The 57,001-nt window shown below is 57.6% G+C and carries 56 protein-coding genes and 2 tRNA genes (1 of these 58 running past the window's edge); 29 read left to right on the plus strand and 29 right to left on the minus strand.

Annotated features, from left to right (window positions below; genetic code table 11):
- Window position 1 precedes the first annotated feature (1 nt).
- Both glnL and ntrC read left to right on the plus strand, forming a co-directional pair.
- Window positions 2–1,087, plus strand: a complete 1,086-nt coding sequence (gene glnL, locus IB254_RS10130; protein ID WP_192417195.1) for a nitrogen regulation protein NR(II) — start codon at window positions 2–4, stop codon at window positions 1,085–1,087.
- Window positions 1,084–2,520, plus strand: a complete 1,437-nt coding sequence (gene ntrC / locus IB254_RS10135) for a nitrogen regulation protein NR(I) (protein ID WP_064675450.1) — start codon at window positions 1,084–1,086, stop codon at window positions 2,518–2,520. Before glnL ends, ntrC begins: the two co-directional genes overlap by 4 nt.
- A 524-nt stretch (window positions 2,521–3,044) precedes the next feature.
- Here the strand turns inward: ntrC and IB254_RS10140 are convergent.
- The gene (locus tag IB254_RS10140; RefSeq protein WP_192417196.1) at window positions 3,045–3,485 is read right to left on the minus strand and encodes a hypothetical protein; all 441 of its coding nucleotides are present in this window, start codon (window positions 3,483–3,485) and stop codon (window positions 3,045–3,047) included.
- On the opposite strand from IB254_RS10140, the gene trmL reads away from it, so the two are divergent.
- Window positions 3,484–3,939: a tRNA (uridine(34)/cytosine(34)/5-carboxymethylaminomethyluridine(34)-2'-O)-methyltransferase TrmL gene (gene trmL, locus IB254_RS10145; RefSeq protein WP_192417197.1), complete on the plus strand. Its 456-nt coding sequence runs from the start codon at window positions 3,484–3,486 to the stop codon at window positions 3,937–3,939. The two genes, IB254_RS10140 and trmL, sit on opposite strands and share 2 nt — an antisense overlap.
- Window positions 3,940–4,061: 122 nt before the next feature.
- Here trmL and secB read toward each other — a convergent pair whose 3' ends face one another.
- From secB to IB254_RS10160, 3 genes are read right to left on the minus strand one after another with little or no spacing between them, the layout of a single operon-like run.
- Window positions 4,062–4,547 carry a protein-export chaperone SecB gene (gene secB / locus IB254_RS10150; RefSeq protein WP_007897410.1) on the minus strand — a complete coding sequence of 162 codons (486 nt, stop codon included), beginning with the start codon at window positions 4,545–4,547 and terminating at the stop codon, window positions 4,062–4,064.
- Between the two features lie 41 nt (window positions 4,548–4,588).
- Complete coding sequence (gene grxC / locus IB254_RS10155; RefSeq protein WP_008024917.1) at window positions 4,589–4,843, minus strand: glutaredoxin 3; 255 nt, start codon at window positions 4,841–4,843, stop codon at window positions 4,589–4,591.
- A gap of 1 nt (window position 4,844) precedes the next feature.
- Entirely contained in the window at window positions 4,845–5,258 is a 414-nt protein-coding gene (locus tag IB254_RS10160) for a rhodanese-like domain-containing protein (RefSeq protein ID WP_008024918.1), read from the minus strand.
- A 153-nt stretch (window positions 5,259–5,411) separates the two neighbouring features.
- Here IB254_RS10160 and gpmI point away from each other — a divergent pair, with 153 nt between their 5' ends.
- From gpmI to IB254_RS10180, 4 genes are all read left to right on the plus strand, one after another.
- Window positions 5,412–6,941, plus strand: coding sequence for a 2,3-bisphosphoglycerate-independent phosphoglycerate mutase (gene gpmI, locus IB254_RS10165; protein WP_192417198.1), 1,530 nt, complete (start codon window positions 5,412–5,414; stop codon window positions 6,939–6,941).
- Between the two features lie 230 nt (window positions 6,942–7,171).
- Window positions 7,172–8,470 (plus strand): murein hydrolase activator EnvC family protein, encoded by a 1,299-nt coding sequence (locus IB254_RS10170; protein WP_008024921.1) that lies wholly within the window; start codon window positions 7,172–7,174, stop codon window positions 8,468–8,470.
- A 34-nt stretch (window positions 8,471–8,504) separates the two neighbouring features.
- Window positions 8,505–9,824 (plus strand): S41 family peptidase, encoded by a 1,320-nt coding sequence (locus tag IB254_RS10175; RefSeq protein WP_192417199.1) that lies wholly within the window; start codon window positions 8,505–8,507, stop codon window positions 9,822–9,824.
- 1 nt (window position 9,825) lies between these two features.
- Entirely contained in the window at window positions 9,826–10,593 is a 768-nt protein-coding gene (locus tag IB254_RS10180; protein ID WP_192417200.1) for a divergent polysaccharide deacetylase family protein, read from the plus strand.
- A 113-nt stretch (window positions 10,594–10,706) separates the two neighbouring features.
- Here IB254_RS10180 and IB254_RS10185 read toward each other — a convergent pair whose 3' ends face one another.
- The 7 genes from IB254_RS10185 to IB254_RS10215 form a co-directional block, all read right to left on the minus strand.
- On the minus strand, window positions 10,707–11,462 hold the full coding sequence (locus IB254_RS10185; protein ID WP_008024926.1) for a substrate-binding periplasmic protein: 756 nt from the start codon (window positions 11,460–11,462) through the stop codon (window positions 10,707–10,709).
- Between the two features lie 77 nt (window positions 11,463–11,539).
- Complete coding sequence (gene hisF / locus IB254_RS10190) at window positions 11,540–12,310, minus strand: imidazole glycerol phosphate synthase subunit HisF (protein ID WP_007972752.1); 771 nt, start codon at window positions 12,308–12,310, stop codon at window positions 11,540–11,542.
- Window positions 12,311–12,319: 9 nt separating this feature from the next.
- Complete coding sequence (hisA, locus tag IB254_RS10195; RefSeq protein WP_008041005.1) at window positions 12,320–13,057, minus strand: 1-(5-phosphoribosyl)-5-[(5-phosphoribosylamino)methylideneamino]imidazole-4-carboxamide isomerase; 738 nt, start codon at window positions 13,055–13,057, stop codon at window positions 12,320–12,322.
- Window positions 13,058–13,099: 42 nt separating this feature from the next.
- The gene (locus IB254_RS10200) at window positions 13,100–13,357 is read right to left on the minus strand and encodes a DUF2164 domain-containing protein (RefSeq protein ID WP_008024930.1); all 258 of its coding nucleotides are present in this window, start codon (window positions 13,355–13,357) and stop codon (window positions 13,100–13,102) included.
- Window positions 13,358–13,996 carry an imidazole glycerol phosphate synthase subunit HisH gene (gene hisH, locus IB254_RS10205; RefSeq protein WP_192226824.1) on the minus strand — a complete coding sequence of 213 codons (639 nt, stop codon included), beginning with the start codon at window positions 13,994–13,996 and terminating at the stop codon, window positions 13,358–13,360.
- Window positions 13,996–14,589 carry an imidazoleglycerol-phosphate dehydratase HisB gene (gene hisB, locus IB254_RS10210; RefSeq protein WP_003218037.1) on the minus strand — a complete coding sequence of 198 codons (594 nt, stop codon included), beginning with the start codon at window positions 14,587–14,589 and terminating at the stop codon, window positions 13,996–13,998. Before hisB ends, hisH begins: the two co-directional genes overlap by 1 nt.
- Window positions 14,590–14,853: 264 nt before the next feature.
- Window positions 14,854–16,518 (minus strand): OFA family MFS transporter, encoded by a 1,665-nt coding sequence (locus IB254_RS10215; protein WP_192417201.1) that lies wholly within the window; start codon window positions 16,516–16,518, stop codon window positions 14,854–14,856.
- 224 nt (window positions 16,519–16,742) lie between these two features.
- Between IB254_RS10215 and IB254_RS10220 the strand changes: the two genes are divergently transcribed.
- The 6 genes from IB254_RS10220 (at window position 16,743) to IB254_RS10245 (ending at window position 21,735) form a co-directional block, all read left to right on the plus strand.
- Window positions 16,743–17,147 carry an acetyl-CoA sensor PanZ family protein gene (locus tag IB254_RS10220; RefSeq protein WP_192417202.1) on the plus strand — a complete coding sequence of 135 codons (405 nt, stop codon included), beginning with the start codon at window positions 16,743–16,745 and terminating at the stop codon, window positions 17,145–17,147.
- A 70-nt stretch (window positions 17,148–17,217) separates the two neighbouring features.
- Entirely contained in the window at window positions 17,218–19,443 is a 2,226-nt protein-coding gene (locus tag IB254_RS10225) for an AsmA family protein (protein WP_192417203.1), read from the plus strand.
- Complete coding sequence (gene mutY, locus IB254_RS10230; protein ID WP_192417204.1) at window positions 19,440–20,507, plus strand: A/G-specific adenine glycosylase; 1,068 nt, start codon at window positions 19,440–19,442, stop codon at window positions 20,505–20,507. The genes IB254_RS10225 and mutY overlap by 4 nt, the downstream gene beginning before the upstream one ends.
- On the plus strand, window positions 20,504–20,776 hold the full coding sequence (locus IB254_RS10235) for an oxidative damage protection protein (protein WP_008024947.1): 273 nt from the start codon (window positions 20,504–20,506) through the stop codon (window positions 20,774–20,776). Before mutY ends, IB254_RS10235 begins: the two co-directional genes overlap by 4 nt.
- Before the next feature lie 103 nt (window positions 20,777–20,879).
- Window positions 20,880–20,955: transfer RNA gene (locus IB254_RS10240), tRNA-Phe, on the plus strand.
- 318 nt (window positions 20,956–21,273) lie between these two features.
- Window positions 21,274–21,735, plus strand: coding sequence for a DUF4234 domain-containing protein (locus tag IB254_RS10245; RefSeq protein WP_008041019.1), 462 nt, complete (start codon window positions 21,274–21,276; stop codon window positions 21,733–21,735).
- A gap of 82 nt (window positions 21,736–21,817) precedes the next feature.
- On the opposite strand, the gene IB254_RS10250 is transcribed toward IB254_RS10245, so the two are convergent.
- A complete protein-coding gene (locus IB254_RS10250) occupies window positions 21,818–22,267 on the minus strand; it encodes a carboxypeptidase regulatory-like domain-containing protein (RefSeq protein ID WP_192417205.1) in 450 nt (149 codons plus the stop codon).
- Between the two features lie 261 nt (window positions 22,268–22,528).
- Between IB254_RS10250 and IB254_RS10255 the strand changes: the two genes are divergently transcribed.
- The 4 genes from IB254_RS10255 to IB254_RS10270 all read left to right on the plus strand — a co-directional run bounded on the left by IB254_RS10255 (window position 22,529) and on the right by IB254_RS10270 (window position 25,520).
- On the plus strand, window positions 22,529–23,587 hold the full coding sequence (locus IB254_RS10255; RefSeq protein ID WP_192417206.1) for a PDDEXK nuclease domain-containing protein: 1,059 nt from the start codon (window positions 22,529–22,531) through the stop codon (window positions 23,585–23,587).
- 69 nt (window positions 23,588–23,656) lie between these two features.
- Window positions 23,657–24,625, plus strand: coding sequence for an alpha/beta fold hydrolase (locus IB254_RS10260; RefSeq protein ID WP_192417207.1), 969 nt, complete (start codon window positions 23,657–23,659; stop codon window positions 24,623–24,625).
- 19 nt (window positions 24,626–24,644) lie between these two features.
- Entirely contained in the window at window positions 24,645–25,061 is a 417-nt protein-coding gene (locus tag IB254_RS10265) for a hypothetical protein (RefSeq protein ID WP_008041027.1), read from the plus strand.
- A 6-nt stretch (window positions 25,062–25,067) separates the two neighbouring features.
- The gene (locus tag IB254_RS10270; protein WP_008041028.1) at window positions 25,068–25,520 is read left to right on the plus strand and encodes a hypothetical protein; all 453 of its coding nucleotides are present in this window, start codon (window positions 25,068–25,070) and stop codon (window positions 25,518–25,520) included.
- A gap of 75 nt (window positions 25,521–25,595) precedes the next feature.
- Here IB254_RS10270 and IB254_RS10275 read toward each other — a convergent pair whose 3' ends face one another.
- Window positions 25,596–25,922 (minus strand): hypothetical protein, encoded by a 327-nt coding sequence (locus IB254_RS10275; protein WP_192226808.1) that lies wholly within the window; start codon window positions 25,920–25,922, stop codon window positions 25,596–25,598.
- Window positions 25,923–26,290: 368 nt separating this feature from the next.
- On the minus strand, window positions 26,291–27,682 hold the full coding sequence (gabP, locus tag IB254_RS10280; protein ID WP_008024968.1) for a GABA permease: 1,392 nt from the start codon (window positions 27,680–27,682) through the stop codon (window positions 26,291–26,293).
- Between the two features lie 554 nt (window positions 27,683–28,236).
- On the opposite strand from gabP, the gene IB254_RS10285 reads away from it, so the two are divergent.
- The 10 genes from IB254_RS10285 to IB254_RS10330 all read left to right on the plus strand — a co-directional run bounded on the left by IB254_RS10285 (window position 28,237) and on the right by IB254_RS10330 (window position 37,828).
- The gene (locus IB254_RS10285; RefSeq protein ID WP_007897462.1) at window positions 28,237–29,010 is read left to right on the plus strand and encodes an ABC transporter ATP-binding protein; all 774 of its coding nucleotides are present in this window, start codon (window positions 28,237–28,239) and stop codon (window positions 29,008–29,010) included.
- Window positions 29,011–29,023: 13 nt separating this feature from the next.
- Window positions 29,024–29,770 carry an ABC transporter substrate-binding protein gene (locus IB254_RS10290; RefSeq protein WP_008041033.1) on the plus strand — a complete coding sequence of 249 codons (747 nt, stop codon included), beginning with the start codon at window positions 29,024–29,026 and terminating at the stop codon, window positions 29,768–29,770.
- A 78-nt stretch (window positions 29,771–29,848) separates the two neighbouring features.
- Window positions 29,849–30,544: an ABC transporter permease gene (locus IB254_RS10295; RefSeq protein ID WP_008024973.1), complete on the plus strand. Its 696-nt coding sequence runs from the start codon at window positions 29,849–29,851 to the stop codon at window positions 30,542–30,544.
- A complete protein-coding gene (locus IB254_RS10300; RefSeq protein ID WP_008041034.1) occupies window positions 30,541–31,230 on the plus strand; it encodes an ABC transporter permease in 690 nt (229 codons plus the stop codon). The genes IB254_RS10295 and IB254_RS10300 overlap by 4 nt, the downstream gene beginning before the upstream one ends.
- Window positions 31,211–32,440 (plus strand): methyltransferase, encoded by a 1,230-nt coding sequence (locus tag IB254_RS10305; RefSeq protein WP_192417208.1) that lies wholly within the window; start codon window positions 31,211–31,213, stop codon window positions 32,438–32,440. Before IB254_RS10300 ends, IB254_RS10305 begins: the two co-directional genes overlap by 20 nt.
- 299 nt (window positions 32,441–32,739) lie before the next feature.
- The gene (locus IB254_RS10310; protein WP_192417209.1) at window positions 32,740–33,981 is read left to right on the plus strand and encodes a nucleoside deaminase; all 1,242 of its coding nucleotides are present in this window, start codon (window positions 32,740–32,742) and stop codon (window positions 33,979–33,981) included.
- A gap of 119 nt (window positions 33,982–34,100) precedes the next feature.
- Window positions 34,101–34,176 (plus strand) — tRNA-Thr (locus IB254_RS10315).
- A 164-nt stretch (window positions 34,177–34,340) separates the two neighbouring features.
- Entirely contained in the window at window positions 34,341–35,669 is a 1,329-nt protein-coding gene (locus IB254_RS10320) for a tyrosine-type recombinase/integrase (RefSeq protein ID WP_192417210.1), read from the plus strand.
- A 906-nt stretch (window positions 35,670–36,575) separates the two neighbouring features.
- Window positions 36,576–37,556 (plus strand): integrase domain-containing protein, encoded by a 981-nt coding sequence (locus tag IB254_RS10325; protein ID WP_192417211.1) that lies wholly within the window; start codon window positions 36,576–36,578, stop codon window positions 37,554–37,556.
- Window positions 37,553–37,828: a hypothetical protein gene (locus IB254_RS10330; protein ID WP_140894128.1), complete on the plus strand. Its 276-nt coding sequence runs from the start codon at window positions 37,553–37,555 to the stop codon at window positions 37,826–37,828. The genes IB254_RS10325 and IB254_RS10330 overlap by 4 nt, the downstream gene beginning before the upstream one ends.
- A gap of 176 nt (window positions 37,829–38,004) precedes the next feature.
- Here IB254_RS10330 and IB254_RS10335 read toward each other — a convergent pair whose 3' ends face one another.
- From IB254_RS10335 to IB254_RS10355, 5 genes are all read right to left on the minus strand, one after another.
- Window positions 38,005–39,318 (minus strand): HEPN domain-containing protein, encoded by a 1,314-nt coding sequence (locus IB254_RS10335; RefSeq protein WP_192417212.1) that lies wholly within the window; start codon window positions 39,316–39,318, stop codon window positions 38,005–38,007.
- Between the two features lie 389 nt (window positions 39,319–39,707).
- Window positions 39,708–40,616, minus strand: a complete 909-nt coding sequence (locus tag IB254_RS10340; RefSeq protein WP_192417213.1) for a hypothetical protein — start codon at window positions 40,614–40,616, stop codon at window positions 39,708–39,710.
- Between the two features lie 37 nt (window positions 40,617–40,653).
- Window positions 40,654–42,006, minus strand: coding sequence for a hypothetical protein (locus IB254_RS10345; protein WP_192417214.1), 1,353 nt, complete (start codon window positions 42,004–42,006; stop codon window positions 40,654–40,656).
- Between the two features lie 556 nt (window positions 42,007–42,562).
- The gene (locus IB254_RS29740; RefSeq protein ID WP_153894726.1) at window positions 42,563–43,393 is read right to left on the minus strand and encodes a HEPN domain-containing protein; all 831 of its coding nucleotides are present in this window, start codon (window positions 43,391–43,393) and stop codon (window positions 42,563–42,565) included.
- Window positions 43,394–43,476: 83 nt separating this feature from the next.
- Window positions 43,477–44,148, minus strand: coding sequence for a hypothetical protein (locus IB254_RS10355; protein WP_079743413.1), 672 nt, complete (start codon window positions 44,146–44,148; stop codon window positions 43,477–43,479).
- A 1,160-nt stretch (window positions 44,149–45,308) separates the two neighbouring features.
- On the opposite strand from IB254_RS10355, the gene IB254_RS10360 reads away from it, so the two are divergent.
- Window positions 45,309–45,752: a hypothetical protein gene (locus IB254_RS10360; protein ID WP_192417215.1), complete on the plus strand. Its 444-nt coding sequence runs from the start codon at window positions 45,309–45,311 to the stop codon at window positions 45,750–45,752.
- Window positions 45,753–45,920: 168 nt separating this feature from the next.
- On the opposite strand, the gene IB254_RS10365 is transcribed toward IB254_RS10360, so the two are convergent.
- The 10 genes from IB254_RS10365 to IB254_RS10410 form a co-directional block, all read right to left on the minus strand.
- On the minus strand, window positions 45,921–46,631 hold the full coding sequence (locus IB254_RS10365) for an SDR family NAD(P)-dependent oxidoreductase (protein WP_008024998.1): 711 nt from the start codon (window positions 46,629–46,631) through the stop codon (window positions 45,921–45,923).
- Between the two features lie 43 nt (window positions 46,632–46,674).
- Entirely contained in the window at window positions 46,675–47,331 is a 657-nt protein-coding gene (locus IB254_RS10370; RefSeq protein WP_192417216.1) for a DsbA family oxidoreductase, read from the minus strand.
- On the minus strand, window positions 47,328–47,549 hold the full coding sequence (locus IB254_RS10375) for a tautomerase family protein (RefSeq protein ID WP_008025002.1): 222 nt from the start codon (window positions 47,547–47,549) through the stop codon (window positions 47,328–47,330). The genes IB254_RS10370 and IB254_RS10375 overlap by 4 nt, the downstream gene beginning before the upstream one ends.
- Window positions 47,550–47,832: 283 nt before the next feature.
- On the minus strand, window positions 47,833–48,606 hold the full coding sequence (locus IB254_RS10380; RefSeq protein WP_192226787.1) for a DeoR/GlpR family DNA-binding transcription regulator: 774 nt from the start codon (window positions 48,604–48,606) through the stop codon (window positions 47,833–47,835).
- Between the two features lie 55 nt (window positions 48,607–48,661).
- Complete coding sequence (pdxA, locus tag IB254_RS10385) at window positions 48,662–49,663, minus strand: 4-hydroxythreonine-4-phosphate dehydrogenase PdxA (protein ID WP_192227011.1); 1,002 nt, start codon at window positions 49,661–49,663, stop codon at window positions 48,662–48,664.
- 5 nt (window positions 49,664–49,668) lie between these two features.
- Window positions 49,669–50,949, minus strand: coding sequence for a four-carbon acid sugar kinase family protein (locus IB254_RS10390; RefSeq protein WP_192417217.1), 1,281 nt, complete (start codon window positions 50,947–50,949; stop codon window positions 49,669–49,671).
- Window positions 50,946–51,959, minus strand: coding sequence for a 2-keto-3-deoxygluconate permease (locus IB254_RS10395; RefSeq protein WP_192226783.1), 1,014 nt, complete (start codon window positions 51,957–51,959; stop codon window positions 50,946–50,948). Before IB254_RS10395 ends, IB254_RS10390 begins: the two co-directional genes overlap by 4 nt.
- Before the next feature lie 286 nt (window positions 51,960–52,245).
- Window positions 52,246–53,532: an OprD family porin gene (locus IB254_RS10400; protein WP_192226780.1), complete on the minus strand. Its 1,287-nt coding sequence runs from the start codon at window positions 53,530–53,532 to the stop codon at window positions 52,246–52,248.
- A gap of 240 nt (window positions 53,533–53,772) precedes the next feature.
- The gene (locus tag IB254_RS10405) at window positions 53,773–54,168 is read right to left on the minus strand and encodes a nuclear transport factor 2 family protein (protein ID WP_192417218.1); all 396 of its coding nucleotides are present in this window, start codon (window positions 54,166–54,168) and stop codon (window positions 53,773–53,775) included.
- An 18-nt stretch (window positions 54,169–54,186) separates the two neighbouring features.
- On the minus strand, window positions 54,187–54,858 hold the full coding sequence (locus tag IB254_RS10410) for a DsbA family protein (RefSeq protein WP_192417219.1): 672 nt from the start codon (window positions 54,856–54,858) through the stop codon (window positions 54,187–54,189).
- A gap of 255 nt (window positions 54,859–55,113) precedes the next feature.
- On the opposite strand from IB254_RS10410, the gene IB254_RS10415 reads away from it, so the two are divergent.
- Window positions 55,114–57,001: the 5' portion of a TonB-dependent receptor gene (locus tag IB254_RS10415; protein ID WP_192417220.1), read on the plus strand. Its footprint extends 206 nt past the window's final position; only the first 1,888 of its 2,094 coding nucleotides appear in the window; it begins with the start codon at window positions 55,114–55,116; its stop codon lies beyond the right edge, outside the window.

The raw sequence follows: 57,001 nt of genomic DNA on the forward strand, positions 1-57,001 counted from the left end.
GATGACCATTAGCGACGCACTGCATCGATTGCTGCTCGACAACCTGACCACCGCCACCATCCTGCTCGACGCCGAACTGCGCCTCGAGTACATGAACCCGGCGGCAGAGATGCTGCTGGCCATCAGTGGCCAGCGCAGCCATGGGCAGTTCATCAGTGAGTTGTTCACCGAATCCACCGAAGCCTTGAACTCCCTGCGTCAGGCGGTCGAGCAGGCGCATCCGTTCACCAAACGCGAAGCGATGCTCACCGCCCTGACCGGCCAGATGCTGACCGTCGATTACGCGGTCACACCGATCCTGGCCAACGGCGCCACCATGCTGCTGCTGGAAGTCCACCCGCGTGACCGCTTGCTGCGGATCACCAAGGAAGAGGCGCAGTTGTCGAAGCAGGAAACCAGCAAGATGCTGGTGCGAGGCCTCGCTCACGAGATCAAGAATCCGCTCGGCGGGATTCGCGGTGCGGCCCAGTTGCTCGCCCGCGAGCTGCCGGAAGAAAGCCTGCGCGACTACACCAACGTCATCATTGAAGAAGCCGACCGCCTGCGAAACCTGGTCGATCGCATGCTCGGCTCCAACAAGTTGCCATCGCTGGCCATGTGCAATGTCCACGAAGTGCTGGAACGCGTCTGCCACTTGGTCGAGGCGGAAAGCCAGGGCTGCATCACATTGGTGCGCGACTACGACCCAAGCATTCCCGACGTGTTGATCGACCGCGAACAGATGATTCAGGCCGTCCTGAATATCGTGCGCAACGCGATGCAGGCCATCAGCAGCCAGAACGAGTTGCGCCTGGGCCGCATCAGCCTGCGCACCCGCGCCATGCGCCAGTTCACCATTGGCCACGTGCGCCATCGCCTGGTGACCAAGATCGAAATCATCGACAACGGCCCCGGCATTCCTGCGGAACTTCAGGAAACCATCTTCTTTCCCATGGTCAGCGGGCGCCCGGACGGTACCGGGCTCGGCCTGGCCATTACCCAGAACATCATCAGCCAGCACCAGGGCCTGATCGAATGTGACAGCCATCCAGGCCACACCACCTTCTCGATCTTTCTGCCACTGGAACAAGGAGCCACATCGACATGAGCCGTAGTGAAACCGTGTGGATCGTCGATGACGACCGTTCTATCCGTTGGGTCCTGGAAAAAGCCTTGCAGCAGGAAGGCATGACCACGCAAAGCTTCGACAGCGCCGATGGCGTGATGAGCCGCCTGGCGCGCCAGCAGCCGGACGTGATCATCTCCGACATTCGCATGCCGGGTGCCAGTGGTCTGGACCTTCTGGCGCGGATTCGCGAGCAACACCCACGGCTGCCAGTGATCATCATGACTGCGCACTCCGATCTGGACAGCGCTGTCGCGTCCTATCAGGGCGGCGCGTTCGAATACCTGCCCAAGCCGTTCGATGTCGACGAAGCGGTGTCCCTGGTCAAGCGCGCCAACCAGCACGCCCAGGAACAACAAGGCCTGGAAGTCCCGGTCGCCCTGACCCGCACCCCGGAAATCATCGGCGAAGCGCCGGCGATGCAGGAAGTGTTTCGCGCCATCGGGCGCTTGAGCCACTCCAACATCACCGTGCTGATCAACGGTGAATCGGGTACGGGTAAAGAGCTGGTCGCCCACGCCCTGCACCGTCACAGTCCACGGGCGGCTTCGCCATTCATTGCGCTGAACATGGCGGCCATCCCGAAAGACCTGATGGAATCCGAGCTGTTCGGCCATGAAAAAGGCGCGTTCACCGGTGCGGCCAACCTGCGGCGCGGACGATTCGAACAGGCGGATGGCGGCACGCTGTTCCTTGATGAAATCGGCGACATGCCGGCAGACACGCAGACCCGTTTGCTGCGCGTGCTGGCAGACGGCGAGTTCTACCGCGTCGGCGGCCACGTGCCGGTCAAAGTCGACGTGCGGATCATCGCCGCGACCCACCAGAACCTGGAAACCCTGGTGCACGCCGGGAAATTCCGTGAAGACCTGTTCCACCGCCTCAACGTGATCCGCATTCATATTCCACGGCTGTCGGACCGTCGCGAAGACATCCCGACCCTCGCCAAACACTTCCTCAGCCGCGCCGCGCAAGAACTGGCGGTCGAGCCGAAGCTGTTGAAAAGCGAAACCGAGGAATACCTGAAGAACCTGCCGTGGGGCGGCAACGTCCGTCAGCTGGAGAACACCTGCCGCTGGATCACGGTGATGGCTTCGGGTCGCGAAGTGCACATTAGCGACCTGCCGCCGGAGCTGCTGAGCCTGCCGCAGGATTCGGCGCCGGTGACCAACTGGGAGCAAGCGTTGCGTCAGTGGGCCGATCAGGCGTTGGCGCGCGGTCAGTCGAGCCTGCTCGACAGCGCGGTGCCGGCGTTTGAGCGGATCATGATCGAGACGGCGCTCAAGCACACCGCTGGCCGTCGCCGTGATGCCGCGGTTTTGCTGGGTTGGGGGCGTAATACCCTGACGCGCAAGATCAAGGAACTGGGGATGAAGGTGGATGGTGGGGATGATGATGAGGGGGAGGAAGGTTAATCAGCCTTTAGATCATCATCGTTGCATAGATCATTCGCGGGCAAGCCTCGCTCCTACAGGATTTTTACGAACCTGTAGGAGCGAGGCTTGCCCGCGAAGCTTTTGGGGCCAACGTGCACCGCCTGAATGCACCGTGAACCGCAATCGCGCACGCCAACTGATCCAAAATCCCGCCTGCGTTCACAATCGAACCCCTGGCGAAAAAACACGAAAGCCCCGTATTACGGGGCTTTTGGCGTTTCAGAACGCGTGATTGTTTCAAGCTGTTAAAACCTGGCACGCCCCCTGCAATAGTCCATTCAGTGATTCAGTTCACTACCCGGTTTCGGGGACCTTGGTACAGGCAGGCCGGGGATTCCCCTCTTTACATCGGGCTCACACCGCACTTGCGACGAGCCCAAACAGTTTTGGGGCCCTTGATACAGGCAGGTCAGGGGTTCCTTCTTTACACCGGGCTCACGATGCAATGCGCGAGCCCTGCCGTTTTGGGAACCTTGGTACAGGCAGGCCGGGGATTCCCTCTTTTATTGCTCCCGGAGATGGATCTCCAGCCGCCAGCGGTCATCGACCTCGCTACCGGCCCACTCGCCTTGCAGTGGCCGGGCCGCCACCACCGACAGCAACAACCCCCCATCACTCAATCGCACCCGCCAGTTCACGTTCTTGTCGTTGAGCTTGAGCTGGCCTTTCTGCGTCTTGCCCTGCGCCTCGAACAGCAACGCCAGGCTGCCGTCGATAAACTCGCCGTGGGACTTGGGTTCGTTGTTGAACCACACCACCAGGCCGTCGTTCGTCACCTCGATCTGCTGCAATTCACTGGGGTCGGGCGTGGTCAGGCGACCGATCATCAGGCCCACCATTACCCCGACAATCGCCAGCGAACCCATCACGCGCGGGAATAGTTTCGAACGGGGATCCGCTTGCGGCGTAGAATGCCCGTCATCTTTACCTTCGGAGCCGTGCATGTTTCACGTCATCCTTTTTCAACCAGAAATTCCGCCGAATACCGGCAACGTTATCAGGCTGTGCGCCAACAGTGGCTGCCACCTGCATTTGATCGAACCGCTGGGCTTCGAGATGGACGACAAGCGCCTGCGCCGGGCCGGCCTCGACTATCACGAGTATGCCACCCTGCAGCGCCATGCAGACCTTGCCAGCTGTCTGGAGAGCCTTGGTCATCCAAGGGTGTTCGCGTTTACCACCAAGGGTTCGCGGCCGTTCCATGACGCGAGCTTCGCAGAGGGCGATGCCTTTCTGTTCGGCCCGGAAAGCCGAGGCTTGCCGGCGGAAGTGCTGGATGCCCTGCCCAGCGAACAACGCCTGCGTTTGCCGATGCGCGAAGGCTGTCGCAGTCTGAACCTGTCGAACACTGTGGCGGTTGCCGTCTACGAAGCCTGGCGGCAGAACGACTTCAAATAACACCCCATAACAAATGTGGGAGTGAGCCTGCTCGCGATGGCGGTGTGTCAGCTGACATTGATGTCATCTGACACACCGCCATCGCGAGCAGGCTCACTCCCACACGGGTGTAGCTGCGCAGCTTATTGAACGGTTGGAGTCTCGCCAGCCGCCTGCATGCGTTGCAGTTCTTGTGCGTACAGCGCGTCGAAGTTCACCGGGGCCAGCATCAGGGCCGGGAACGAACCACGGGTCACCAGGCTGTCCAGGGTTTCGCGAGCGTACGGGAACAGGATGTTCGGGCAGAACGCGCCGAGGGTGTGGCTCATCGAAGCGTCGTCCAGGTTCTTGATCAGGAAGATCCCGGCCTGCTGCACTTCAGCGATGAACGCTACTTCTTCACCGTTTTTCACGGTCACGGACAGGGTCAGCACGACTTCGTGGAAGTCGCCTTCCAGTGCCTTCTGGCGGGTGTTCAGATCCAGACCGACGCTTGGTTCCCACTGCTGGCGGAAGATCGCCGGGCTTTTCGGGGCTTCGAACGACAAGTCACGTACGTAGATGCGCTGCAAGGAGAATTGCGGTGCGGTTTCTTCTTCGCTAGCTGCAGTGTTCTGTTGGTCAGTCATCTCAGATCCTTTCTGATCTTGGGGTCTTATAGGGAAGGCATTCAGGCCTTGAGCATGGCGTCGAGCTTGCCGGCGCGCTCAAGGGCAAACAAATCATCACAACCGCCAACGTGGCGCTCACCGATCCAGATCTGCGGCACGGACGTGCGCCCGGCCTTCTGGGCCATGGCGGCGCGCACCTGCGGCTTGCCATCGACCTTGATCTCTTCGAAGGCCACGCCTTTGTTCTCGAGCAGGTACTTGGCTCGCGAGCAGTAAGGGCAGTAATCGCTGGAATAGACGACGACGTTGCTCATATCACTTCACCAGCGGCAGGTTGTCGCCTTTCCAGCTGGAAATACCGCCGGACAGCTTGGCGGCGGTGAAGCCGGACTTCATCAGTTCGCGAGCGTGAGTGCCGGCGGTCTGGCCCATGGCGTCGACCAGGATGATGGTCTTGGCCTTGTGCTTTTCCAGTTCGGCCACGCGAGCGGCCAGTTTGTCGTGAGGAATGTTCAACGCGCCAACAATATGACCGGCGGCGAAATCCTTGACCGGACGAATGTCGATCACAACGCCCGCGTCCTTGTTGACCAGGCCGGTCAGTTCACCGGTGCTCAGGCTGCGGCCGCCGCCTTGCATCTGATAGGCGATCAGCAACGCCAGCAGTACCACGAAGATACCGACGAGCAGATAGTGGTTAGTGGCAAATTCAATCAGGTGAGCAACCATCGAAGGAGGTTCCAGGGCGTTAAAATGTCGGCCAGTATACACAGCCACTATGGTGGGCCAAACCCCGTCCGGCGGTGACGCCGTCGGAACTTCGCTTTAAACTGCCACTCCCTTTTCCATTGCCCTCTTTTAACTCAGCCACGAGTGGAATCCATGACTACCACGCCTAAACCTTTGGTCCTGATTATTCTCGACGGCTTCGGTCACAGTGAGAGCCCTGAATCCAACGCCATCTATGCGGCGAAGAAGCCCGTACTGGACCGTCTGTGGGCCACCGTGCCGAACGGTCTGATCTCGGGCAGTGGCATGGACGTCGGCCTGCCGGATGGCCAGATGGGCAACTCCGAAGTCGGCCACATGAACCTCGGTGCCGGCCGCGTTGTGTATCAAGACTTTACTCGCGTGACCAAATCGATCCGCGACGGCGAGTTCTTCGAGAACCCGACCATCTGCGCGGCTGTGGATAAAGCCGTTGCCGCCGGCAAAGCCGTGCACTTCATGGGCCTGCTGTCCGATGGCGGCGTTCACAGCCACCAGGATCACCTGGTTGCCATGGCCGAATTGGCTGCCAAACGCGGCGCGGAAAAAATCTACCTGCACGCCTTCCTCGATGGCCGCGACACGCCGCCGAAAAGCGCCCAGTCGTCGATCGAACTGCTCGACGCGACCTTCCAGGCCCTCGGCAAAGGCCGGATCGCCAGCATTATTGGCCGTTACTTCGCCATGGACCGCGACAACCGCTGGGACCGCGTGTCCCAGGCTTACAGCCTGATCGTCGAAGGCAACGGCGAATTCAACGCCGCCACCGCCCAGGAAGGCCTGCAAGCCGCGTACGAGCGTGGCGAGAGCGACGAATTCGTCAAAGCCACCTCCATCGGTGAGCCGGTTAAAGTCGAAGACGGCGACGCCGTAGTGTTCATGAACTTCCGCGCCGACCGCGCCCGCGAGCTGACCCGCGTGTTCGTCGAAGACGGTTTCAAGGATTTCGAACGTGCGCGCCAGCCAAAACTGGCCGGTTTCGTCATGCTCACCCAATACGCCGCCAGCATCCCTGCGCCATCGGCCTTCGCCGCCGGCAGCCTGGACAACGTGCTCGGCGACTACCTGGCGAAAAACGGCAAGACGCAGCTGCGCATCGCCGAAACCGAGAAGTATGCCCACGTGACCTTCTTCTTCTCCGGCGGTCGTGAAGAACCGTTCCCGGGCGAAGAACGCATCCTGATCCCGTCGCCGAAAGTCGCCACTTATGACTTGCAGCCGGAAATGAGCGCGCCGGAAGTCACCGACCGCATCGTCGATGCCATCGAAAACCAGCGTTACGACGTGATCGTGGTCAACTACGCCAACGGCGACATGGTCGGCCACAGCGGCGTGTTCGAAGCAGCGGTGAAAGCCGTGGAATGCCTGGACCTGTGCGTCGGCCGCATCGTCGATGCGCTGGACAAAGTCGGCGGCGAAGCGCTGATCACGGCGGATCACGGCAACGTCGAGCAAATGTCCGACGAAACCACCGGCCAGGCGCACACCGCGCACACCACCGAGCCGGTGCCGTTCATTTATGTCGGCAAGCGTGACTTGAAGGTGCGTGAAGGCGGCGTGCTGGCGGATGTGGCGCCGACCATGCTGAAGCTGTTGGGCCTGGAAAAACCGGCTGAAATGACCGGGACTTCGATTCTGGTGTAACCCGGTCGCTCAAACACCGCCAAACCCTGTAGGAGCAAGCTTGCTCGCGATAGCCGTCTGACCGTCGACATCTATGTTGAATGTTAAGGCCCTATCGCGAGCAGGCTCGCTCCTACAGTGGGTTTGCGTGGTTTTTCGGGCCGGTTATCACACAGCCCCAATTGGGCGTTTTTTTTGCAGCGTGGGGCGGGCATACTAGGCCGTCCCTTTCCCTGGTGTCGCCCGCCTCTATGCTTCGCGTCCTGATAGCCCTTGCCCTGACTTGCCTGCTCCAACCGGCCTTTGCTGACGAGCGCGCGCAAACCCAACAACAGTTGGACGCCACGCGTCAGGACATCGCCGAGCTGAAAAAACTACTGGGCAAGCTCCAGGAAGAGAAATCCGGGGTGCAGAAAGACCTCAAGGGCACCGAGACCGAGATGGGCAAGCTCGAGAAGCAGGTCGAAGCCCTGCAAAAAGAGCTGAAGAAAAGCGAATCCGAGCTGCAGCGTCTCGATGGTGAGAAAAAAAAACTCCAGAGCGCGCGCATTGAACAGCAAAGACTGATCGCCATTCAGGCCCGCGCGGCCTATCAGAACGGCCGTCAGGAGTATTTGAAACTGCTGCTCAACCAGCAGAATCCGGAAAAATTCGCCCGCACCCTCACCTATTACGATTACCTGAGCCAGGCCCGCCTGGAGCAGTTGAAGAGTTTCAACGAAACCTTGCGCCAACTGGCCAATGTCGAAAAAGACATCGCCCTGCAACAAGCGCAGTTGCTGGTGCAAAAGAGCAGCCTCGACAGCCAGCGCGATGAACTCGACAAAGTCCGTCAGGAACGCCAGCAAGTCCTCGCCAAGCTCAGCGATGACGTAAAGGCTCGTGATCAGAAGCTGGCCGCCCGCGAGCAAGATCAGGCAGACCTGTCTAAAGTCCTTAAAACCATCGAAGAAACCCTGGCCCGCCAGGCTCGTGAGGCAGAAGAAGCGCGGCAAAAAGCGCTGATTGCCCAGCAGGAAGCCGAAAAAAAGCGTTTACGTGAGGCTCAGGCGGCAGCAGATGCAGACGCCACTGACGCCCCACGCAAACCCGTTAAGTCGACACCCGGCGCCCTGGTATCAAGCTCAGGCGAGACGTTTGGCGGCCCGTTTGCTTCCAGCCGGGGAAAACTTCCATGGCCGGTTGATGGTCGACTGCTGGCACGCTTTGGCGAAACCCGTGGCGACGACGCCCGCACCAAGTGGGACGGCGTGATGATCAGCGCCTCCGCCGGCAGCCAGGTGCATGCCGTGCACGGTGGTCGCGTGGTGTTTGCCGATTGGCTGCGCGGTGCCGGCTTGCTGGTGATCCTTGACCACGGCAACGGTTTTTTGAGTCTTTACGGTCACAACCAGACGCTGCTCAAGTCTGCGGGTGACGTGGTGAAAGCCGGTGAGTCCATCTCCACTGTCGGTAACAGCGGCGGGCAGGACACTCCAGCACTGTATTTCGCAATTCGTCAGCAGGGTCACCCGAGTGATCCGGCGCAATGGTGCCGCGCGCAAGGATAGGCGTTGAGTCACCTACATTAGGAGTTCGTTCGACATGCTGCATTTGTCCCGTCTTACCTCGCTGGCCCTGACGATCGCCCTGGTGATCGGCGCGCCTCTGGCGTTCGCTGCTCAACCAGCTCCGGCGGTCGCGCCTGCGGGCACTGCTGCGACCACCAAGGCGCCGTTGCCGCTGGAAGAGTTGCGCACCTTTGCAGAGGTCATGGACCGGATCAAGGCAGCCTATGTCGAACCGGTGGACGACAAGACCCTGCTGGAAAACGCCATCAAAGGCATGCTCAGCAACCTCGACCCGCACTCCGCCTACCTGGGCCCGGAAGACTTCGCTGAATTGCAGGAAAGCACCAGCGGCGAATTCGGCGGCCTGGGCATCGAAGTCGGCGCCGAAGACGGCTTCATCAAGGTGGTTTCGCCTATCGATGACACACCCGCTTCGAAGGCCGGCATTCAGGCCGGCGACTTCATCGTCAAGATCAACGGCCAGCCGACTCGCGGCCAGAGCATGACCGAAGCCGTGGACAAGATGCGCGGCAAGATCGGCCAGAAAATCACCCTGACCCTGGTTCGCGATGGCGGCACGCCGTTCGACGTGACCCTGTCCCGCGCCATCATTCAGGTGAAGAGCGTGAAGAGCCAGTTGCTGGAGTCCGGCTACGGCTACATCCGCATCACCCAGTTCCAGGTCAAGACCGGCGAAGAAGTCTCCAAGGCCCTGGCCAAGTTGCGCAAGGACAACGGCAAGAAGCTCAAAGGCATCATCCTCGACTTGCGTAACAACCCGGGCGGCGTGCTGCAGGCGGCGGTGGAAGTGGTCGACCACTTCATCACCAAGGGCCTGATCGTTTACACCAAGGGTCGCATCGCCAACTCCGAGCTGCGCTTCTCCGCTACCGGCAAAGACGAAAGCGAAGCGGTGCCGATGGTTGCGCTGATCAACGGCGGCAGTGCCTCGGCCTCGGAAATTGTTGCCGGTGCCTTGCAAGACCAGAAACGCGCGGTGGTCATGGGCACCACCAGTTTCGGCAAGGGCTCGGTGCAAACCGTGCTGCCGCTGAACAACGACCGTGCGCTGAAGATCACCACGGCGCTGTATTACACGCCTAACGGCCGCTCGATCCAGGCCCAGGGCATCGTCCCGGACATCGAAGTGCGCAAGGCCAAGATCACCAGCGAGCAGGACGGCGAATACTTCAAGGAAGCCGATCTGCAAGGTCACCTGGGCAATGGCAACGGCGGCGCCGACAAACCGACCGGCTCCAGCGGCAAGGCCAAAGCGATGCCGCAGGACGATGACTACCAGTTGGCCCAGGCCCTGAGCCTGCTCAAAGGGTTGAGCATCACTTCCGGCCGCTGATATGCGCCTGCGGTTGGTTCTCGGTCTGCTGTGCTGTCTGGCGGGTGTTGCTCACGCGGCGCCCGCCCCTCAAAAAGCCTACATCAGCCTGATCATCGATGACCTGGGGCAGAACCTGCCCCGGGATCGCCGCGTGCTGGCCCTGCCCGGCCCGGTGACCACGGCGATCATGCCCGACACACCCCACGCCACCGAATTCGCCCGCGAAGCCCATCGCGCCGGCAAGATCGTCATCCTGCACATGCCGATGGACCCCGCCACGGGGCCGTTCGCCTGGCATCCCGAGCTGCCCATCGAAGAGCTGCAGAAGCGCCTCGACGCGGCGTTCAAAATGGTCCCGTACACAAGCGGCATCAACAACCACATGGGCAGTCGCATGACCGCACAGCAACCCGCCATGGCCTGGTTGATGGCGGAGTTGCAGCGGCGGCACAAGTTCTTCGTCGACAGCCGCACCAGTGCGCAAACCGTGGCAGCGGCCGAAGCGCAGAAGATTGGGTTGGCGAGTGTTTCGCGGGATGTGTTTCTGGATGATGAGCGAACGGAAGCGGCGATCTTCACCCAGCTACAGACCGCGATCAATCTGGCACACAAGCAGGGTTCGGCGGTGATGATCGGGCATCCGTATCCGCAGACACTGGCAGTGCTGGAGCGCGAATTGCCGAAGCTGAAAGCTCAGGGCATTGACTGGATTGATATCAAGTTGATGATCAGCGTGCGCAGTAACCGCGCAACGACTGCGCACGGCAAGGATGGCGTGTACCGCTAATCAACGGAACCACTGTAGGAGCCGGCTTGCTGGCGATGGCGGCCTCGAATCATGCATCGATTTCACTGCCACTATCGCCGGCAAGCCGACTCCTACAAGGATTGGGTGTACGGTTAGAGATACCGCCCCATGATCTCGTCCACCACGCCTTCCTTGCGCAGCTGATCCAGCGCGGCTTGCAGCTTGGCAACGGTTTCATCCGGCACGTCTTTGTTCAGCGCCAAATACAACTCCGCACTGTTGAAGCGCAGCACGGTCTTGAGCCCGGTGACACCGTCCTGACGCGCCAGGTAACGCCCGGCCGGGTCGCCCGTGGCCCACAAGTCGATCTGGCCGCTGGTCAGTTTCTTCGCGTTGTCCTGATCCCGAAGCACAACAATCGGCTTTAGCCCTTGCTTGGCCAGCGTCTCGGCAATCGCGTCGCCCTTGTACGCACCGATCTTGTATTTGCGCGCATCTTCCAGCGTTTCCAGACTGATCTTGCTGTCCGCCTTGGCCAGCATGATCCAGTCATCCGGACCGATCGGGCCGACCCACTTGAAGAGCTTCTCGCGGTCCGGCAATCGCGCCATCACAAAAACACCGTAACCGGGTTTTTCCAGGGCAAGTTTGTAGATTCGCTCCCAAGGGAAACGCAACGTCAGGCTGTAGGTTACGTCGGCACGCTTGAACATCTCGCGGACAATGTCCACGGCGATGCCATTGATATTCTCGTCCTGAGCGAAGTTTTTGCCGTTCTTGGCCATGTTGTAAGGCGGGAAGTTTTCCGTCAGCAGCACCAGGTCGGCGTCGGGATTTTCGGTAGCGTGCACGCCACTGATCTGCAATAGAGAAGCGCTGGCGAGGGCAAGAAGAAGGCGTTTGAGCATGTCTGGCTACCGAGATCCATGGCGTACCCAAGAGTGCCTTGAGCCCGCCATGATGTCCACTGGCCTGTATCGTTTGTTTAGCGCATCACGATGCCGCGATGGGCCATGTAGGCCTTGGCTTCCTGCACGGTGTATTCGCCGAAGTGGAAAATACTCGCGGCCAGAACTGCGCTGGCGTGACCTTCGATAATGCCGTCGGCCAAATGCTGCAGGTTGCCGACGCCGCCGGAGGCGATCACCGGAATACCCAGCGCATCGCTGATCGCACGGGTAACGCCCAGGTCGAAACCGTTTTTCATACCATCCTGGTCCATGCTGGTCAGCAGGATTTCGCCGGCACCCAGGCCTTCCATCTTCTTCGCCCACTCGACCGCGTCGAGACCGGTCGGCTTGCGCCCGCCGTGAGTGAAGATTTCCCAGCGCGGGGTTTCGCCCGGACCAGAGACCTTCTTCGCGTCGATGGCGACAACGATGCACTGCGAACCGAAATGCTGCGCCGCCTCTCCCACGAATTCCGGGTTGAACACAGCGGCAGTGTTGATCGAGACCTTGTCCGCGCCGGCATTCAGCAGGTTGCGAATGTCCTGCACGGTGCGCACGCCGCCGCCAACGGTCAGCGGAATAAAGACCTGGCTGGCCATGCGCTCAACGGTATGCAGCGTGGTGTCGCGACCGTCCACGCTGGCGGTGATGTCGAGAAAAGTAATCTCGTCGGCACCCTGCTCGTCGTAACGACGGGCGATTTCCACCGGGTCGCCGGCATCGCGGATGTTTTCGAACTTCACACCTTTGACGACCCGGCCGTTATCCACGTCCAGGCAAGGGATGATGCGTTTGGCCAGCGCCATGGTCAGTCCTCAGCCTTTGTACGAATCGCAGAAAGCTTGCGCTTCAGCGACGTCGAGGGTGCCTTCGTAGATCGCCCGGCCGGTGATCGCGCCGATGATGCCCGGTGCCTTGGCGTCGAGCAGCGACTTGATGTCACCCAGGTTGTGGATACCACCGGAAGCAATAACCGGGATCTTCGTGGCAGCGGCCAGCGCAGCGGTGAACGGCACGTTGCAGCCCTGCATCATGCCGTCTTTGGCGATGTCGGTATAAACGATTGCAGACACGCCGTCGGCTTCGAATTGCTTGGCCAGGTCGATGACCTGAACGGTGCTGATTTCAGCCCAGCCATCGGTGGCGACGAAACCGTCTTTGGCATCGAGACCGACGATCACTTTGCCCGGGAACGCGCGGCAGGCTTCGGCGACGAAAGCCGGATCTTTCACGGCTTTGGTGCCGATGATCACGTAGCTCACGCCCGCTTTGACGTAGTGCTCGATGGTTTCCAGCGAGCGGATACCGCCGCCGATCTGGATCGGCAGGTTCGGGTAGCGCTTGGCGATGGCGGTGACCACTTCGCCGTTGACCGGCTGGCCTTCGAAGGCACCGTTCAGGTCGACCAGATGCAGACGACGGCAACCGCCCTCCACCCACTTGGCGGCCATGCTCACAGGGTCATCGGAGAACACCGTGGAATCTTCCATGCGGCCCTGGCGCAGACGAACACAGGCACCGTCCTTGAGATCGATAGCGGGAATAATCAGCATCTGGCAAACCTTCAAATTCGAGTGTTCAGCTTCGCTCGGAAATCAGTTTTTCTCGAGCGCCCACAAGTCGCTTTCGATGCTTTCGAACCTTTCTTTAAGGTGCGTCTGCACATCGAAAATCGCCCTGTTGTAATAGTGCGGCGCAATTTCACGGGTAAACAGCTCAAGGATTTCGGCCGCTTCGAACGAACCCAGGTCCAGTTCGAAGCGATCCTCCATGAAGCGTTTGATCTTGTGATTGGCCTCGTTCTCCTGCTCGGGAGTGAGGGTCAGGATCGGCGGCTTCTTCTTGACGGCCATTTACCAGCGACCATCCCAAGCAGCGAAGTTCTGCAGCAATTGCAGGCCATGGGTATGGCTCTTCTCCGGGTGGAACTGCACGGCGAAACGCGAGCCATCGGCCAGCGCCGCAGCGAAATCGACACCGTAGTGACCGCCACCGACCACCTGCCGCGCGTTACCGGCGGCGATGTAATAGCTGTGCACGAAGTAAAAACGCGCCAGGTCCGGAATGTTGTGCCACAGCGGGTGACTCACCGTCTGCTTCACTTCGTTCCAGCCCATGTGCGGGACTTTCAGGTGTTCGCCGTCTTCAACAAGGCCTTTGCCGAAGAACTTCACCGCGCCCGGGAACAGACCGATGCAGTCGACGCCGTCGTTCTCTTCACTTGTGTCGAGCAAGGCTTGCATGCCGACGCAGATGCCGAGGAACGGACGGTCCTGGCTGACTTCACGCACCAGCGAGTCGAAACCCAGGCGACGGATCTCTGCCATGCAATCGCGAATCGCGCCGACGCCGGGGAAAACCACCCGGTCAGCCTCGCGAATCACGTCGGCATCACTGGTGATCAAGACCTTGCCGGCACCGACGTGCTCGAGGGCCTTGGCCACCGAGTGCAGGTTGCCCATGCCGTAATCGATAACCGCGACCGTCTGCATTACAGAACGCCTTTGGTCGATGGCATCTGACCGGCCATGCGGTCATCGAGCTCTACGGCCATGCGCAGCGCGCGGCCGAAAGCCTTGAACACGGTTTCGATCTGGTGGTGGGTGTTGGTGCCACGCAGGTTGTCGATGTGCAGGCTGACCAGCGCGTGGTTGACGAAGCCCTGGAAGAATTCCTGGAACAGGTCAACGTCGAAACCGCCAACAGTGGCGCGGGTATAAGGAACATGCATCTGCAGGCCAGGACGACCGGAGAAGTCGATCACCACGCGCGACAGCGCTTCATCGAGCGGCACGTAGGCGTGGCCGTAACGACGGATGCCTTTCTTGTCGCCGATGGCTTTGGCGAAAGCCTGACCCAAGGTGATACCGACGTCTTCCACGGTGTGGTGGTCGTCGATATGCAGGTCGCCCTTGCTGACGATATCCAGGTCGATCAGCCCGTGACGGGCGATCTGGTCCAGCATGTGCTCAAGAAAAGGAACACCGATATCAAATCGGGCCTTTCCGGTGCCATCCAGGTTGATCGAGGCTTTGATCTGGGTTTCCAGAGTGTCGCGCTCGACTGACGCCTTACGTTCGGCCATCACCAGCTCCGCAAAATCATTGGGCGAAAAAGGCAGCCATTATAGGGGCGCGGGCGGGAAACAGAAACACGAGAGGTGATATGACTGACGGATAGAACCCCGCTCCGTCGGGGATAGACATGTCCATACAAGCCAGGATTCATTGCAAATGCACGGCTTTTGACCTCTGTAGGAGCCGGCTTGCTGGCGATCCAGACACCGCGGTTATGCAGACATACCGCGTAATCGTTCATCGCCAGCAAGCCGGCGCCTACAGGTTTTGCGTTAGTGGAATAGAACTGCCGTTTTCTGCAGGGTCACCCAAACACCCCACGCCAACGGAATCCCCACCACCAGCCACGCGGCAACCGCCAGAGGCTTGGTGCCTGCATCCGCTTTCCACTCCAGCACGGTGCTGGCATCAGCACCCTTGTCGTGGCCCAGCGCCTGTTCGGCGGCCAGTTCAGCGTCGGTCATGAAGTACTTGTCGGCCACCGGACGCACCAGCAGGTTGCAGATGAAACCCAGCACCAGCAAGCCCGCGAGGATGTACAGCGTGATGTCGTAAGCGGCGGCACGTTCAACGCCGATGCTCAGCTGATACTCACGCAGGTAGTTCACCAGCACCGGACCCAACACACCCGCTGCCGCCCAGGCGGTCAACAGACGACCGTGGATCGCACCAACCATTTGCGTACCGAACAGGTCCGCCAGGTAAGCCGGCACCGTCGCAAAACCGCCGCCATACATCGACAGGATGATGCAGAACGCCGCCACGAACAGCGCAACGTTGCCCAGGTGACCAAGGTTCGGGATCAACGCGTACAGCGCAAAACCGAGGGCGAAGAACACGAAATAGGTGTTTTTACGGCCCAGGTAATCCGAGAACGATGCCCAGAAGAATCGGCCACCAATGTTGAACAGGCTCAGCAAACCGGTGAAGCCGGCAGCAATCGCGGCAATCGAGGCCAGTTGGCCCGCGTCGAGCTGACCAAACGTCTGGTCGGTGCCGAGCAATTTGCCGGCGAACACTTCCTGCAACAGCGGCGAAGCCATGCCGAGGATGCCGATACCGGCGGACACGTTCAGGCACAGCACCAGCCATACCAGACGGAATTGCGGGGTTTTCCACGCCACATTCACGTGCACGTGACGATGAGTGATCATCGCGTTCGAAGCTTTTTTCGCCGGAGCGGTCCAGCCTTCAGGCTTCCAGCCGGTTGGCGGTACGCGGTAAGACAGTGCGCCACCGATCATGAACACGAAGTAGATCGCGGCCATCACCAGGAAGCTCTGCCACACGCCCACGCTGTCTGCCGAAGCGAAGTGCCCCATCAAGGCTGCGGCCAGCGGTGCACCGACCATCGCGCCACCGCCGAAACCCATGATCGCCATGCCGGTCGCCATGCCGCGCTTGTCCGGGAACCACTTGATCAGGGTCGAGACCGGCGAGATGTAACCCAGGCCCAGGCCGATACCGCCAATGACCCCGGAGCCGATCCACATCAGCCAGATCTGGTGCGTATACACACCCAGCGCCGAAATCAGCAGACCACCACACCAGCACAGTGCCGACACAACGCCAGCCTTGCGCGGCCCGGCGTGTTCCAGCCAGCCACCCCAGATCGCGGCCGAGCAGCCGAGGAAGATGAAGAACAGGGTGTAGATCCAGCCGAGCATCGAGATCGGCCAGTCGCATTGCGACGAGAACACTTGCGAGATGAAGCTCATGTCCGGTGCACAGGCCACCGCCTTGGTCACGCCCAGGGCTTTGGACAGCGGCAACCAGAACACCGAGAAGCCATAGGCCATGCCGATGCAGAGGTGGATGGCCAGCGCGGCCGGTGGCACCAGCCAACGGTTGAAACCGGGCTTGGCGATGATGCGTTCCTTGGACAGGAACGCAGGCTGATCGGCGCTGAGGCCGTCTGCCGTAATGCTCGTGGTCATTGTGTATCCCCCAATTATTAGTATGGTTCGCCAGCCACTGCTCACCTCCAGCCTTTATGCGCACGCATGACTGTTTTTTTGAGGTGAAGCTCCATTTTGGTGCGACATCGCGTCGCAGAAGGACGGACGAACCGGCAGAGGTTACCATTTGCACGTGACAGAAAAACCAAACTGATATCACGTTTTTGCAAGTCATCTGTTCTCGTACCACTGAAGGAACCGTCATGCCTGTCATCGTCGAGCTGCTGAACGAAGCCACCTACCAGGATCAGCAGGATTTGCAGAAGATTTACCGCGATGCGCCGGATTGGCTGTTCGCGCCGTTTGACGATGATGTGCAGTTGATCGAAAGCTGCCTGCGGGACGGCTCGTTGATCGCCGGGCGTTTCAATGATCGCCTGCTGGGCGCGGCACGCTTGCAAAGGCACCAGGACGTCTGGCACCTGTCCCAACTATGTGTACGAAAAATCACCCGTCGTCGTGGGGTTGCCGAGCGAATGGTGAACGAAGCGCAGAAACTGGCGTCGCAATCGGGTGCGACATTGCGCCTGCTGGCGCCTGCCGGACACCTTGAGTCCCAGGCGCTGGCGGCCAAACTGAAAGTGCCACTGGATGTGCTGCCGGGTTGATCGCTGACCGGTCGTCCACTTCTGAGCGCTATACTCCCCGGCTAAATCGACTAACTACAAGGACTCGCCCATGAAAGCGTTCGGCAAAATCCTGGGTCTGGTACTTCTCGGGTTGTTGCTGATCATTGTGGCGCTGGGCTTTGCCCTGACCCACCTCTTCGATCCCAACGACTATAAAGACGAGATTCGCCAGATTGCCCGCGACAAGGCCCACATCGAGCTGACGCTCAATGGCGACATCGGCTGGAGCCTGTTCCCGTGGCTGGGCCTGGAATTGCACGAAGCCAGTGTCGCGACCCTGGCCAAGCCCACCGAACCGTTCGCTGACTTGCAGATGCTCGGCCTGTCGGTGCGCGTGCTGCCGCTGCTGCGCCGTGAAGTGCAGATGAGCGACGTGCGCGTCGAAGGCCTGAACCTGCGCCTGAACCGCGACAAGGACGGCCACGGCAACTGGGAAGACATTGGCAAGGTACCGGCGACTGCCAACTCGACCGCTCCTGCGGTCACGCCCGGCGAACCTGCACCGCAAACCACCGTTCAAGTGGAAAAACCGGCGCAGCCGATCCGCCTGGACATCGACAGCCTGACCGTCAACAACGCCCGCGTTGAATACAGCGACGAGAAGACCGGCCAGCATTTCAGCGCCGAAAGCATCCAGTTGAGCACCGGGCCGGTCCACGATTCGACCAACATCCCGGTCAAGCTCACCGCGTTCCTGGGCACCAATCAGCCCGTTCTGCGGGTCCGCACCGAGCTCAATGGCGAGCTGCGTTTTGAACGCGCCTTGCAACGCTACAAATTCGAGGACATGAAGCTGTCCGGCGAAATCGCCGGCGATCCGCTACAAGGCAAGACCGTGACCTTCGCCGCCCAAGGCCAGTTGCTGCTGGATAAAGCAGCGAACGTCGCCGAATGGACTGGCATCAAGATTTCCGCCAACCAGTTGCGCGCACTGGGCGAACTGAAGGTCAACGACCTCGACAAAACGCCGCAAATCAACGGCGGCCTTTCGATTGCCCAATTCGACCTGGCGAAATTCGTCGACAGCATCGGCCAGAAACTCCCGGCGATGGCTGAAGGCAGTTTGAGCAAAGTTGAACTGGTCAGCCGCATTGCCGGTACGCCGACCAGTCTGGTGCTCGACAACATCAACCTGAAAGTCGATGACAGCACCTTCAGCGGTCGTATTGCCGTCGAGGATTTCGCCAAGCAATCGCTACGCGCGGCGCTCAAGGCTGACACCTTCAACGTCGACCGCTACCTGCCGCCAAAATCCGCCGAAGCCAATAGCGCGACGCAAGTGCGCCAGGCCGAAGTGGCCAGCACCGAAGCCGATGCCATGGCCGGCGCAGGCAGCACACCGCTGCCGGACAAGCCCACCAAAGACGCGTGGAGCAACGAGCGCCTGCTGCCGGTGGAGCGCCTGAGCAAACTCGACGTGGATGCTGACCTGACCTTTGGCCAGTTGACCCTCGACAAGCTGCCGATCCAGAACGCGGCGCTCAAGGCCAATGGCAAGGAAGGCCTGCTGACGCTTGAGAACCTGCGCGGCGACCTGTACGACGGCACCTTCGAATCCAGGGGCACCCTCGACGTGCGCCAACAGGCACCAGCGCTGAACATGCAGACACGCATCAGCAAAGTGCCTGTGGAAAAAATCCTCGAAAGCCAAGGTAAAAAACCGCCAGTCAAAGGCCTGGTCACGCTCGACAGCAACCTGACCGGCAATGGCAACAGCCAGAAAGCGCTGATCGAAACCCTCAACGGCAATGCCAGTTTCGTCATCAACAACGGCGTGCTGCTCAATGCCAACCTCGAACAGCAATTGTGCAAAGGCATCGCCACGCTCAACCGCAAATCCCTCAGCGGCGAACCACGCGGCAAGGACACGCCATTCCAGGAGCTCAAGGGCAACCTGACCTTCCGTAACGGCGTGGCCAGCAACCCGGACCTGAAAGTGCGCATCCCGGGCATGACCGTGAATGGCGACGGCGACGTCGACCTGCGGGTATTGGGCATGGACTACCGCGTCGGCATCATCGTCGAAGGCGATACGAGCGCCATGCCGGATCCGGCCTGTCAGGTCGGCGACAAATTTGTCGGCATCGAATGGCCGCTGCGTTGCCGTGGCCCGCTGGAGCTCGGCGCCAAGGCTTGCCGCCTCGACAACGAACGCATGGGCCAGGTCGCGTCCAAAATGGCGGGCGACAAAATCAGCGAAAAAATCGACGAGAAGCTTGGCGACAAAGTCAGTCCCGAGCTGAAAAACGCATTGAAGGGGCTGTTCAAGCGATGAGATCCGAGCAGTTTTCATCGGCGGTGCTGGACTGGTACGACCGCCACGGCCGCCACGATTTGCCTTGGCAGCAAGGCATCACACCGTATCGGGTGTGGGTCTCGGAGATCATGCTGCAGCAAACCCAGGTCAGCACCGTGCTGAATTACTTCGACCGGTTCATGGCCTCGCTGCCGACGGTCGAAGCCCTGGCCGCCGCGCCGGAAGACGAAGTGCTGCACCTGTGGACCGGCCTCGGTTACTACACTCGCGCGCGCAATTTGCAGAAGACCGCGAAGATCGTCGTCACTGAGTACGGCGGCGAATTTCCGCGGGATGTGGAAAAGCTGGTCGAGCTGCCGGGGATCGGCCTGTCCACGGCGGGCGCCATCGCCAGCCTGAGCATGGGCCTGCGGGCGCCGATCCTCGACGGCAACGTCAAACGCGTCCTGGCGCGCTTTACGGCGCAAGAGGGTTATCCGGGCGAGCCGAAGGTCGCGAAACAGCTGTGGGCCAACGCTGAGCGCTTCACGCCGCATGATCGGGTCAACGCCTACACCCAGGCGATGATGGATCTGGGCGCCACGCTTTGCACCCGTAGCAAACCGAGCTGCCTGCTCTGCCCGCTGGAAAAGGGCTGCGAAGCGCACATGCTCGGCCTGGAAACCCGCTACCCGATCCCGAAGCCACGCAAAGCCGTGCCGCAGAAGCGCACGCTGATGCCGATGCTCGCCAACGGAGACGGCGCGATTCTGCTTTACCGTCGCCCTTCCACGGGCTTGTGGGGCGGTCTGTGGAGCCTGCCGGAACTCGACGACCTCGACGACCTGCAACATCTGGCCTCACAGCACTCGCTGGAGCTGGGCACACAACAAGCACTGCCGAACCTCGTACACACGTTCAGCCATTTTCAGTTGTCCATCGAACCCTGGCTGGTTCAGGTCCAGGAGGCCGGCCATCACGTGGCCGAGGCCGACTGGCTCTGGTATAACCTCGCCACCCCGCCGCGCCTGGGCCTTGCTGCCCCGGTCAAAACCTTGCTCGAACGCGCGGCCGCCGTATTGAACGCAGGAGAGTCGTCATGACCCGCACCATCATGTGCCGCAAGTACAAAGAAGAATTGCCAGCCCTGGAGCGCGCTCCATTCCCGGGCGCCAAAGGCCAGGACATTTTTGACCACGTCTCGGCGAAGGCCTGGGCCGACTGGCAGAAACACCAGACCCTGCTGATCAACGAAAAACGCCTGAACATGATGAACGCCGAAGACCGCAAATATCTGCAAGGCGAGATGGACAAGTACTTCTCCGGCGAGGAATACGCCAAGGCTGAAGGCTACGTTCCGCCGGCTGAGTAATCCCGCATTTTCGAGGGTCGGAACGTAAGCGACGGTAATAATTAAATATTTTTTGAAAACTTGCTTGACGACCCCATGAAAAACCCGTTTAATGCGCCCCGTTGCCCAGATAGCTCAGTCGGTAGAGCAGGGGATTGAAAATCCCCGTGTCGGCGGTTCGATTCCGTCTCTGGGCACCAAATACCGAAAACCCTGAATCGCAAGATTCAGGGTTTTTTTATGCCTGCGATTTAACGAAGTCCGGCACACGGCAGTGGAAGCGACGGATCGACGATCCAAAAACAAAACTCGCCTTCAGCAAGGCTCTATAGTAGCGTTGTGCCACAAGCTCGACCGACACCACGGAAATCCGTCCGGTCGATTTCAATGCAATCCACTGCCCCACGGCGCAGTTGGAATACGCACCAAAAAGGACAGGTAACAACGCAAGGAATGCCTCCCCCCGCAGTAAACACCAGCGCTACACATCCCCTTAAGCCAAAGGACATGGAAAAGTTATGTCAACAATCAATGAACTAAAAGACAAGATCGATACGAAGACCTGGAACCTGGTGTTGCTCTCCATCGCCACTGCCGGGATCTATCTTATTTTGTGGCTATACAAAAACAGCAAAATCATCAGCGACACCACCAAAGTCCGATTGGTAGATGACGCTTACATTATCTGGATCGCTGTATGCGCCGGCTTAAGCGGCACATTCTCCAACCTGGGCAACGTGGCTCTGGATTTCACGTCCGCAGTTCTCGGCCTTGCCAGTGGCGTGTTGTACATCGTATGGGCATTCAAGGCTAAAACGGCGCTGACGGAATATGCCCTCAGCGAGCACAAGGTCGACCTGCGAATGAACGCCTTCTACACGTTCCTGTTCAACGTGTACTACATCAACTACTGCATCAACGATCTGCCGGAAGAACAGCGTAAGCAGCAGATCCTGAGAGGCCAGACCGCTCAAGCCTAAAACCACGCAATGGGCGGACAGATGATTTTCTGCCGCCCATTCACTGGAACAAAGGCATCGGCCGGCCAACTCCGGCCAACTGCTAGCTTTCACCGGCCCAGTGAAAGACCAGATTACGCGCAGGGCCACTTCCTACGTCGGCACTATCACGCCGCACTTCTCCATGTCGCGTAGCAACCACGGTGTACTTGCCGGGCGGTAGCTGGACATAAACCAGCGGGCCAGCCTCGTTCAGCGTCAACACGGTTTGCCCTTGGGCTTTCTGAATGACCACGTCGACGTCGGGAATGTATTTATTCTCCGCCCCGACCGAAAACGTCATGTGCAAGTTATAGCCAGCCGTTTGCTGGATGGCCTTCGACTCATCCAGGCCTATACCGCCGGACAGATAAGTAATTCCGTTTTGCTCCTGCGGTTGAACTTGCACGCCAGCGCTGTCGATTGGTTCAAGACTGGCGGCAGACGACATCACCGGGAACATCAACATACCCACCGCGGCGATGGACAATGCAAGGGAATGCACGTACTTCATGATCACGCCTCCCGGGCTCCATGGAACCCATTTGTCATGCCTTTTAGATTTCCTCTCGAACGCCCGGGTTTTAGATTGATTGGTACTTGGGCTCACTGCGAAATGGACTACACGTTATATTCCTGAAGCACGACTTGCCGTCGGAGCGATCCCGCAAACCCGATCGGGCTTTCCTTCTGGTTTACCAGCCACGCCCGGCATCGCTGCCCCCACCTCCGCGGCCATCCTCTTCTGCCTGTTCATTCCTTTGCAGAAGACGCCATGAGCTCACTCAAACCCGCTAACACTCAGGATGCACAACTCGCCTCACTACTCGGCAATCTTGGAGAGCTGATTCGTGATGCACGGCAGAAAGTGCTACGCACGGTCGATACGGTCCAGGTACAAACTTGCTGGCAGATTGGGAGGCATATTGTCGAGTTCGAGCAGGAAGGAGCTCGACGGGCGGGTTACGGAAAGCAATTGCTGGCAACGCTGGCGCAGAGCCTGACAGCAGAATTCGGGAAGGGCTTTGATAACTCCAATCTTCGCTACATGCGCCTGTTTTACCAAGCATTCCCAATTCGTGACGCACTGCGTCACGAATTAAGCTGGACCCACTACCGCAGGCTGCTGCGCGTCGATAGTGACACGACACGCCAATGGTATATGAACGAAGCCGCCAACCAAAACTGGTCAAGCCGCGCCCTGGAACGCCAGATCAACACCCTCTATTACGAACGCCTGCTCACAAGCCGCGATCGACCTGCTGTGCGGCAGGAAGCCGCCACCAACATCCAGAAAATGAAAGCACATCCACGAGACTTCATCAGGGACCCGGTGATGCTGGAGTTTCTTGGCTCAACCAACGCAGGTCTGACTCAAGAAACCAATCTGGAGCAAGCATTGATCCATCAGCTTCAAGCCTTCCTGCTGGAACTGGGCAGAGGATTTGCCTTCATCGCTCGCCAGCAACGCATCAGCACCGAGAGCAAAGACTTCTACATCGATCTGGTGTTTTACAACTACGTACTCAAGTGCTTCGTCATCTTCGATCTGAAGCGCGGCGAACTGACTCATCAGGATGTTGGCCAGATGGACATGTACGTACGCATGTATGACGACCTCAAACGCGGACCGGAAGATGGCCCCACCGTCGGCATCATTCTCTGTGCGAAAAAAGATGAATCAGTGGTGCGCTACTCGGTGCTGAAAGACAACGAACAACTCTTCGCCAGCAAATACAAAACAGTCCTGCCCAGCGAAGACGAACTTCGCACTGAACTGGACCGGGAGCAGGCGGCAATCGAGGAGCGACTGCTCGATCAGATCCCCCTGTGAACACAGATGGATTGTCCACCCGCCGCACGAAGACTATCGTTGGCAGCTACCCGCAAAGGTCTGAAGCCGATGAATTTGCAGGACATGTCACTGGCCCCCACTCAAATCGAGTTGCCGCTGCCAACTCCCGTTTCTGGCGAACCATTCAAAGAGCCCACCGCAGACGGCTTCATCCTCGGCGGTTTCACTTGGCGGCACGCCTTTCAGGACCTCGTGCGCCCGGTCGTCATCATCAACGCCGCCACCTCGGTTCGCTGCCGTCACTATTCGCGCTTCGCCGACTACCTGTTCGCCAACGGCTTCGATGTCATCACCTATGACTACCGTGGCATCGGCGAGTCGCGACCCGAATCCTTGAAAGGATTTGAAGCCTCTTGGTCAGACTGGGGCGCGCTGGATTTCGAGGCGATGCTCAAGCGCGCTCAGCGCGAATTTCCCGGCCAGCCCATCGACGTCGTCGGTCACAGCTTTGGCGGCTGTGCGGCGGGCCTGGGAGCCTCAGGGCAGCTGATTCGGCGACTGGTCACCGTCGGTGCGCAATTCGCCTACTGGCGCGACTACGCGCCCGCTCATCGCTGGCGGATGTTCGGCAAGTGGCACGTGGTGATGCCGCTGATCACAATGATCTATGGCTACTTCCCCGGAAAGCGTCTTGGCTGGCTGGAAGACACGCCCGCCGGTGTCGTTAGGGACTGGAGCACGCCCACCCGTCGATATGAAACGCGGCCCAGCGGTCGCACGCTGGCCAAAAAACCAGGGGCGACGATGAAAGCCAGGACACTGGCCATCAGCATCACAGACGATCCTTACGGCACGATCCCGGCCATCGAACGCCTGCTCGGCTACTTCAGTGGCGGTACGAACACCCACTGGCGAATCGCCCCCGAAGACATCGGCGAAGCAGAAGTCGGACATTTCGCCTTTTTTCGTAGCGCATACCAAGCCACACTATGGCCCATTGCATTGTCCTGGCTGCAGAGCGGTGAACTGGCCCCTGATACCCCCGGGCGGACAGTACCGCGCAGCGAGTCCTTTTAACGCACGACGGATCAAAACCATGGCCTCCGCCAACAAGCAGCAAAAACGCGCCACCCGCGCCAAAGCCAAGGCCAAGCAGAACCGCACCCAACGGGCTGCCGCGCCGGTCGAGCTGGACCCGAACGATGATCGCATCGACTTCGAATCGGTGGACCTCACCGAGCTGTTCAAGAAAATGATCGACGCTGAAAAAACCAGTCAGCAAGCCATGTGCATCGCTTTCCTTGAAGACCCATTGCTGGAACTGGTGTACGAGCAAGAAGGCGAAGAAGGCGCGATGGACTTCATCCTCGCCGCGCTGATCGAGTATCGCCAATGGTCCACCGAGGTCGATGAAGCCGGCGCCCTGGCATGGATCGAATCCCCGGCCTTCCAGGCCGACTATGTAGCGGCCTCCGACATCATCGCAGCCCAAACCCAACAGAAACCGAACTGAGTTCCCATGGCCTCCCTGAACAAGCAACAGAAACGCGCCAAACGCGCCAAGATCAAAGCCAAGCAGATCAACATCCACGGCAGAAAACCCGCCGCGCTGGATGACGATCTGGGTGAAATCGGCGAGCCGATCCCGGAATACACCCTGGCGATGTTCAGCAAGATGCGCGACGCCGAAGCTGTCGGCCGCAGTGAAATGCTCTCCGTGCTGCTGACGAACCTCGCCTTTATCATCATTGACCATCCAGAACTGCTGGACATGGAAAACGCCGACGACGAAGGCATGGCCGCCACTCACCTGGCCGCCGACATGTTGATCGACTACCGCATGTGGGCCGACGGCATGGATCGCGAGACCGCCCAGGCATGGCTGACCGACCCGCAATTCATCACCGACTTCGGCATTGCGCTGGACAGCTATCGCCAGTCGCCGGATGCGCAGGAAGAAAAGGGCGAGTAAAAGCCCTCAGAAATAGAAACGGCCGCTTGTCATCACTGACAGCGGCCGTTTTTTTTACAAACCTGAAAACAACAATCAGGCAGCCGCAGCTTCCAGACGCGGAATTTCCATCCCGACCTTGGCGCTGGCGTAGCTCAGGTCACCGCTGGCGATGGATTGAGCCTTGAAACCGGCGCCGATCAGGTCGCGCACGTACAGCTTGTTGTAGATGAACATGAACACGAAGTTGCTGAGGCCGAATGTGACGCAGGCCACGATGAACATGATCGCTGCCCACTTGATGTCGCCACGGAACAGTGGCGGCAGGAAGCCGAAGAAAAACACGGTCCACGAGAAGCCGATCGGGGCTTCCTTCATGGCTCCGGTATTAGGGTTTTTGAACACAACCGATGTAAACGCCATGCCTGTCTCTCCTTGATGCCCCAATGAGTAAGCTGAATGGCCGGGCTAGCTCCATACAGCGCTGGCTCGTGACTGCCGCGCAAACGGCAGGCGCACGCAAATGCATCTGTGACACGCATCAGATGAGGGAGCAGGCAAGAAAGGGTCGAGGGGCTTTAGCCGGGAAGGCTGGGGCGTCGAACAATCCGTGTCCTGAAACTCCATTGCATCCCGCAACAGCGAGATACACATTCGGCAAGGAGGCTACTATCTCGACATCATCGTGTCCATCAGAGAGCCGACCGATAAAGCCCCTGAATGAAAGCAAAAACGACCGCGATCATGGCTGATGGCGGTCGTTTTCAGTACATCGACAGTGTGCGTAAAGCTTAGCGCGCCACTGCGCCAACCAGTTGCTCATTGCGACGACGGCGAGCCACCAGCAAACCGGTAGCAACCACCAGAGCACTCAGCAAGCCGGTCGCGAGGATCTCCACACGGTGGGCATCCTGGAACAGCATGATGGTCAGGGCCGCGACGATGAAGACGATCACCGCGTAGGTCAGGCCCGGGAACAGCCACATGCTGAAGGCGATTTTCTCACCGCGGGCCATACGCTGTTTGCGCATGCGCAGTTGCGAGATCGCGATCACCAGGTACACCAGCAACGCGATGGCGCCGGAGCTGGCCAGCAGGAATTCGAACACGGCGGCCGGAGCCACATAGTTGGCGAATGTTGCCAGGAACGCTGCGCCCGTGGACAGCATCACCGCCCAGTATGGCGTGCCACTTTTGTTGGTGCGCGTGGACACGGCCGGTGCATCACCGCGTTTGCCCAGGGAGAACATCATGCGCGACGAGGTGTACAGCGCCGAGTTCAGGCAGCTGGTTACAGCAACCAGTACCACGATGTCGACGATCATCTTGGCGTTCGGGATGCCCATGCGTTCAAGCACGGTCTGGTAGGAACCTACGCTGGCCAGAACCGGGTCGTTCCATGGCACCAGGGCCACGACGATGAAGATCGAAACGAGGTAGAACAAACCAATCCGCCAGATCACCGAGTTGGTGGCCTTGGAGATTTGCTTGCCAGGGTTCTTCGATTCTGCGGCCGCGATGGTCACGATCTCGGTGCCCATGAAGGAAAACATGGTCGTCAGGATCGCGCCCAGTACCGCGCCCATGCCGTTTGGCAGGAAGCCCTGAGTGTCGAAAATGTGCGAAACGCCGCTCACCTGGCTATTCGGCAGGAAACCGAAGATCGCCGCGATGCCCAGAATGATGAAACCAATGATCGCCACGACCTTGAGCAGGGCGAACCAGAACTCGAACTCGCCGTAGTTCTTCACGCTGAACAGGTTAGTGATGGTCAGCAGCATCGTGATGACCAGGGCGAAAGCCCAGATGTCCACGCCAGGGAACCAGGCGTGCAGGATGGTCGCGGCGGCGTTGGCCTCCAGCGGGATCACCAGCACCCAGAACCACCAGTACAGCCAGCCGATGGTGAAACCGGCCCAGTGACCGATCGCGCGATCGGCGTATGTCGAGAAGGAGCCGGTGTCTGGCGAGGCAACCGCCATTTCACCCAGCATGCGCATCACCAACACCACTAGCATACCGGCGGCGGCATAAGCCAACAGCACGGCCGGGCCTGCTGCAGCAATAGCGTGACCCGAGCCAACGAACAGGCCGGCGCCGATAACACCGGCAATCGACAGCATGGTCACATGACGCGGTTTGAGCCCCTGTTCGAGGCCGTTAGAGCTTTGGGTATTGCTCATTGAAACTACCTTTGTAAGGAAAAGCGAATGCGTGCATCCCGCCGTAAATCCTCTTCTGTAAAAAGAAACCAACGGGGCGTTCCGGAATCTGCACGCAATAAATGCGCCAAAATGTTTCAAAACCCTCTAACCCGGCGATCTCACCCTGACCGGACAGTCATCGCAAGTCATTGAAAATAATGGCACTTCGCCAGAGCGTTACCCTGCGACTCACTTCAAGGAACGAATCTGCGCACCGGAAACACACCCAACAAATGCTCAACGCACAATAAAAGTGCGGATCAGGAACGTTTGGCCGGTTAGCGCTTCCAACACCCCGCCAAAGCTGGCAACATCGCGCCCTTTTTTACGGGACAGCCGCGCCACATCGGGTTCAAACGGCTGTTCGGTTGATAGCAGCGCGACAGTCTGCTGTACCGATGCGACAACCTGTCACATGCCACCCGTTTACCGCCCGTAGCGCTGTTGGCTGCCATTCAGACGCTATGTTAGGTTGGCCGCCTCGCCAGGAAGGCCCGCCAACAGCAGGAGCGCAACATATATGAGGAACGCACATGGCTGAGGCCACGCCCGCGCTTGAAATCCGCAACTTGCACAAACGCTACGGACAGCTTGAGGTGCTCAAAGGCATCTCGCTGACCGCCCGCGACGGCGATGTGATCTCGATCCTGGGTTCCTCCGGTTCCGGCAAGTCCACGTTCCTGCGTTGCATCAACCTGCTGGAAAACCCGCACCAGGGCCAGATCCTGGTGGCCGGCGAAGAACTCAAGCTCAAAGCCGCCAAGAACGGCGAACTGGTCGCGGCCGACGGCAAGCAGATCAACCGCCTGCGCAGCGAGATTGGTTTTGTGTTTCAAAACTTTAATCTGTGGCCGCACATGAGCGTGCTCGACAACATCATCGAGGCCCCACGCCGCGTACTCGGCCAGAGCAAGGCCGAAGCCATCGAAGTCGCCGAAGCCCTGCTGGCCAAGGTCGGCATCGCCGACAAGCGTCATGCGTACCCGGCGCAACTGTCTGGCGGCCAGCAACAACGCGCGGCCATTGCCCGCACGCTGGCGATGCAACCCAAGGTGATCCTGTTCGACGAACCCACCTCCGCCCTTGACCCGGAAATGGTCCAGGAAGTACTTAATGTCATCCGCGCACTGGCCGAAGAAGGCCGCACCATGCTGCTGGTCACCCACGAAATGGGTTTCGCCCGTCAGGTGTCCAGCGAAGTGGTGTTCCTCCACCAGGGCCTGGTAGAAGAGCAAGGATCGCCACAGCAGGTGTTCGAAAACCCGCTTTCGGCGCGCTGCAAACAATTCATGTCCAGCAACCGCTAACGGAGCTACCCGCATGCAGAACTACAAAAAGGTCTTCCTGGCAGCCGCCGTCACCCTGGCGTTCAGCGCCGGTGCCATGGCCGAAACCCTGAAGATGGGCATCGAAGCGGCCTACCCGCCGTTCAACAACAAAGATGCCAGTGGCAATGTCGTCGGCTTCGACAAGGAAATCGGCGACGCCCTGTGCGCCAAAATGAAAGTCGAATGCACCGTGGTCACCTCCGACTGGGACGGCATCATTCCGGCCCTGAACGCCAAGAAGTTCGACTTCCTGATCTCCTCGATGTCGATCACCGACGAGCGCAAGCAGGCCGTCGACTTCACCGACCCGTACTACTCGAACAAGCTGCAATTCATCGCCAAGAAAGACGTCGACTTCAAGACCGACAAGGATGCGCTGAAAGGCAAAGTGATCGGCGCCCAGCGCGCGACACTGGCCGGCACCTGGCTCGAAGACAACATGCCTGGCGTTGAAACCAAGCTTTATGACACCCAGGAAAACGCTTACCTCGACCTGACTTCGGGTCGTCTGGACGGCATCCTGGCGGACAAATACGTCAACTACGAGTGGCTGAAAAGCGACGCCGGCAAGCCTTACGAATTCAAAGGCGACCCGGTGGAAGAAAGCGACAAGATCGGTATCGCCGTTCGCAAGAACGACCCGATCCGCGAGAAGCTGAACGTCGCACTGAAAGAAATCGTTGCTGACGGCACCTACAAGAAGATTAACGACAAGTACTTCCCGTTCAGCATCTATTGATACTGACCTGCCGGACCGGCGCCGTTTTCTGACGGTGCCGGTCCCCGGCCTTGCCTGCCGCGATTTGAAAAGAAATCCATGATTATCGACCTCTACGGATTCGGCCCGGCGCTCGCCGCTGGCGCGCTGATGACTGTGAAACTGGCACTTTCGGCCCTGTGTCTCGGGCTGGTGCTCGGTTTGCTCGGCGCCTTGGCCAAGACTTCCCCGTACAAGCCGCTGCAATGGCTTGGCGGCACTTATTCGACACTGGTTCGTGGCATTCCGGAACTGCTCTGGGTGCTGTTGATCTACTTCGGCACGGTCAACCTGATGCGTGCCCTGGGCGAGTTTTTCGGCAACCCCGACCTTGAACTCAATGCCTTTGCGGCCGGCGTGATTGCGCTGGGCCTGTGCTTTGGCGCCTATGCCACGGAAGTGTTCCGCGGTGCAATCCTGGCGATCCCCAAAGGCCACCGCGAAGCCGGTGTGGCACTGGGTCTTTCGAAGTTTCGCATCTTCACCAAGCTGATCATGCCGCAGATGTGGCGCATCGCCCTGCCCGGCCTGGGCAACCTGTTCATGATCCTGATGAAAGACACCGCGCTGGTGTCGGTGATCGGGCTGGAAGAAATCATGCGTCACGCGCAAATCGGCGTGACCGTGTCCAAACAGCCGTTCACCTTCTATATGGTGGCCGCGTTCATGTACCTGGGCCTGACGATTCTGGCCATGACAGGCATGCACTTCATGGAAAAACGCGCCGCTCGCGGCTTCGCGAGGAGCACCCAATGAACTGGGAAGTCATCATCAAGTGGCTGCCGAAACTGGCTCAGGGCGCAACGCTGACCCTGGAACTGGTGGCCATCGCCGTGATTGCCGGCCTGTTGCTGGCGATTCCGCTGGGCATCGCGCGCTCGTCGCGCCTGTGGTGGGTACGGGCATTTCCCTACGGCTACATCTTCTTTTTCCGCGGCACGCCGTTGCTGGTTCAGCTGTTCCTCGTCTACTACGGCCTCGCGCAGTTCGATGCGATCCGTAACAGCTCGATGTGGCCGTACCTGCGCGATCCGTTCTGGTGCGCCACGGCGACCATGACCTTGCACACCGCGGCCTACATCGCCGAGATCCTGCGCGGTGCTATCCAGGCGATTCCACCGGGCGAGATCGAGGCGGCGCGGGCGCTGGGCATGTCTCGAGCGAAAGCGCTGTTCTACATCATCCTGCCGCGAGCGGCGCGCATTGGCCTGCCGGCGTACAGCAACGAAGTAATCCTGATGCTCAAGGCCAGCGCGCTGGCCAGTACCGTGACCCTGCTGGAACTGACCGGCATGGCTCGCACCATCATTGCCCGGACGTATTTGCCGGTGGAGATCTTCTTCGCCGCAGGCATGTTCTACCTGCTGATGGCTTACGTGCTGGTTCGCGGCTTCAAGCTGCTGGAGCGCTGGTTGCGCGTCGATGCCTGCCAAGGGCGTTGATTCCCACGTGTTGACGGGCGAGGCCCTGCTCGCCCGCTTCATGGCGCTGGATGCTTTTCTGATCGAGCATCAGGAGCTGTGGAAGCCTCGACCGTTTACTCATCTGCAACTTCCTTGGGAAGCGTCCTACCCGGAGCTGGCTGAATGGCTACGCGAGCGGTCGCTGGAAGACGCGGAAAACAGTCATAACCAACCTTGTCTGCTGGATGCGCCGGAACCGTTTGCTTCGTTGGCGGCGCTATCCCTTGAGCTGGGTTCGGTAGGTGAGCTGCCGGCACACACGCTGGAGACCGCAGGACATCGCTTGAATGTCGATGTGCCGGGGCGCAAGTGGCAGCAGATCGAGGCGTTTGCCAGCCGGTTGTCGTTTGCTGCGCCACCGATACATTGGCTGGATTGGTGCTCGGGTAAAGGCCACTTGGGTCGACGCCTGCTGCAAACCGGTCAACAGCTCACGTGCCTGGAACATGATCCTGCACTGGTGCTAGGCGGTCAGGCGCTCAGCCAGCGCCATCAACTGCATGCGCTGCATGTCGAGCAGGACGTGCTGGCGCCTGGCGCCGCCTCTTTGCTGAACGCCGATCACACTCCGGTGGCACTGCATGCCTGTGGTGATCTGCATGTGCGATTGATCCAGCTCGCCAGCGCCGCCGGGTGCAAACAAATGGCCATTGCGCCGTGTTGCTACAACAGGATCAGTCTTCCTGCATACCAGCCAGTTTCCTCTGTCGGTTTGCGCTCCGACCTACAGCTGTCACTCGACGATCTCTCACTCCCGATGAGCGAAACCGTCACCGCCGGTGCCCGCGTCCGACGTCAGCGCGACACGTCCATGGCCCGACGCCTGGCCTTCGATTTGCTGCAACGGCAACTTCGCGGTGTTGATGAGTACCTGCCCACGCCTTCTCTACCGAGCGCCTGGCTGGACAGATCTTTCGCCGACTACTGCCACCATCTGGCCGCATTCAAAGAGTTATCCACAGTCGGCCCGCAAGACTGGTCTGCGCTCGAAGCTGCCGGATGGCAGCGACTGGCCGAAGTACGCAATCTGGAACTGCTACGCGGACTTTTCCGACGTCCACTGGAGCTTTGGCTGAACCTTGATCGAGCACTTTTCCTCTCTGAGCAGGGCTACACCGTTCGCCTCGGTACCTTTTGTGAAACCCCACTCACGCCGCGTAACTTCCTGTTGCTGGCGGAACGCGCCTAAAACAGCCACAGCCTGTGGATAACTCTGTTGATGAAATATCGTGGATCCAATGTTTACGCCTGTTTCAGGGCTGAAACCAAACTGTTCAATTTTCGTACACCCGAATAAAAAACCGGAAAAACAGGCATTTGCGAGAAAATGAGACTGGATCCACATTTTCGATCTTAACCGCGTGCATCGCCTTCCCCGTTGTGCATAAGCATTAATTCAAAAGAACATAAACGCCCTGGAAATCCTCAACTATCTTTGCCAAGCGTCAGAATTCTCTGATGTCAGGGACAGCAAGGAGCTGGGAAAACATGAGCACATTGAACAGTGCACAGGAAGCCGTCGATACCGTCGCCAACGAAGCCATTGTCGCTGCACTGCAGCAAACCTTCGCGGTGGGCGGCGCCATCATCAACAACGCAACGGGCGAGGTCATCGCCGCGCTGCACAACAACGTGCTGATGCCTTTCCCTGGTAGCGGCACGACTTACTTTCTACCCCACGACCCGACCGCCCACGGCGAACGACAGTTGGTGGACTGGTACTACGAAAACGTCGCGCCACTGAACCTGCCACCGCCCAATCAACTGACCGTCGTCACCACGCTCGACCCGTGCGCCATGTGCGCCGGTTCGCTACTGACCGCAGGATTCAACGTCGCCGTCAGTGCGATCGATGACTACGCGGGTATCAACTACAACAGCCAGTTCACCTTTCCATCGCTGCCGCCGCAGATCCGCCAGCAGGCGCAGAACACCTGGGGCTATTACGCGATCGCAGCTCCGGTCAGCCGCGCCTATCAGGGTTCGAACAGCCCTGTGTTCGGCGGCCAGACCATCGATTCGGCGGCATATTTCCTTTGCAGCTCGATCTTCTCCGCCAGCGTCAACACAGTGCGCGACGCCAGCAACAACAGCGGCCTGCCGCCGGATCAACTGCAAAACCCCGCCACCCTGCCGGCCAACAGCAAAGTGCGCCAGGCACTGACAGCGCTCAGCCCATTCGCATTGACCGTGCAATCGGCCAACCCGCGCGATCCCGGCGCGGAACTCGCGCCGCCGCTGCTGAAAACCGCGCAGCAAAGCACGGTGTTCAACTCAGTGGCGCTGATCGACCCGTTCGGCAACCTGCTGGTGTGCCTGGGAGGCGTCGAGAACCAGTCGCCGATTCGTACAGCGTTCATGGAAACGACCCGCAGCTATGCCGTCATGCGCTGGACCCTGATGAACGACCCCGATCCGGCCGTTCGCGCTGAAGCCGGGCTTTACCTGACCCATCCAAAGTACGGCACCTTCGTCTTCCTCTATGCACCCGATCCAACAACACCCCAGGCCGTAATGACTTTCGGCGCCTACGGTTCAACCATGGAAGGCCCCGTGCCGCAGAGTTATCCGTCCAACCTGCAATACGTGCTGTTGCCGGGCAATACCACCCCGCAAGCGTTGTCGACACTGGCCCAGAACCTGCCGCCGTTCTATACGCAAAGCGTGCAAGTGGCGCCTGCGCAGGTGCTGAGTCAGGACCTGATCAACGCGGTTAAAAACGGCGTGTGATGCTTCATTGGCCCGCCCCGCAGATGCGTCTGTGGGGCGGGTCTGACGGCTGCGTAAAAATAGTCTGAATTCAGGGGTTTACAGAAGCTATCCAATCGCTATAATCGTCGCCCTAACACGCCGGTATAGCTCAGTTGGTAGAGCAACTGACTTGTAATCAGTAGGTCCCGGGTTCGACTCCTGGTGCCGGCACCACATTAGGCTCCATTGCGTTCCACCGAATGCTCTGGAAGCCCCGAAAACCCGCCTTTTTGCGGGTTTTTTCGTTCCAGGACCCTCTGTCGGGATCCAACAAAATCCCCCTTCCCCGAGGGTATGTTAGGGGTACTGCGATTTCCCGGCCAGGAGCGCGTACCCCTATGCCACGTCTAGCGATCCCCCTCAGCGACCTGCAATGCCGCACGGCCAAAACCCGCGAACGCGCCTACAAACTGTTCGACGGCGGCGGCATGTACCTTTTCGTCAAACCCAATGGCGTGAAGACCTGGCGCTTGAAGTACACCAAGCCCAACGGCAAGGAAGGTACGCTCATCATCGGCAATTACCCCATCGTTACCCTTTCAGTCGCACGGCGTAAGCGAGACGAAGCCAAGGCATTACTGCTCGACAACCTCGACCCCATGGAAGAAAAGAAGAAGGCCAAGATCGTAGCCCAGCGGGCGGCACTGCTTTTCGAAACCGTTGCCCTAGAGTGGCACGCTGATATGTCCCGCCGCTGGACCGAAGGCCACGCAAAAACCGTAATGAGCCGACTGCGCACCCACGTCTTCCCGCTGATCGGCCAACGACCCATCGCTGAGCTCGATACCCACGACCTGCTAGAGATCACCCAGCGCATCAAGGAACGCGGCACCATGGATGTGGCGTTACGGGTACAGAACTACTTATCCACCATCATGCGCGGGGCCAAAAGGGCTCGGCAGATCACCATGAATCCTGCACTGGATCTGGCAGGCTCGATTCACGCGCCGCGCACAGTCCATCGCCCGGCCCTATCCCTCAACCGACTACCCGAACTGCTACACCGTATCGACAACTACAACGGCCGCGAGCTGACACGCCTTGCCGTCCTACTCACGCTGCATGTATTCGTCCGCTCCAGCGAACTGCGCTTCGCGCGATGGAGTGAGTTCGACCTCCAACGCGCCATGTGGGAAATCCCCGATACGCGTGCATCGATTGAAGGGGTACGCAACTCCACACGCGGGACCAAAATGAACGGCGACATTCAAATGGTTCCGCTGTCCCCGCAGGTCATCGAAATACTGGAGCGCCTGCGCAGCCTCAGTCGCTTTTCAGAGTTAGTGCTACCGGGCGACCACAAGTACTGGAAGCCCATGTCCGAGAACACAGTGAACACCATGCTCCGCAATGTCGGCTATGACACCAGCAAGGACGTGTGCGGCCACGGCTTCAGGACCATGGCCTGTAGCGCCCTCCTGGAGTCCGGATTATGGACCGACGCAGCCATCGAAAGACAAATGAGCCACAAGGAACGCAACCGCGTGCGTGCCGCGTATATCCACAAGGCCGAATTCCTCGAACAGCGCAGGCTGATCATGGCGTGGTGGAGCAACTACATCGACGCCAACCGCCATGGGCATGTGACACCCCACGAATTCGCTCACCCAGTCGGCGACAACATCACGGCTCTACAAAATAGCCGTGGCGCATCCAAACATGGGTAAGCCAATGAGATCACCGCAGCCCGCCCTTCCACGCGGGTCCATCCAAGCGGGGCTGCAAAGCCGCCCCGCTTGGATGGACCTCACTTAAAAAATCTAAAGCCCACGCAAACTGTCTGTGGAAAACCACTGATTTCCACCGGTGGATAGTTTCATCCACAGCCGTAGAACACCCGAAAATTCGGGCCTTGACCCAAATTATCCACAAGCGTAGAAAAGATCGGGCAAAGAGCTGTCGTTGACAGCAACCCAGGTAGCCAGAACCTTTAAGGCTACGCCACACCGTGGTGGTTCTCCCAAAGTGCGATTAGCGTCCGGCGGCTCGCACGGTCACTCACAGAGTGATGGATGCCTACTTCAGATCATTGCCATTGCGGCAAATACATCCCCCTACCCAGCTGCCGTGCAGCAACCTATCCGCTTGGCCATTTCATTGCGCCAACCTGCGCCCGTCTCTTTCTTCCGGAAAGAGACGGGCGCTCCTACCGCTGCTGCAGCCCAACTCGTACAAGGCTTTGCGGCATTCCCCCTCGTGACAATCGGCGTGACAAACGCCGAAGTCACCAGCAACAGCGATGCCGATGATGGTGCCGCAGCCTACGGAATGGACTGCACCTGACTGACAGTCAGGCATGCCCCGGTCATCGCTTCACTGCCTTCACCCGACTCAGGATCTCGCGGCGCTGGTCTCGTCAGCCAGTGCAGCCTCCACCCGCCCACTTCTGCGGAAGTGCTCAGGAGGCCAGATCATGAGATGCCCAAGCTCCCGGTCGTAAAGAGCCGTCAGTCCCGCGTTAGTGGACAACCCTCACAGGTCGCAGGGGCCTTGATCCCTGATAACACTCAGCATTCTTGGCGGGATGAGGTGAGGAAGGTTTTAAAAGTTTTGGCTTCGAGAGGAGTTCGATCATGGCATTGGTCGGTAGACGGGATGGGCGCAATTTTGGCTATGGCCGGCAATTGAGCTATGCGGGGCCGCAAGCGCTGAAAGATCTGTTTGGCGGTGGGCATTACGGGACGGTCAAAGCGCACAGTGATCGCTGGCAGGCGTTTGTTCGGTGGTGTCGGTCGGAGGATGGACCAGGATTTAACGATGCGCGGCAGATTGATCAGCAGACCTTGTTGGACTATGCCGAACATCTGCGTCAGCAAGTTGAAAACGGGGACCTTGCCATCGCAACCGCACAAAACCGGTTGTCCAGTGTGAATCGGACCATGGCCGCGCTTCGCGGTGATCAGTATATGAAAGTGCCGAGCCCGAGTAAGGCGCTAGGAATGTGGCGCACCAGTGTTCGTCGTTCAGTGCCGCAAGGCCAAGACCGCGAACAGGTGAAGCGGATCGTAGAGGTACTTTGCGAAAACCAGCAGACGCGCGTCGCGGCCATCGCTCAGTTAGCGCGAGCCACCGGTATGCGTTTGCGTGAGGCGATTTTGGCCGACCTTCCTCGACTGCAACGGGAAGCCGAGCAACTCGGGAGGATCAACATCCAGGACGGCACCAAAGGTGGCCGTTCAGGCGCATCAGCACCTCGTTGGATTACGGTAAATGATCATATTCGTGACGCACTGAGGTTTGCCGGACAGGTCTCGCCCGACGGTAGCCGCAACCTACTTGCACCGAACGAACGCTACCTCGATTTCTTGCAGAGAATCGTCAGCCCCGCACGGGACATCATCCATAAGCACGACCTCAAAGGCTTCCACGAATTGCGGGCAGCCTATGCTTGCGAACGCTATGAGCAAATCACCCATCATCTCGCCCCCATCAACGGAGGCAATTGCTATCAACTCGACCGACGCCTAGATCAGGATGCCCGAGTACAAATCAGCTATGAGCTGGGGCACGGCCGTATCGTCGTGGTGGCCGCTTACATTGGTGGTCGAGCGTGAGCACGGCATTCGATATGGATCTGTTCCTGGTGAGCGTCCTGACCGGGTCGTATACCACGCGTCAACGCCACCTGCGTCAGGCGAAGGCTATCCAAACAGCAATCGCTGAGCGCTGGCAACGCGACAATCCATGGACTTGGCAGAGAAAACACCTTGCGTGGTTTTTGAATCACCACCTAAACCAGCACACTGAATCGACGCGCTATTACTATTTGCTGACCATGCAATTACTCACTCATCGCTTAGGAAAACCCTGGCAGTTCAACCGCTAGACGAAGGTCAGAAAACGGCCAAATGCTGCCTTCCGTGACCGGCTGCAACCGACCCAGCGGACTGTTGCAAAAAAATATAGGCCAATATGGAGGGGCAGCTATCGACCTGTCTCGACCTTTACATTATCAATTTCAACGCACCTAGCTCCCTGAACCCCGCCAGGCGAAACGAACGATCATTCATCGTGATCATCTATCTCCAGAAAAAAACGCATCTCACGCGGGACAATAGCCTTGGTAACACCCAATTTCCGATCACGTAAGTGATCGAAAAATTTGTCCTCGAGTTTCCCAGGCCCATCATTCAAGTTTTCACATAAAAACATACTGCAATAAAGCGCGCGAGCAGCAAGTGATCTCGCGACCTCGACGTGTTTACTAGTAACAAAGGAAACACCAGAGTGAACTATTGACGACCTCAAATCGTATGCCTCGCGGAGCATACGGTGCGCGTTTAGGCGATGCTCGGCAGGAAAGCAAAGTAAAGATGAGAAGTCAGCAAGCGTTGCTTTAATTGGGGAGCTTTTGTCTCGCGAAAATATAGATTCAATTGATATGACGTAAAATAAAAAGCTTGCCACCTTGTCGTCAGAGTTGAACGCCATTGAGAAAAATTTAAATGAGTTTCGCATGCGGGCATACATGCTTTCCTTGGAATAGTTCAAGCGCTCAAAGAAAAAAACGAAGTTTCGGCTCCTTATAAATTTGAGTAGCTCTTGACTAAGCTCAAAGTTGAATGACTGCGACTTTGTAGTTGGAATTCTTCTGAATTCACCTGTTGTTTTGTTAAGAAGGAAAAAGTGATTAACCGCATATGTATCGCCGAAGCCCGCGTCGGTGCCTGTGAAGAGGTTGGCGAAAACCTCTATCAGTCTACTTAGGGTTCTAAATTTTGACTCCACGCTAAAACGAAGGTGATCCTCAGCTCCATGAACATCCACAGTTATCAGGATTTCGCGGGCGAGTGCTTCGTGCGAGGTCCGTGCTGCGTGCATAAAGTCCGTCACGCTTACAGGGGGGAAATTGTGTTTTGCGGTTATCTTGTTGAGGAGTTCGGCAGAGGTTGCTGGCGGAGAAAAGGTGAATTCCCCCAACTTAAATTGTCGCAAAAGTGAAGGCTTAATTAGATGAGGGAAGAGAAAAGGCTTTCTAAAACCTAATGGGATGATCGCCAAATAGTCCCGCTGCCCGGTAGTCTCAATTATTGCCTCCTCAAAATTATGAGCGAATTGCTCGGCGCTCAGCGGGGGGTGATGATCAATTACAGCATAAATTATTTCAAGAACATAGAGCCAGTCTAGATGGCGAGAAACATAACTTGATTTGAATATTGCTTTGAACAGCTCCTCTTCTTCTTCCCAGTTGCCTGGGCGCTCGATACTCCAGTCATAGCCATCGTTGCCTATCACCTTATAATACGCATCAAGGGGCTTCCGGATGGCGCGCGCTACCGCTTTTTTGTCAATGGTAATTTTGTCGCGATCATCCATGATTTGCTTCCTTCATAGCTAAAAAATTTGATATTTATCCGGAATGTCAGCCGTAGTTATCGATCTAAATAATGTACTCGGCGAGCATTAAAAATGTACTAATGACCTGCTTCGACTGGGAAGATTTATAACTTAGAGTCGATGCTGGCTTGTATATGTTGAACATTTTCAAGGTAGTCGCTCGCGTGATGATCCGCGAATTATACCACTTAATTGTCAAGTTTATATATGCATCTCTACTTGGTGCCTATAAAGGTAAGTGTGTCTGAACTTCCGTTCTTGTTCGTTTGCTGCCCGTTTGGAAAGGCAGCAAACGATCAATGCTGGAAACTAACGTTCAAATTCAGTTGTAGCGACGCAGTTTGCTGAGCTGACTGGCTAGACAGCTACTACAGGCCAATTGCTGTTTGAATTGCCTTAGCTGCGACGTTGGTCCCAATCTTCGTTGCCACGTCAAGCGCCCACTTTCCAGCGGATTTCAAATGCTCCAATGCCCCTGCGCCATCCTGTCTCTTCGCTGCGTTCTCAGCTGCACCGATGCTAGCAACTGCCTGGTCGTGTTCGACTTCGGTAGCTTGATTACGCATTGAACTGCGAAGTGTCGCAAGCTCCGCAGTAAGTGAAGGTAGATCGAGATTGGATGCTGCTTGTTGCATTACTTGGTTAAATGTATTGTTTTCCGCTTTGGCGTTGGGGCCGATCGCCCCAACCTGTCCTGTTACGTTGTACTGGTCACCCATAGAAACCTCCTGAGAAATGAACTGCTGAACAAAAACCTGATTATGTTTTGGAAACAAACGCTTATTGATATCAATTTCTTTTGAATTGAATTCATGGACTTGATTGTAAACACTACAATCTAAAAAGTGGCAGGGAGATATAAAGCCCCACTCATATCGCCAATCGTTGGGGTGTTTTTCTCTTTCAGCAATCCTGTGCCCGCAGTCGCTATCAATTTCATCTACGTATTTCGCCAAGTAGCTTGCGTAGTAATGAAGATAAGCGAAGGCAATTTCAGGACAAAAATTTGAAAAAGCGCTCCAGTTTCCTTGAAGGCCATGTATGCAAGTTTCCTCTTCAGCAATAACTGGTAGCAGCCCGGAGCTAGCCCAATAAGCATCCAAAGACGCTTTTTTATCATCGTTTATAGAGGTGATGATTCTTGCTTCGCCAAGCATATACATGCTTGCATAGTATCTTGGGCATTTATGTACATTTGCGTAGGGGCACGAGGCGGGAGCTTTTTTCTCTGCGCTTTTGCTTCTGTACCATGAAGAATCAGGGATGGTGATAGGCATCGCTAATGTCCTGGAAAAATCTAACTATAGATATTTGCTACAGATCAATTGCTGTTTGAATTGCCTTGGCTGCGACACTAGTTCCGATCTTCGTTGCCACATCGAATGCCCACCTGCCAGCAGATTTCAAATGTTCCAATACTCCTGCGCCATCTTGTTTTTTCGCCGAGCTCTCCGCAGCGCCAATGCTGGCAACTGACAAATCGTGTTCGACTTCGGTAGCTTGATTACGCATTGAGTTGCGAAGTATCGCAAGCTCCGTAGCAAGCGCAGGTAAATCGAGACCGTAAGCCGCTTGTTGTAAGGCTTGGGTGAACGTATTGTTTACAGCTTGGGCGTTAGGGCCGATTGCTCCGACTTGTCCTGTTACGTTGTATTGATTATTGGAAATGTACTGGAAAACAACGTGTTTAGCCTGCGGAGGCGAGAGATTATTAGCGCCGATGTTTTCTGAGGTTGGAGTTAAGTTTAATTCATTTTTCTGCTCAAGCTCATGTCGGAGACTAAATTCGCTTGTCAATAGCCCCCACATTCGCTGAGCGGAAATGCTATCAGGTAAAAAATATTTCGCATCATTAATTATTGGCTCAATGAGCTTGCTAGAGATAAAGCCAGACTTTAAATCTCGTTTAATTGCGAATGCAAATTCCATTAATGAGGACGCATTCTTAAAACGTTGAATGTTCCCTTCAACTTGATTGGTGCTACAGTGAGGTGGTAAATAGGAAAGAACTCCTTGCCTATCTATTAGCACTAATGTTTTATCGATTAGATGGACCTTGTTTTTTTGAATAACCGAATTAACTATGCCTGATTCTTCGATGGTGTGACGTGTTAGGAGTTCGACTAGACGGTGCAACGTATCTTCCGCCTCGCCACCTAAATTCATAATTTGAGTAACTGGAAAGATTTTAGGAGGTGCGGAAAGTTTTTTTATGCTAGCGGTGCCGCTAGTAGTGATCGCAAGAATTTCAGAAACGAATCTAAACAACCCATCATGGGATTTAATATCTTGCAGGCCGGCAATGGTAGCAAGGCAATCGACATCGAAAGCCTGTACTTTTACTGAAGCGCAAATGCAAGATGAATATCTTCGTAGGCTTATAGTTACTTGAAGGCGTTGTTGTACCTGCTCAAAAAAAACTGTGAAGGTAAATTGTTTTCCTTCAACACCTAGCTCGCTCTTTGACGACCGCAATGCGTGATGAAAGTTCTTTGTCGGCTGAAGTGTTGTGGGTGCGTAAGGGACGCGTGGATTGCCTCCAAGCGTACGCAAAAAAGAGCTAGCCCCTTTGATATTGAAAAGCGGGTTGGCCAGCCTAGTTTTCTCAATCCCTTGTGGGGAAAGACTGGAGAAGATTTTCCAGCCTAATTCGACATGGTATGACACATTTCAAACCTTCATTGGGTTGGCGAGGGAGGAGTCGAACCTCCTTGGTCTAGCAACCTAGAATCTGTCGGCTCAATGTCTCCAAAGCGCCGTCCACACAGCCCGCCGCCGACGATAATATCACGCCAGTGTTTGTAAACAATATGAATTGCCTTCGAGTTTGTTGACACATCCGGATGACAGCACCTGGCCGCTTTCTGTCGGTCATGGTCGTGAAGCTTGTTGGTCAAGACCAATGCAAATGGGTAGACAGGTTTGTGCAATTACCTCCATTAGGTATGGTAGTCAGCCAGCTAACGTTCGAAGCGATCGGCGCCTTGGTGACCAGTGGGACCGCCCTACGCTCGTGTGCTGCTGCTAGATACTGGAACTCAGCCGCAGCCAGCTAGCATTAGCGGCGCAGCTCTGTGTGATGAGCTGGCTCATAAGGCCTGTCTCGCTTTGAATCCCGCCTGGATTTCGGGCCACGCCGGAGAGGCCATCATCTCGCGAATCTGACGTTCGTGTGGAAGCTCTGGCACCAAGTGCTGTCATCGCTGCTGGGCTTCCCAAGTACTCACAGCACGAGGTTCTCAGAGTCTGGCAGAGCTTTCACCTCGGCACATTTTCGGATCAACAAGCGCAGCAGATCTGCTGACTCATTTACCCCAAGAGCCGGGTCGCCTTTAATTCGGCCGCCATGGACCGCCTTAGAGCGCAGTTTGTAGAGATTTTTTACTCTGGAGAACATATTGCGCTGTTTTTCGGCGCTCTCTGGCTCCAAGAACTTGGCAGCGTAGAGACTCATTCGAAACACGATCTCGCTGTCGATACCAAACAATCCCTCAATGCCAGACCATAGGATGGCCAATCTTGCTCTTGGCATAGAGTGCCAGCGATAGGAGGCTAGACAATGGACTGCGTTCTCGAATGAGTCGCTGTCCATCAGGGTCCGAGCGTTAGCGAAGTACTGTTCTATCCAAACGATGTCATCCTCAGTTACCGGCGTCTGTTTTTGAAGAGTAAGGCCGCGAAGGTGGTAGTTTGTGACTGCTAGCCGCGACATAGGGGTGAGTTCCGTTGCAGGAACATCAGACTGAAGGTTACACATCACCTCTCTCCCGGTGACTGCGCCAAGCAGTAGGACGTCCCAAACGGCGTTCCAAGCTCGCATAGCGGTCTCTTTGCCGTTCCTACCGCGAACCTTGAGTTGACTACGTACGAGGGGAAGGAAAAGTGAGATGACCGAAATATCTATATCGCTCTTCCCCAAGGCTAGGAAGAGGTCAGCAGAGCAATCAGTACGTGTGGGCTCGAGGACAAGGCCATCGGCAAGACGTATTTTCTTATCGGAAACAATTCCGTTCAGATAAAGGAAGGTTTCGGTTCCTGAAGCCTGTACTCGCACGGTACTTTCCCTGGGAGCTAATGTTTGGTTAAAGCCGGATTGTAGCCCGCACGAGCGAATGAGCTAGCAATTTGAACACATCGTTAGGGGACGATTGCATAGTCTTGCGTATTGATTTTGTTAACATTAAGAAAATGATTGTAATAAACTTCACTATCAAAGCCGGTAGGTTTGAAAAATCCACCGTAACTTATGCAAAGCTGACGCAGTGCCTCAGTGATGAGCGGCATAATGCCTAGGTAGCTATTGCTTAAGGGTATAGAGAGTTTGTCAAGGTCTATTTTAATCAGCTCAAGACTTAAGTATGAGTTTATTAATGGAAGTCGATTTGAGTTGTTGCTATTTTGGATTCCGTCCTGTAGCCAGGATATGCTGATGTAGAATGGCAGTATTACCAGTCCTTCGTCCGAAGCCCCATAATTTATCAGTGCGAAATTTTCCTGAGTCTCCTTTTTGAATGCGTCGCGTAAGTTGTTTTTAATTCTGCCGGCCTTGTGCTGCAACACGTGGCGCATGCACAGTATTGTTGTGATGGCGTGATACTCGTATATTGAGCTTATGTGGCCATCATCTTTCAGAGCGCACATCATTCCATACAACTGATTAAAAACATTAACGCAGGCTATCTCAATATTTGAAATACCTTCCTCTGGATCATTTACCTCTTTGAGGAAATAGTTAAGCCTAAATATCTCTTCGGGGAATACCCTTAAGGCATTCGAAAGGACATCAAATTGTTCTGACGAATTACTCATATTTAACCTGGCGACCTATAGTTTGGCTGGGGGATAGATGTTGCCCATCCCATTGAGCAGGATGAGATATTTTAGCTAATGGTTATGCGCATTTAGCACTACTTTGAACAAAATTTCTGATTGCCCAGAGGGCGAAACGATTCAGTAAAGCATCGGTGATGCTGGAGAGGCAAGCTATCTGCCATCACTGTGTCCTCCGTCCGCTTCTGGTCCAGGCTGTGTAAAAACGCAGGCACCGTTTTAACGTCTGCGTTGCTACGTAAAATCTGCCAGTCCTTGGTTGATCAGCAAACCTGAAATTTGCGGAGGAACGCGATTTTCGTTCAGGTTCTGTATCTCAACCCTGCGCTAAAACGTCTTTACACAGTCTCGGCCGTCTGCTGCCTGTCGCCACGGCAGCTTTTGGCGGATTTCTGCCTATTCTCTACGAAATAGATGATTGACAACGTTCAAATTCAGGGGGGTTTACCATTCGTATGCGGCTCTGAATTACTTGCAGACCGACAACGTGCTGACATCTAAAAAATCCCGAGTTCGATTCCACCGAACGCCATAACTAGCTGATTTATTTATAGTTACTAGTTGGGGTACGCCGAATTTTCCAGCGAGCTCCAGATGCCCGAAAAACCTACTCTCGCCGAAACATACCGTTCGTCTGGTGCCGCACCATACAAAACGAAGCCCCTGCAGAAATGCAGGGGCTTTGTTGTTTCTGGAGTGTCATATTTTGCCTCTCCTCTCCTCTCCAACACCCCGCCCTCCATTCCCGTATCGAGCTCACGATCATAATTTAGGCTAAATTATGGATGGCCAATAATTATGGCGTATCCATAAAACGCGATAATTGTCTTGAGCATCCTATTTTAAGCGCCCAGAGCTGGATGAAGCGATGGCTTACCAGCTTCTTAATCGGGTGTGTTCGATGAACGCCTGCTTGAGACTATTTCAAGAGATATTCAGTGATCGACTGAAACCAAAGCTTCAAAAAATTCTCGGTTTGAGGCTCTTGCCTTACTTGGATGTCTCTCCCCAGCCAGGAGGTCAACCGTGCAGGGTGCAGATGTGCGCCGGGGAACCAGAATTTTGAGGTTGGTTACAGACGCAAAAGAAGGTTGCTAGAGTGATGACATCAAGGGGATAGCCCCAGGGAGCACCTAAATATGGATTTTGATAACGAGCTGGCTGCGCACTTAGATGGGACTGGGTTACAGCTTGCAGATCTAGCTGAAAATGCTCTTTCCGGCGCCTGGATGATATTTCATGCCAACACGCGACCTCCACATCATGCATATGCCTTCTCTGCCCCCCAAGGTCAGTGCATTTCTCTAGGTGATGACTGGGAGATGTTTGGCACTGCCATCTGTAATGGAAAACCTGATCCCTTTGGTGTCTCCTTTGACTCTAAGTCGGACACCCTTACCTGGACTCTTTTCACGAGACCGGTCTCCTTTTCCGGTATTTCAAAACCAGGCTCACCTTGGGTCGTTAGATCAGAAATCATCTCGGGAAGGATCTTTGCGAAGCTGACCGCAGACGTACCTTGGCAACCTCGTGAAACGCTGATGGCAGGCGCATTCATTATTGGAAATGCCAGGGTGACTTAACGGTTCCGTTCTGAACTTGAGAAGTGAGGACAGATTTATTTCCAATGATAAAAAATGAATCCGGCCCCCCAATCAGTTGGGGTCGACTTCTGGTGCCGCACCATACAAAACAAAGCCCTCGTAGAAATACGAGGGCTTTGTTGTTTCCGCAGTTTGGAAAAGCCGGTCTTAGTGACCCGCGCTCTGCCCACCATCCACATGCAGGATTTCACCAGTAACAAAATTGGCGCTATCCAGATAAACAACCGCCTGAGCAATGTCGCTGATCTCGCCCATGTGCCCGACCGGGTGCAGAGCGCCCAGCGCTGCGTGGGTTTCTTCGCCGTGCATCGGCGTCTTGATGATGCCTGGGGAAACCGCGTTGACCCGGATCCCACGCTTGGCGTATTCGATGGCTAGGGATTTGGTCGCCGCGTTCAAACCACCTTTGGTCAGCGAAGCCAGTACCGATGGCACGCCGTCGATAGCGTGGTCGACCAGGCTGGTGGTGATGTTGACGACGTGGCCGCTGCCTTGTTTTTCCATCTCGGTGATCGCGAGTTGGGTGATGTAGAAGAAGCCGTTCAGGTTCACCGAAAGCACATTGGCGTAGTCTTCAGCGGTGTACTGGGTGAACGGTTTGGCGACGAAGATACCGGCGTTGTTGACCAGGGTGTCGACGCGGCCGAAACGTGCGATGGCTTCGCGGATCACTTGTTGAGCGACTTCCGGGTTGCCGATGTCGCCAGCCACGGTGAGGATGTCCGGATCAGTGGATGGTTTGATCGAACGAGAAGTGGCGACAACTTTGTAATCCAGATCACGGAATGCTTTAACCATGCCGGCGCCGAGACCTTGGGAGGCGCCAGTGATAACGATGACTTTTTTCGAATTGCTCATGATGAACCTCTACTAATAAATGATGGTTTGAAAAAGTAATGAATCAGGCTTCGGCGGGTTCCTTCGCCATTTGTCTCAACATTTGTTCGTAGTACTCGACCGACTGCGAACCGGACACCAGGTGCCGACCGTTGAGGATCATGGCCGGTACCGAATTGATGCCGTGCTGCTGGTAAAAAGCTTCCAGCTCACGTACTTCTTTGGCGAACGCTCCGGACGCCAACACCTCTTGAGCCGCCGCTGCATCCAGCCCCGCTTCGGCTGCCAGTCGAACCAGCGTCTCGCGATCGCTCGGGTTCTGGCCGTAGGTGAAGTAACCGCGTAGCAGGATCTTCTTCAGCGCAACTTGCCGCCCTTCCTGTAACGCCCACAACAGCAGACGGTGAGCATCGAAGGTGTTGTAGAAGTGAGTGCGCTTCTCCAGGTCAAACTTGAAACCGAGTGCTTCACCACGAGCGATCTGCATCGCTTTGCCGGAGGCGACGTCCTCAGCGGTGCGCCCGTATTTGCGCATCAAGTGCTCGACGGCTTTCTCGCCTTCGGGCGGCATGTTCGGGTTCAACTCGAAGGGCTTGTAGGTCAGCTCCACCGAGACTTCACCCGCCACGTTCTCAATCGCCTGCTCTAACGCCGTCGCGCCCAATGCACACCAAGGGCACACCACGTCGGAGACGAAATCGATGGAGACCGACGCAGTCACGACTTGCCCTCCTTCTCAGCCAGTTGCTTGCGGTACTGGGTGGTAGTGATCCCGGCGTAGCCCCAGTTATCGGTGTCGACTTCTTCGATCACGATGTGGGTCAGGTGCGGGTCCTTCTTGAGGACGCGTTCCAGTGTTTCAGTGATTTCAGCGATCACCTGAGCTTTCTGCTCAGAGGTAACGCCATCGCGGGTAATGCGTACGCTTACAAAAGGCATGAGGAAGATCTCCAGTGACCTGCTCATCGGGATGATGGGTAGGTGTTGGAGCTCAATGTAGGAGGTTGGGGGGTGGGGATAAAGGTGGGGGCGGGAACATCATTAGTTACGTGGTGTAATGCATGACGCCATAACGTGTCGCAATTTTTCACTTTTTGCGACACGTCTTGGAAACAGAATTCGCCGACAGAGCGGAGATCGCTTTTCGTAGGAGCCGGCTTGCTGGCGATGGCGATTTTGAAGACGCCATCGCCAGCAAGCCGGCTCCTACACGTTCGGGGGTTTAATCGACGATTACGGTTTCGACGGTGATTTGCTTGAGCGCGTGAAACGGTGCGAGAGCAGCTTCATCGGCGGTAGCCCCGGTAATCAACCGCCACTCCCGCTCAATCGGCGTCCAGTGCTGTTGCCGCGCACGACCGAGTTTGTCGGTGTCAGCGAGTACCACAATCTGTGCAGCCCGTTTGATGATGCATTCCTTGAGATACGCTTGCTGCGCACTCGCCTCGCACAAACCAAATTCCGCGACCACGCCGTCCGCGCCGAGGAAGGCTTTGTCGACGCTCAGCCGACTTAACGTCAACTCCGCCAACGGCCCCAATGTGCTCATGCTCGAACCGCGCAAGTCGCCACCGATCAAGGTCAGGCGAATACCCGGTGCATTGGCCAAGGTCATCACCGCCAGCAGGTTGTTGGTGACCACGTGCACGTCTTGTCGCGAGCACAGGTGATGGGCCAGCGCGGCGCAGGTGGTGCCGCCGTCGAGCAGGACGGTGTCGCCGTCCTGGACATGCGCCGCCGCCGCTTGAGCGATGGCGTCTTTCTGTTCCCACTGGCTGGTTTTGCGTTCTTCGAGGGAGGCTTCCGGTTCATGCACACCGACCACTGCGGTGGCGCCGCCGTAGGTGCGCACCAAGTGCCGTTGTTTGGCGAGCATGGTCAGGTCGCGGCGCACCGTGGCTTCCGAAACCCCGAGGGCCGCGCTCAATTGCTCGACGTTGGCATCGCCGATGCGTACGAGGTCGAGGATGGCGCGGTGGCGTTCGGAGGCTTTCATGGCGGGTCTCGCACGGTGGACGGTGGTCGATCTTACACGACAGCGCCCCTGCGGCTCATCCCCGTCGCGTGGCCAGTTCCGCGCCCTGGCGCAGCGCTTCGAGCAGGCTGCGCTCATCGGCGATGCCTTTGCCGGCGATGTCGAACGCGGTGCCGTGGTCGACCGAGGTGCGGATCACGTCGAGGCCGACGGTGACGTTCACACCCGCTTCCAGACCGAGCACCTTGACCGGGCCGTGACCCTGGTCGTGATACATCGCGACCACCAGATCGAAGTCGCCGCGTCCGGCGCGGAAGAACAGGGTGTCGGCCGGCAGCGGGCCGGTGACATCGAGGCCGCGTTCCTGCAACAGCTTCACCGCAGGGATGATTTTTTCTTCCTCTTCGCCATAACCGAACAGGCCGTTTTCACCGGCATGCGGGTTGATCCCGCACACGCCGATGCGCGGGCGGGCGATGCCGGCCTTGATCAGCGTCGCGTTGCCGCGCTCGATGGTGCGCTGGACCAGGCCCGGCTCGATCTTGCGGATCGCGTCGATGATGCCGATGTGGGTCGTGACGTGAATCACCCGCAGCTGCGGCGCCACCAGCATCATCGACACTTCGTCGACGTTGGTCAGGTGCGCGAGCATTTCGGTGTGGCCAGGGTATTTGTGGCCGCCGGCGTGCAGCGCTTCCTTGTTCAGCGGCGCGGTGCAGATCGCGTCAATCTGGTTGGCCTGCGCCAGCTCCACGGCACGAGCGATGTATTGGTAAGCGGCGTCACCGGCGATGGGCGAGAGTTCGCCGAATGGCAGGTCGTCGGGGATCAGGTCGAGGTCGATGCAGTCGATCACGCCGGTCTCGTAGCGTGCCTCGGAAGCGTCCTTGATGCGGCGAATTTTGGCGCTGCCGCCGACGATCACATTGGCTTGTTCGAGACGGCGCGCATCGCCAATCACCAGCGGTCGGCATTGTTGATAGACGATGTCGTGAGTCAGGCTCTTGACCACGATTTCCGGACCGACACCCGAGGCGTCGCCCATGGTGATGCCGATGATAGGGAGGTAATTGCTCATAGTGTTCATTCGAGTCCTTGGATTCGTGTGCGTTGGGGCGAGGAGCGATCGGCGCTGTCGCTCAGGTGTTGCCATGCCGCATACAAAGCGTGATCGGTGCCGAACGCGCCGGCCTTGGTCACGATGCCGGGACGATGGCCTTGCCGGGAAACAGTCGGGCGGGCGAAGGCAACGCCGGCCTCGATTTCGGTGATGAGTTGCAGGCTGTCGATGCCGACGGTGGTCAATATGGCCCGCGCCGTTTCGCCGCCGGTGGCGATCAGGCCGCCGACCTTGGCGAAGTGCGGTTCGACCAACACGGCCAACATGCTTGAAAGTTGCGCGCCCTCTTGCGGATCGAACGCGTCATCGCGGCCGATGCGCAGCAGCAGGTCGCTCCAGCCATCAAGTTGTTCGCCAATGCGCGCCTGCCAGGTTGCCCAATCTTCATGGGCGACGCCCTGGCGAAGGACCTCAGGCGGGACGACCAATTCGCTGACACCGCCGCGCTCCTTGAGCAGCGCGCATTGCCGCTCGCAGACGCCGGAAAGGCTGCCGACGAGGATCAGAATCGGCGCCTGGTTTTTTTCCTGCGCGGTCGGTTCGATGGCCGTAAACCGCGTTTCGGCGAAATCCGGAAGACTGGCGATTTCCCGCGCCAGGCCACCCGAACCGATCCAGAACAGCGGCTGATCCATCGACGCAGTCAGGCGAGCGAGGGTCAGCAGATCGTCTTCGATTTGTGCATCGACGATCAGCGCTTGCGTGCCGCTGCGGGCGACTTCGGTGATGTGCTGCGCGAGCGCATTTTCGTTGCCGCGCAAAGTGTCGAGGTCCAGCTTCGCGGTGCTCAGGCCGGCGGCGATGAGCATCGCTTCTACATCAGCTGGGCGATCAGCGTTTTCGAGCTTCCAGGTATCGGTGGTTTCCAGCGGTTGACCGTTCACGAAGACCCGACCGCCGCGCAACGTGCGCCCCGTAGCAGGGAATGCCGGGGCAACGATTGCCAGCCCGGCCAAGGGTTGCAGGGCAGCGACTTCCGCCGCCCAGTTACCGCGCAGGGTCGAATCGATTTTCTTGTACAACCGCTGCCCAGGCTGATGCAGCGCCTTGAACGCCGCAACGGTGCGCTCGGCAGCCTGCGCCGCAGAGAGGCGGCGAGTGTCCGTATCAGCAGCGATCACCTGAGCATCGGCCTTGTCATTCAAAGGATCGAGCGTGACGACGGTTTGCAGCCCGACACTCGCAAAACCAATGGCGCAATCCGCCGCGCCGGACAGATCATCGGCGATGATCAGAATCCTCATCGCAACGCCTCCTGCTTTTGAGGTTCGATCTCCTGCTCAGAGACGACGACAGGGTTGCGCTTTTGTACGCGCTTGGCGACGGCTGCAGTGAGTATCGGCGCAAGGATCGCGGTGACCACCACGCAGGCGGCTACCAATATGGTCGCGCTCTTGGCCGCTTCGGCGTAAACCGGATTGGCCGCCGCGATCAGCGCAGGAACGGCTGCGGCGTTCCCGGCGGTGGTAGCCGCAGCGACACCCGCGACGCCCGTGCCACCGGTCAAACGATCAGCGAAGAACAGCGGAATGCCAGTCAACACGACCACCGCAACACCCATGCCGAGACCCAGCAAGCCAGCCTGCCAGACGTTGTGCAGATCCAGGCTGGCGCCCAGCGCCAAAGCGAAAAACGGGATCATCACCGGAACGGCCTTGGCCAGAAAGTCGCGCATGTCGCGGTCGAGATTGCCCAGCAACATGCCCAGCGCCAGCGGCAGGATGCTGCCCACCAGCGTCGGCCACGGGAACGCCGACAGGCCGGCGATGCCGAGGGTAACCATGGTCAGAAACGGACCGGACTCCAGGGACATGACCGAGTAGGCGCCGACGTCTTCGGAGCGACCGTACTGCCCCATCAGCGCCATGTACAAGCCGCCGTTGGTGTCGTTCATCGCGGCGACCACCGCCAGCGTCGAGATGCCGGCGAACAGGCCTGACGAAATCGGCTGCTCGCCAAGGAAATGCCCGAGCACGATACCGATGAGCACGGCGATGCCGACTTTGGTAATCAGCAGCGTGCCGCCCTTCTTGAGCAGGTAAGGCGTGGCCTTGATGTTGATGCTCGCGCCCATGCACACATAGAACACCGCGAGGATAGGCAACGCTCCGGTGAACAGCGCGTTGGTGAAGGAGCCGAAAAACTTGGGCGTATCAGGCATGAAGGTGGCGACCAGCGAACCGATCAGCAGGGGCACGATCATCATGCCGCCCGGAATGCGTTCTATGGTGCGTTTGATAGGAAATTGGGCCACGAGGGTCTCCTTTTATAATTGTGGGGTAAGACGTGTTTCACCTCGAAACTGACTGAATCGATCACAGAGATGATTGATTCAGTCAAAATAATCTTATGCCACCCTTACAAATTGCGCAAATCAATCATTCTTGATGCTCGTTTTGATCATTTTGCGTCGATAGCAGTTGAGCACCTGATGCGCTTGCCGCGACCTAGAGCCTCGTGCCGCCCACAAAAAAGCCCCGAACCAGTCGGGGCTTCTTCGTTCTCAGCCTTCAATCAGACTTCGATACTGCAACCGATCATCAGAAAATGTTGATCGGGTAGTCGACGAACACACGGACTTCGTTGCCGCTGACGTTGTACTCGCTCGACTTCTGCGAAACACGCAGGATCGAGCTGCGCAGTTTCACGCTCAGGTCTTTGGCCGGGCCGCTTTGCACGACGTATTTGAACTGGTTGAAGATTTCGCGCTCGGTACCGCCTTCGCTGGTGGAAGTGGTGATGTTGTCGCCGCGCACGTAAGCCACGTTGTAGCTCAGGCCCGGAACGCCGAACGTGCTGAAATCCAGACCGTAGCCGACCTGCCAGCTGCGCTCGTCTTCAGCGTTGAAGTCGGACCAGTAGGAGTTCGCCAGGTAGATGGTGTTGCCACCGTCACCGACGCGACCTTGATCCTTCTGATAGCCGCCGTAGGCGTAGCCCAGGTTGCTGTCGCCGGTGCTGCGCTGGTGAGCGACGGTGAACGAGTGCGGGCCGGTGGCGAAGGTGGCTGCCAGGCTCCAGATCTTGTTGTCGTCGCCGGTGGCACCGCTTTCGCGGACGTAGGAATCGTCCAGCTTGGTGCGGTAGCCGTTGAAGTCGAGGGTCAGGGACTGATCCTTGTCGATCGGGAACACGTAGTTGGCGTTCACGTATTGCTTCTTCAACACGTCTTCAACGTCAGACGCGTACACCGCCGCCTTGAACTGCTCGGTGAACTGGTAGCTACCGCCCAATACGTTGATCGACTTCAGGCCACCGCTGTCACGGCCTTCCGCGCTTTTGCGCGATTCGGCGGTGAAACGACCGGCGTTCAGTTCCAGGCCTTTGATCTCCTTGGAGGTGATCAGCGTGCCGGTGTAGCTTTCCGGCAGCAGGCGCACGTTGTCGTAGCTCAACACCGGCAGGGCCGGCATCTGGTCACCGTAAGTCAGCGTGGTGCTGGAGAGACGGAATTTGACCGCTGCGCCGCCCTTCGACAGGTCGTCAGCCGCGTTGCCGCTGTCGCCCTTCTTGAAGAAGTCGATGCCTTGCGCGCCGGTGCGACCCTTGCCGCCATCCAGACGTAGTGCGTACAGACCGAACGCATCCACACCCACACCGACGGTGCCTTGGGTGAAACCGGACGAGAACGTGCCGATGGCCGCTTGGCCCCACTCGGCTTTGTCCGCACGACCGTCTTTGTAGTCACGATTGATGTAGGCATTGCGCAGCAGCACTTTGAGGCTGCTGTCTTCAACAAAACCCTTGGATTCGGCCTGGTCGTTAGCCATGGCCTGTGTCGCACTCAACATCCCCAGAGCGATCAGGCTGATTCGCTTATTCAACATTTTGTTCTTTTCCTTATTTCGGGTTGATACGCGCTGTGTCGAACGGCTGAAACGGCGCTATCGCACTCTTTTTTCACCCGAAAACAAAAAGGCCCGCCCACGATAAATCGCGGAGCGGGCCTTTTTATTTTTTTGAGTCATGGCGGTTAGCCACAGGCGTTGGGGCGAATCCTATCCGCGCCCTTAACCATGTGTCAATTTCATGAATCGTCTGTGATTAGGTGAAAATCGTCTAAGAAATTACTTGTCTACGATTGCCAGCTGCACGGTGTGGCTGTCGACGAATTGTTCAAATTGGGTAACTTTGCCATTGGCGATGGTCCACAAATGGGCGACGCGAGCATTCATCGAGCGGCCGGTGGCTTTGTAGACTCCGCTGTAGTTGCCGTAGGCAAACACTTTGTCTCCCTGTGCGACGTAGTCCTCGATCTTCAGCTGAAAACCTTCCCATTCGGTGGCCAGACGCTTGAAGACATTCTCGACGATGGCGTCAAAACCAACGTAGGTGCCGGCGTAGGGAAAGCCTGCGGCTTCGGTCCAGCGAGCGTCATCGGCCAGGGCTGCGGCGGTGTTTCGCGCATTTTCCTGGGAGTTGGCGCCTTCGTAGGTGCTTTTGATCAGGCTCAGGTTATCCATGAGAGGCTCCGGGAGAATTCAGTGGGCGCAGCCGGTGAGGCCACAGGCTTGAAACTCGGATGTCGCGGCGTCTGCGGGAAGCGATTGACTCAGCCATGCCGCGAAGGCTTGCGGTTTGCCGAGCCACGGGCTGATGTCGATCAACGTGAACTGGCCATCCTGCTCCAGGGCGAAGGTCGGGAAACCATGGCCGCCGACGTTGGCCAACAAGGCGCGACTGGCTTTGATGTGGCCATCGGTGTCGGCGTTTTCAAACGCTGACAGGAAGGCTTCGGCTTCCAGGCCGATGTCGTTGGCGAGCTCGATCAACACGGCTTCATCGGCGATACGCCGCCCTTCCACGTAATGCGCACTCTGCAAACGGCCCAACAACTCCAGTCCACGGCCAGCGATCTGCTGCGCCGCGAGCACGGCGGCAATCGGCGGAGCGGAATCGAACACCGCCGTTTCATCGCGCAGCAACCCTTCGAAATACGCTTCGCCGAATGGCTGACCGGTGTACTCGGCGATGCGCCGGTCGTGGGGCATCACGTAGTCACGCAAACGTGGCGAGACCCTCTGACGGTTGGCGCCGGTCATCATGCCGCCGCCATGGGCAATCACTGGCAGAACGGCCTGAGCGGCTTGCACCAACGGTTTTGCGCCGTAGCACCAGCCGCACAACGGGTCGTAAATGTAGTGAAGGATCATGGGAAGGCTCCGGCAAAAAGGTAGGAAAAATCGATGCCGGCAGGTTAGCCCTGCGACAGTTTCTGAAAAACGCCGGAATGGCTTTCAGTCTGTTTCATGAATCGGTCAAATGCTGAAATCCTTTCTGTAACAACTACGACACAAATTGAAACAATCAAACAAGGGAACTTCTCAGGAATAATTCACGAAAGTAAATAGCAAGCATTACCATTCGCGCCCTTCACGATACCCAAAAATCCTACGGATGCGTCCTTAATGCCTGCCCCATTTTGTCTTACGCCCTTCAGTCTTGGGCTCTCTGCCTTGCTATCTGCCGGTTTTTCCTACGCCGCGCCTACAACCCTGCCGGCAACCTCGATCAGCGCCGAAGCAGAGGCCGACGATCCACGTGTGAAAGAAACCAGCACAGCGACCCGCACGGCCACGCCGGTACGCTACGTGCCACAAGCCATCGACTCGATAAAAACCTCGAACGTCGTCGATTACGGGACCAACGATCTGGGCACGGCGCTGAGCGGAATGCCCAACGTCAGCAGCGGCGCCGACACCCGTTTCGACAGCTTGCGCATTCGCGGTTTCGACGCCAGCAACGACTTTTACCTGGACGGTATTCGGGACGACAGCCAGTACGTGCGCGACCTGCACAACATCGAGCGCATCGAAGTCCTCAAGGGGCCGGCGGCGGTGTTATACGGCCGTGGCAGTCAGGGCGGGATCGTCAACCGGGTCAGCAAGTTGCCGGAATTCGGCCGTCGTTCGACCATCGAAGCCCAAGGTGGCAGCAACGATCTGCGCAGCCTTTACGCGGACCTGAGCACTGACCCCAGCGAGAACATCAGCCTGCGTCTGAACATGGGCAACATGGATCAGAACAGTTTCCGCGATGGTGTCAGCGGCAATCGCCAGTTGTTCGCGCCGTCGATGAGCTGGCAACTGACACCCGACCTGAACTGGTTGGTGCAGTACGAATACAGCCGCTACAACCGTACGCCGGATCGCGGAATCCCCGGTGTCAACGGACGCCCGGCCGATGTCGGACGGGATACGACCTACGGCAGCGATAACGATTTCATCGATGACAAGTCGCAATCCCTGCGCTCGAAACTCAGCTATGACATCAACGAGAACTGGCAACTGCGTCAGACCTTGGGTGTGTTCAAGCTCAACAGCGATTTCGACAACACCTACCTGATCGGCTACACCCCGGCGACCAATTCGGTCACGCGCCAGCACTGGCAGCAGGACCTGAATACCCGCAACGTGTTTAACAACGTTGAGCTGGAGGGTGGTTTCGATACCTTTGGCCTTGAGCATCGATTGTTGACCGGCATCGAAATCGGCAGCCAGCGCCGCGACCCGATCCTGTACACCGCCGCCACGACCGGCCCCGGCAGTCGGCCTGTTCCGGCGCTGAACCTGAACAGCCCTAATCGCAATTTGCGTCACACCGGACGCATGCAGGTGTCCAGCGACAACCACACCGAAGTCGAAAGCCGTGCGGTGTACGTGCAGGACCAACTGCGCCTGAACGATGAATGGCAACTGTTGGGCGGTCTGCGTTACGACACCTTCGACATCGAATCGACCAACAACCTGCGGGACATTTCCGAGGACCGCGACAGCCACAGCACCAGCCCACGTGTAGGACTGGTCTGGACGCCACTGCAGAATCACTCCTTCTATGCGTCATGGACCAAGACCTTTTCCCCGGTGGGCGGTGGCTTGATCGGCATCACGCCTGGCGCTGCCGGCAACACCAACGACCTGAGCCCCGAGCTGACCAAGCAGAAGGAAATCGGCGTGAAGAGCGACTGGCTCGATGATCGCCTGAGCACCACGCTGGCGATCTACGAACTGGAGCTCTACAACCGTCGCACCAGCGATCCGCTCAACCCGACCATTACCTTGCTTACCGGTAAACAACGTTCCCGCGGGATCGAGCTGACCGGCACCGGCAAGATTGTCGGCAACTGGTACGTGCGCGGTGGCGTGGGCGTGCAGGACGCGACGGTCGAGAAGGACAACAACGGTTTTAAAGGCAAGCGCATCAGCAACGTGGCCAAGCACAACGGCAGCCTGTTCCTGACCTGGAAACCGGAAATGGGCTGGTACGCCGAAACCGGTTTGACCCTGGTGGGCCAGC

The sequence above is a fragment of the Pseudomonas sp. PDM03 genome (assembly GCF_014852385.1).
GTDB lineage: Bacteria > Pseudomonadota > Gammaproteobacteria > Pseudomonadales > Pseudomonadaceae > Aquipseudomonas > Aquipseudomonas migulae.

Bases quoted from the DNA above. Each gene is read 5' to 3' on its own strand.
- glnL (WP_192417195.1), top strand. From the start codon at position 2: ATGACCATTAGCGACGCACTGCATCGATTGCTGCTCGACAACCTGACC.
- ntrC (WP_064675450.1), top strand. From the start codon at position 1,084: ATGAGCCGTAGTGAAACCGTGTGGATCGTCGATGACGACCGTTCTATC.
- trmL (WP_192417197.1), top strand. From the start codon at position 3,484: ATGTTTCACGTCATCCTTTTTCAACCAGAAATTCCGCCGAATACCGGC.
- IB254_RS10140 (WP_192417196.1), bottom strand. From the start codon at position 3,485: ATGCACGGCTCCGAAGGTAAAGATGACGGGCATTCTACGCCGCAAGCG.
- secB (WP_007897410.1), bottom strand. From the start codon at position 4,547: ATGACTGACCAACAGAACACTGCAGCTAGCGAAGAAGAAACCGCACCG.
- grxC (WP_008024917.1), bottom strand. From the start codon at position 4,843: ATGAGCAACGTCGTCGTCTATTCCAGCGATTACTGCCCTTACTGCTCG.
- IB254_RS10160 (WP_008024918.1), bottom strand. From the start codon at position 5,258: ATGGTTGCTCACCTGATTGAATTTGCCACTAACCACTATCTGCTCGTC.
- gpmI (WP_192417198.1), top strand. From the start codon at position 5,412: ATGACTACCACGCCTAAACCTTTGGTCCTGATTATTCTCGACGGCTTC.
- IB254_RS10170 (WP_008024921.1), top strand. From the start codon at position 7,172: ATGCTTCGCGTCCTGATAGCCCTTGCCCTGACTTGCCTGCTCCAACCG.
- IB254_RS10175 (WP_192417199.1), top strand. From the start codon at position 8,505: ATGCTGCATTTGTCCCGTCTTACCTCGCTGGCCCTGACGATCGCCCTG.
- IB254_RS10180 (WP_192417200.1), top strand. From the start codon at position 9,826: ATGCGCCTGCGGTTGGTTCTCGGTCTGCTGTGCTGTCTGGCGGGTGTT.
- IB254_RS10185 (WP_008024926.1), bottom strand. From the start codon at position 11,462: ATGCTCAAACGCCTTCTTCTTGCCCTCGCCAGCGCTTCTCTATTGCAG.
- hisF (WP_007972752.1), bottom strand. From the start codon at position 12,310: ATGGCGCTGGCCAAACGCATCATCCCTTGCCTGGACGTGGATAACGGC.
- hisA (WP_008041005.1), bottom strand. From the start codon at position 13,057: ATGCTGATTATTCCCGCTATCGATCTCAAGGACGGTGCCTGTGTTCGT.
- IB254_RS10200 (WP_008024930.1), bottom strand. From the start codon at position 13,357: ATGGCCGTCAAGAAGAAGCCGCCGATCCTGACCCTCACTCCCGAGCAG.
- hisH (WP_192226824.1), bottom strand. From the start codon at position 13,996: ATGCAGACGGTCGCGGTTATCGATTACGGCATGGGCAACCTGCACTCG.
- hisB (WP_003218037.1), bottom strand. From the start codon at position 14,589: ATGGCCGAACGTAAGGCGTCAGTCGAGCGCGACACTCTGGAAACCCAG.
- IB254_RS10215 (WP_192417201.1), bottom strand. From the start codon at position 16,518: ATGACCACGAGCATTACGGCAGACGGCCTCAGCGCCGATCAGCCTGCG.
- IB254_RS10220 (WP_192417202.1), top strand. From the start codon at position 16,743: ATGCCTGTCATCGTCGAGCTGCTGAACGAAGCCACCTACCAGGATCAG.
- IB254_RS10225 (WP_192417203.1), top strand. From the start codon at position 17,218: ATGAAAGCGTTCGGCAAAATCCTGGGTCTGGTACTTCTCGGGTTGTTG.
- mutY (WP_192417204.1), top strand. From the start codon at position 19,440: ATGAGATCCGAGCAGTTTTCATCGGCGGTGCTGGACTGGTACGACCGC.
- IB254_RS10235 (WP_008024947.1), top strand. From the start codon at position 20,504: ATGACCCGCACCATCATGTGCCGCAAGTACAAAGAAGAATTGCCAGCC.
- IB254_RS10245 (WP_008041019.1), top strand. From the start codon at position 21,274: ATGTCAACAATCAATGAACTAAAAGACAAGATCGATACGAAGACCTGG.
- IB254_RS10250 (WP_192417205.1), bottom strand. From the start codon at position 22,267: ATGAAGTACGTGCATTCCCTTGCATTGTCCATCGCCGCGGTGGGTATG.
- IB254_RS10255 (WP_192417206.1), top strand. From the start codon at position 22,529: ATGAGCTCACTCAAACCCGCTAACACTCAGGATGCACAACTCGCCTCA.
- IB254_RS10260 (WP_192417207.1), top strand. From the start codon at position 23,657: ATGAATTTGCAGGACATGTCACTGGCCCCCACTCAAATCGAGTTGCCG.
- IB254_RS10265 (WP_008041027.1), top strand. From the start codon at position 24,645: ATGGCCTCCGCCAACAAGCAGCAAAAACGCGCCACCCGCGCCAAAGCC.
- IB254_RS10270 (WP_008041028.1), top strand. From the start codon at position 25,068: ATGGCCTCCCTGAACAAGCAACAGAAACGCGCCAAACGCGCCAAGATC.
- IB254_RS10275 (WP_192226808.1), bottom strand. From the start codon at position 25,922: ATGGCGTTTACATCGGTTGTGTTCAAAAACCCTAATACCGGAGCCATG.
- gabP (WP_008024968.1), bottom strand. From the start codon at position 27,682: ATGAGCAATACCCAAAGCTCTAACGGCCTCGAACAGGGGCTCAAACCG.
- IB254_RS10285 (WP_007897462.1), top strand. From the start codon at position 28,237: ATGGCTGAGGCCACGCCCGCGCTTGAAATCCGCAACTTGCACAAACGC.
- IB254_RS10290 (WP_008041033.1), top strand. From the start codon at position 29,024: ATGCAGAACTACAAAAAGGTCTTCCTGGCAGCCGCCGTCACCCTGGCG.
- IB254_RS10295 (WP_008024973.1), top strand. From the start codon at position 29,849: ATGATTATCGACCTCTACGGATTCGGCCCGGCGCTCGCCGCTGGCGCG.
- IB254_RS10300 (WP_008041034.1), top strand. From the start codon at position 30,541: ATGAACTGGGAAGTCATCATCAAGTGGCTGCCGAAACTGGCTCAGGGC.
- IB254_RS10305 (WP_192417208.1), top strand. From the start codon at position 31,211: ATGCCTGCCAAGGGCGTTGATTCCCACGTGTTGACGGGCGAGGCCCTG.
- IB254_RS10310 (WP_192417209.1), top strand. From the start codon at position 32,740: ATGAGCACATTGAACAGTGCACAGGAAGCCGTCGATACCGTCGCCAAC.
- IB254_RS10320 (WP_192417210.1), top strand. From the start codon at position 34,341: ATGCCACGTCTAGCGATCCCCCTCAGCGACCTGCAATGCCGCACGGCC.
- IB254_RS10325 (WP_192417211.1), top strand. From the start codon at position 36,576: ATGGCATTGGTCGGTAGACGGGATGGGCGCAATTTTGGCTATGGCCGG.
- IB254_RS10335 (WP_192417212.1), bottom strand. From the start codon at position 39,318: ATGGATGATCGCGACAAAATTACCATTGACAAAAAAGCGGTAGCGCGC.
- IB254_RS10340 (WP_192417213.1), bottom strand. From the start codon at position 40,616: ATGCCTATCACCATCCCTGATTCTTCATGGTACAGAAGCAAAAGCGCA.
- IB254_RS10355 (WP_079743413.1), bottom strand. From the start codon at position 44,148: ATGAGTAATTCGTCAGAACAATTTGATGTCCTTTCGAATGCCTTAAGG.
- IB254_RS10360 (WP_192417215.1), top strand. From the start codon at position 45,309: ATGGATTTTGATAACGAGCTGGCTGCGCACTTAGATGGGACTGGGTTA.
- IB254_RS10365 (WP_008024998.1), bottom strand. From the start codon at position 46,631: ATGAGCAATTCGAAAAAAGTCATCGTTATCACTGGCGCCTCCCAAGGT.
- IB254_RS10375 (WP_008025002.1), bottom strand. From the start codon at position 47,549: ATGCCTTTTGTAAGCGTACGCATTACCCGCGATGGCGTTACCTCTGAG.
- IB254_RS10380 (WP_192226787.1), bottom strand. From the start codon at position 48,606: ATGAAAGCCTCCGAACGCCACCGCGCCATCCTCGACCTCGTACGCATC.
- pdxA (WP_192227011.1), bottom strand. From the start codon at position 49,663: ATGAGCAATTACCTCCCTATCATCGGCATCACCATGGGCGACGCCTCG.
- IB254_RS10390 (WP_192417217.1), bottom strand. From the start codon at position 50,949: ATGAGGATTCTGATCATCGCCGATGATCTGTCCGGCGCGGCGGATTGC.
- IB254_RS10400 (WP_192226780.1), bottom strand. From the start codon at position 53,532: ATGTTGAATAAGCGAATCAGCCTGATCGCTCTGGGGATGTTGAGTGCG.
- IB254_RS10405 (WP_192417218.1), bottom strand. From the start codon at position 54,168: ATGGATAACCTGAGCCTGATCAAAAGCACCTACGAAGGCGCCAACTCC.
- IB254_RS10410 (WP_192417219.1), bottom strand. From the start codon at position 54,858: ATGATCCTTCACTACATTTACGACCCGTTGTGCGGCTGGTGCTACGGC.